Annotated in this window: 56 protein-coding genes and 1 pseudogene (1 of these 57 running past the window's edge); 26 read left to right on the top strand and 31 right to left on the bottom strand. The window is 61.7% G+C overall.

Features of this window, described 5'->3' with window-relative positions:
- Positions 1-63 precede the first annotated feature (63 nt).
- Entirely contained in the window at positions 64-1,656 is a 1,593-nt protein-coding gene (purH, locus tag OC537_RS12865) for a bifunctional phosphoribosylaminoimidazolecarboxamide formyltransferase/IMP cyclohydrolase (RefSeq protein ID WP_262111778.1), read from the bottom strand.
- Positions 1,657-2,078: 422 nt separating this feature from the next.
- Here purH and zntR point away from each other — a divergent pair, with 422 nt between their 5' ends.
- The 3 genes from zntR to OC537_RS12850 all read left to right on the top strand — a co-directional run bounded on the left by zntR (position 2,079) and on the right by OC537_RS12850 (position 3,381).
- Positions 2,079-2,516, top strand: coding sequence for a Zn(2+)-responsive transcriptional regulator (gene zntR, locus OC537_RS12860; protein WP_234567022.1), 438 nt, complete (start codon positions 2,079-2,081; stop codon positions 2,514-2,516).
- Positions 2,506-3,048 carry a dihydrofolate reductase family protein gene (locus OC537_RS12855; protein ID WP_262111774.1) on the top strand — a complete coding sequence of 181 codons (543 nt, stop codon included), beginning with the start codon at positions 2,506-2,508 and terminating at the stop codon, positions 3,046-3,048. Before zntR ends, OC537_RS12855 begins: the two co-directional genes overlap by 11 nt.
- A gap of 117 nt (positions 3,049-3,165) precedes the next feature.
- Complete coding sequence (locus OC537_RS12850; protein ID WP_262111772.1) at positions 3,166-3,381, top strand: ribosome alternative rescue factor ArfA; 216 nt, start codon at positions 3,166-3,168, stop codon at positions 3,379-3,381.
- Between the two features lie 96 nt (positions 3,382-3,477).
- On the opposite strand, the gene hemW is transcribed toward OC537_RS12850, so the two are convergent.
- Both hemW and rdgB read right to left on the bottom strand, forming a co-directional pair.
- Positions 3,478-4,623 carry a radical SAM family heme chaperone HemW gene (hemW, locus tag OC537_RS12845; RefSeq protein ID WP_262111770.1) on the bottom strand — a complete coding sequence of 382 codons (1,146 nt, stop codon included), beginning with the start codon at positions 4,621-4,623 and terminating at the stop codon, positions 3,478-3,480.
- A 162-nt stretch (positions 4,624-4,785) separates the two neighbouring features.
- A complete protein-coding gene (rdgB, locus tag OC537_RS12840) occupies positions 4,786-5,382 on the bottom strand; it encodes an RdgB/HAM1 family non-canonical purine NTP pyrophosphatase (RefSeq protein ID WP_025328225.1) in 597 nt (198 codons plus the stop codon).
- Between the two features lie 236 nt (positions 5,383-5,618).
- On the opposite strand from rdgB, the gene OC537_RS12835 reads away from it, so the two are divergent.
- From OC537_RS12835 to OC537_RS12825, 3 genes are all read left to right on the top strand, one after another.
- The gene (locus OC537_RS12835; protein WP_162519103.1) at positions 5,619-6,785 is read left to right on the top strand and encodes a multidrug effflux MFS transporter; all 1,167 of its coding nucleotides are present in this window, start codon (positions 5,619-5,621) and stop codon (positions 6,783-6,785) included.
- Positions 6,786-6,958: 173 nt separating this feature from the next.
- Positions 6,959-8,008 (top strand): oxidoreductase, encoded by a 1,050-nt coding sequence (locus tag OC537_RS12830; RefSeq protein ID WP_262111766.1) that lies wholly within the window; start codon positions 6,959-6,961, stop codon positions 8,006-8,008.
- Between the two features lie 309 nt (positions 8,009-8,317).
- Positions 8,318-8,551, top strand: a complete 234-nt coding sequence (locus tag OC537_RS12825) for a hypothetical protein (RefSeq protein ID WP_025328222.1) — start codon at positions 8,318-8,320, stop codon at positions 8,549-8,551.
- An 84-nt stretch (positions 8,552-8,635) separates the two neighbouring features.
- On the opposite strand, the gene OC537_RS12820 is transcribed toward OC537_RS12825, so the two are convergent.
- Positions 8,636-9,091, bottom strand: a complete 456-nt coding sequence (locus OC537_RS12820; protein ID WP_106885852.1) for an NfeD family protein — start codon at positions 9,089-9,091, stop codon at positions 8,636-8,638.
- A complete protein-coding gene (locus tag OC537_RS12815) occupies positions 9,088-10,011 on the bottom strand; it encodes an SPFH domain-containing protein (RefSeq protein WP_025328220.1) in 924 nt (307 codons plus the stop codon). Before OC537_RS12815 ends, OC537_RS12820 begins: the two co-directional genes overlap by 4 nt.
- A 198-nt stretch (positions 10,012-10,209) precedes the next feature.
- Here OC537_RS12815 and cysG point away from each other — a divergent pair, with 198 nt between their 5' ends.
- The 5 genes from cysG (at position 10,210) to cysC (ending at position 16,578) form a co-directional block, all read left to right on the top strand.
- The gene (gene cysG, locus OC537_RS12810; protein ID WP_262111761.1) at positions 10,210-11,640 is read left to right on the top strand and encodes a siroheme synthase CysG; all 1,431 of its coding nucleotides are present in this window, start codon (positions 10,210-10,212) and stop codon (positions 11,638-11,640) included.
- A gap of 108 nt (positions 11,641-11,748) precedes the next feature.
- On the top strand, positions 11,749-12,657 hold the full coding sequence (cysD, locus tag OC537_RS12805) for a sulfate adenylyltransferase subunit CysD (RefSeq protein WP_139745786.1): 909 nt from the start codon (positions 11,749-11,751) through the stop codon (positions 12,655-12,657).
- 11 nt (positions 12,658-12,668) lie between these two features.
- Positions 12,669-14,096 carry a sulfate adenylyltransferase subunit CysN gene (cysN, locus tag OC537_RS12800; RefSeq protein WP_262111759.1) on the top strand — a complete coding sequence of 476 codons (1,428 nt, stop codon included), beginning with the start codon at positions 12,669-12,671 and terminating at the stop codon, positions 14,094-14,096.
- A gap of 4 nt (positions 14,097-14,100) precedes the next feature.
- Entirely contained in the window at positions 14,101-15,825 is a 1,725-nt protein-coding gene (locus OC537_RS12795) for an SLC13 family permease (protein ID WP_163137670.1), read from the top strand.
- Between the two features lie 159 nt (positions 15,826-15,984).
- Entirely contained in the window at positions 15,985-16,578 is a 594-nt protein-coding gene (gene cysC / locus OC537_RS12790; RefSeq protein WP_262111756.1) for an adenylyl-sulfate kinase, read from the top strand.
- A 212-nt stretch (positions 16,579-16,790) separates the two neighbouring features.
- On the opposite strand, the gene OC537_RS12785 is transcribed toward cysC, so the two are convergent.
- From OC537_RS12785 to OC537_RS12740, 10 genes and pseudogenes are all read right to left on the bottom strand, one after another.
- A complete protein-coding gene (locus tag OC537_RS12785; protein WP_262111754.1) occupies positions 16,791-17,423 on the bottom strand; it encodes a hypothetical protein in 633 nt (210 codons plus the stop codon).
- A 150-nt stretch (positions 17,424-17,573) separates the two neighbouring features.
- Positions 17,574-19,235, bottom strand: a complete 1,662-nt coding sequence (locus OC537_RS12780) for a hypothetical protein (protein WP_262111752.1) — start codon at positions 19,233-19,235, stop codon at positions 17,574-17,576.
- A gap of 539 nt (positions 19,236-19,774) precedes the next feature.
- Positions 19,775-20,623, bottom strand: a complete 849-nt coding sequence (locus tag OC537_RS12775) for a TIGR03899 family protein (protein ID WP_106885858.1) — start codon at positions 20,621-20,623, stop codon at positions 19,775-19,777.
- Positions 20,624-20,760: 137 nt separating this feature from the next.
- Entirely contained in the window at positions 20,761-21,234 is a 474-nt protein-coding gene (locus OC537_RS12770) for a DUF3299 domain-containing protein (protein WP_025328211.1), read from the bottom strand.
- 33 nt (positions 21,235-21,267) lie between these two features.
- Positions 21,268-22,515: an ABC transporter permease gene (locus OC537_RS12765; protein WP_262111748.1), complete on the bottom strand. Its 1,248-nt coding sequence runs from the start codon at positions 22,513-22,515 to the stop codon at positions 21,268-21,270.
- A 79-nt stretch (positions 22,516-22,594) separates the two neighbouring features.
- Positions 22,595-23,281 (bottom strand): ABC transporter ATP-binding protein, encoded by a 687-nt coding sequence (locus tag OC537_RS12760; RefSeq protein WP_163155865.1) that lies wholly within the window; start codon positions 23,279-23,281, stop codon positions 22,595-22,597.
- A 4-nt stretch (positions 23,282-23,285) separates the two neighbouring features.
- Complete coding sequence (locus tag OC537_RS12755) at positions 23,286-23,852, bottom strand: DUF2796 domain-containing protein (RefSeq protein ID WP_262111744.1); 567 nt, start codon at positions 23,850-23,852, stop codon at positions 23,286-23,288.
- A gap of 35 nt (positions 23,853-23,887) precedes the next feature.
- On the bottom strand, positions 23,888-24,178 hold the full coding sequence (locus OC537_RS12750) for a hypothetical protein (protein WP_316044155.1): 291 nt from the start codon (positions 24,176-24,178) through the stop codon (positions 23,888-23,890).
- A 43-nt stretch (positions 24,179-24,221) separates the two neighbouring features.
- Positions 24,222-24,764 carry a YtfJ family protein gene (locus OC537_RS12745; protein ID WP_262111740.1) on the bottom strand — a complete coding sequence of 181 codons (543 nt, stop codon included), beginning with the start codon at positions 24,762-24,764 and terminating at the stop codon, positions 24,222-24,224.
- A gap of 220 nt (positions 24,765-24,984) precedes the next feature.
- Positions 24,985-25,861 (bottom strand): annotated as a pseudogene (locus tag OC537_RS12740) (hypothetical protein).
- Between the two features lie 123 nt (positions 25,862-25,984).
- Here OC537_RS12740 and OC537_RS12735 point away from each other — a divergent pair.
- Positions 25,985-26,335 carry a hypothetical protein gene (locus OC537_RS12735; RefSeq protein ID WP_193558498.1) on the top strand — a complete coding sequence of 117 codons (351 nt, stop codon included), beginning with the start codon at positions 25,985-25,987 and terminating at the stop codon, positions 26,333-26,335.
- A 27-nt stretch (positions 26,336-26,362) separates the two neighbouring features.
- On the opposite strand, the gene ppa is transcribed toward OC537_RS12735, so the two are convergent.
- Positions 26,363-26,893, bottom strand: coding sequence for an inorganic diphosphatase (gene ppa / locus OC537_RS12730; protein WP_262111738.1), 531 nt, complete (start codon positions 26,891-26,893; stop codon positions 26,363-26,365).
- A 233-nt stretch (positions 26,894-27,126) separates the two neighbouring features.
- On the opposite strand from ppa, the gene mpl reads away from it, so the two are divergent.
- Together mpl and OC537_RS12720 are read left to right on the top strand one after the other, a co-directional pair.
- The gene (gene mpl, locus OC537_RS12725) at positions 27,127-28,491 is read left to right on the top strand and encodes a UDP-N-acetylmuramate:L-alanyl-gamma-D-glutamyl-meso-diaminopimelate ligase (RefSeq protein WP_262111736.1); all 1,365 of its coding nucleotides are present in this window, start codon (positions 27,127-27,129) and stop codon (positions 28,489-28,491) included.
- Positions 28,488-29,099, top strand: a complete 612-nt coding sequence (locus tag OC537_RS12720; protein ID WP_262111734.1) for a flavin prenyltransferase UbiX — start codon at positions 28,488-28,490, stop codon at positions 29,097-29,099. The genes mpl and OC537_RS12720 overlap by 4 nt, the downstream gene beginning before the upstream one ends.
- Positions 29,100-29,178: 79 nt before the next feature.
- Here OC537_RS12720 and OC537_RS12715 read toward each other — a convergent pair whose 3' ends face one another.
- Positions 29,179-29,793 (bottom strand): TetR/AcrR family transcriptional regulator, encoded by a 615-nt coding sequence (locus OC537_RS12715; RefSeq protein WP_025328201.1) that lies wholly within the window; start codon positions 29,791-29,793, stop codon positions 29,179-29,181.
- A 201-nt stretch (positions 29,794-29,994) separates the two neighbouring features.
- Here OC537_RS12715 and hpt point away from each other — a divergent pair, with 201 nt between their 5' ends.
- The 3 genes from hpt to OC537_RS12700 all read left to right on the top strand — a co-directional run bounded on the left by hpt (position 29,995) and on the right by OC537_RS12700 (position 32,325).
- A complete protein-coding gene (hpt, locus tag OC537_RS12710) occupies positions 29,995-30,525 on the top strand; it encodes a hypoxanthine phosphoribosyltransferase (protein ID WP_025328200.1) in 531 nt (176 codons plus the stop codon).
- A gap of 112 nt (positions 30,526-30,637) precedes the next feature.
- Positions 30,638-31,555: an ABC transporter ATP-binding protein gene (locus tag OC537_RS12705; protein ID WP_025328199.1), complete on the top strand. Its 918-nt coding sequence runs from the start codon at positions 30,638-30,640 to the stop codon at positions 31,553-31,555.
- The gene (locus tag OC537_RS12700; protein WP_025328198.1) at positions 31,552-32,325 is read left to right on the top strand and encodes an ABC transporter permease; all 774 of its coding nucleotides are present in this window, start codon (positions 31,552-31,554) and stop codon (positions 32,323-32,325) included. Before OC537_RS12705 ends, OC537_RS12700 begins: the two co-directional genes overlap by 4 nt.
- A gap of 62 nt (positions 32,326-32,387) precedes the next feature.
- On the opposite strand, the gene OC537_RS12695 is transcribed toward OC537_RS12700, so the two are convergent.
- The 9 genes from OC537_RS12695 to thpR all read right to left on the bottom strand — a co-directional run bounded on the left by OC537_RS12695 (position 32,388) and on the right by thpR (position 39,736).
- Positions 32,388-32,735 (bottom strand): putative quinol monooxygenase, encoded by a 348-nt coding sequence (locus OC537_RS12695; protein ID WP_262111723.1) that lies wholly within the window; start codon positions 32,733-32,735, stop codon positions 32,388-32,390.
- Between the two features lie 94 nt (positions 32,736-32,829).
- Entirely contained in the window at positions 32,830-33,696 is an 867-nt protein-coding gene (gene panC, locus OC537_RS12690; RefSeq protein WP_262111721.1) for a pantoate--beta-alanine ligase, read from the bottom strand.
- Between the two features lie 188 nt (positions 33,697-33,884).
- Positions 33,885-34,679, bottom strand: a complete 795-nt coding sequence (gene panB, locus OC537_RS12685; RefSeq protein WP_042648904.1) for a 3-methyl-2-oxobutanoate hydroxymethyltransferase — start codon at positions 34,677-34,679, stop codon at positions 33,885-33,887.
- Between the two features lie 18 nt (positions 34,680-34,697).
- Entirely contained in the window at positions 34,698-35,195 is a 498-nt protein-coding gene (folK, locus tag OC537_RS12680; protein WP_139745434.1) for a 2-amino-4-hydroxy-6-hydroxymethyldihydropteridine diphosphokinase, read from the bottom strand.
- 10 nt (positions 35,196-35,205) lie between these two features.
- Entirely contained in the window at positions 35,206-36,678 is a 1,473-nt protein-coding gene (pcnB, locus tag OC537_RS12675; protein ID WP_262111717.1) for a polynucleotide adenylyltransferase PcnB, read from the bottom strand.
- A gap of 187 nt (positions 36,679-36,865) precedes the next feature.
- Positions 36,866-37,768 (bottom strand): tRNA glutamyl-Q(34) synthetase GluQRS, encoded by a 903-nt coding sequence (gene gluQRS / locus OC537_RS12670; RefSeq protein ID WP_171276815.1) that lies wholly within the window; start codon positions 37,766-37,768, stop codon positions 36,866-36,868.
- 113 nt (positions 37,769-37,881) lie between these two features.
- Entirely contained in the window at positions 37,882-38,331 is a 450-nt protein-coding gene (gene dksA, locus OC537_RS12665) for an RNA polymerase-binding protein DksA (protein WP_005329052.1), read from the bottom strand.
- Between the two features lie 125 nt (positions 38,332-38,456).
- Entirely contained in the window at positions 38,457-39,194 is a 738-nt protein-coding gene (gene sfsA / locus OC537_RS12660; protein ID WP_168235774.1) for a DNA/RNA nuclease SfsA, read from the bottom strand.
- Positions 39,191-39,736 carry an RNA 2',3'-cyclic phosphodiesterase gene (gene thpR, locus OC537_RS12655; RefSeq protein ID WP_163137726.1) on the bottom strand — a complete coding sequence of 182 codons (546 nt, stop codon included), beginning with the start codon at positions 39,734-39,736 and terminating at the stop codon, positions 39,191-39,193. The genes sfsA and thpR overlap by 4 nt, the downstream gene beginning before the upstream one ends.
- A 234-nt stretch (positions 39,737-39,970) precedes the next feature.
- On the opposite strand from thpR, the gene hrpB reads away from it, so the two are divergent.
- From hrpB to OC537_RS12640, 3 genes are all read left to right on the top strand, one after another.
- Positions 39,971-42,418 carry an ATP-dependent helicase HrpB gene (gene hrpB / locus OC537_RS12650; protein ID WP_262111711.1) on the top strand — a complete coding sequence of 816 codons (2,448 nt, stop codon included), beginning with the start codon at positions 39,971-39,973 and terminating at the stop codon, positions 42,416-42,418.
- Positions 42,419-42,673: 255 nt separating this feature from the next.
- Positions 42,674-44,995 (top strand): penicillin-binding protein 1B, encoded by a 2,322-nt coding sequence (gene mrcB, locus OC537_RS12645; RefSeq protein WP_106885875.1) that lies wholly within the window; start codon positions 42,674-42,676, stop codon positions 44,993-44,995.
- 41 nt (positions 44,996-45,036) lie between these two features.
- The gene (locus tag OC537_RS12640; protein WP_262111709.1) at positions 45,037-45,447 is read left to right on the top strand and encodes a VOC family protein; all 411 of its coding nucleotides are present in this window, start codon (positions 45,037-45,039) and stop codon (positions 45,445-45,447) included.
- A 79-nt stretch (positions 45,448-45,526) separates the two neighbouring features.
- Here OC537_RS12640 and OC537_RS12635 read toward each other — a convergent pair whose 3' ends face one another.
- Positions 45,527-45,847 (bottom strand): SMR family transporter, encoded by a 321-nt coding sequence (locus OC537_RS12635; protein ID WP_262111706.1) that lies wholly within the window; start codon positions 45,845-45,847, stop codon positions 45,527-45,529.
- Positions 45,835-46,227, bottom strand: coding sequence for a DMT family transporter (locus OC537_RS12630; RefSeq protein WP_262111704.1), 393 nt, complete (start codon positions 46,225-46,227; stop codon positions 45,835-45,837). The genes OC537_RS12635 and OC537_RS12630 overlap by 13 nt, the downstream gene beginning before the upstream one ends.
- A 158-nt stretch (positions 46,228-46,385) precedes the next feature.
- On the opposite strand from OC537_RS12630, the gene OC537_RS12625 reads away from it, so the two are divergent.
- Positions 46,386-47,267, top strand: coding sequence for a LysR family transcriptional regulator (locus OC537_RS12625; RefSeq protein ID WP_163147229.1), 882 nt, complete (start codon positions 46,386-46,388; stop codon positions 47,265-47,267).
- Positions 47,268-47,331: 64 nt separating this feature from the next.
- On the opposite strand, the gene OC537_RS12620 is transcribed toward OC537_RS12625, so the two are convergent.
- Positions 47,332-47,847: a DUF2937 family protein gene (locus tag OC537_RS12620; protein ID WP_234689794.1), complete on the bottom strand. Its 516-nt coding sequence runs from the start codon at positions 47,845-47,847 to the stop codon at positions 47,332-47,334.
- A 211-nt stretch (positions 47,848-48,058) separates the two neighbouring features.
- Between OC537_RS12620 and OC537_RS12615 the strand changes: the two genes are divergently transcribed.
- On the top strand, positions 48,059-48,742 hold the full coding sequence (locus OC537_RS12615; RefSeq protein WP_262111700.1) for a phosphatase PAP2 family protein: 684 nt from the start codon (positions 48,059-48,061) through the stop codon (positions 48,740-48,742).
- Between the two features lie 279 nt (positions 48,743-49,021).
- Positions 49,022-49,927 carry a sulfite exporter TauE/SafE family protein gene (locus OC537_RS12610; RefSeq protein ID WP_262111698.1) on the top strand — a complete coding sequence of 302 codons (906 nt, stop codon included), beginning with the start codon at positions 49,022-49,024 and terminating at the stop codon, positions 49,925-49,927.
- Between the two features lie 36 nt (positions 49,928-49,963).
- Here OC537_RS12610 and OC537_RS12605 read toward each other — a convergent pair whose 3' ends face one another.
- Together OC537_RS12605 and hemL are read right to left on the bottom strand one after the other, a co-directional pair.
- Complete coding sequence (locus OC537_RS12605; protein ID WP_262112225.1) at positions 49,964-50,779, bottom strand: hypothetical protein; 816 nt, start codon at positions 50,777-50,779, stop codon at positions 49,964-49,966.
- A 210-nt stretch (positions 50,780-50,989) separates the two neighbouring features.
- Positions 50,990-52,276 (bottom strand): glutamate-1-semialdehyde 2,1-aminomutase, encoded by a 1,287-nt coding sequence (gene hemL, locus OC537_RS12600; protein WP_262111696.1) that lies wholly within the window; start codon positions 52,274-52,276, stop codon positions 50,990-50,992.
- 222 nt (positions 52,277-52,498) lie between these two features.
- Between hemL and clcA the strand changes: the two genes are divergently transcribed.
- The 3 genes from clcA to erpA all read left to right on the top strand — a co-directional run.
- Positions 52,499-53,893, top strand: a complete 1,395-nt coding sequence (gene clcA, locus OC537_RS12595; RefSeq protein WP_262111690.1) for a H(+)/Cl(-) exchange transporter ClcA — start codon at positions 52,499-52,501, stop codon at positions 53,891-53,893.
- A gap of 87 nt (positions 53,894-53,980) precedes the next feature.
- Positions 53,981-54,673, top strand: coding sequence for a DUF6776 family protein (locus OC537_RS12590; protein ID WP_111910437.1), 693 nt, complete (start codon positions 53,981-53,983; stop codon positions 54,671-54,673).
- Between the two features lie 89 nt (positions 54,674-54,762).
- Positions 54,763-54,899 carry the start of an iron-sulfur cluster insertion protein ErpA gene (erpA, locus tag OC537_RS12585; RefSeq protein WP_025328177.1) on the top strand. Its footprint extends 214 nt past the window's final position, so only the first 137 of its 351 coding nucleotides appear in the window; the start codon lies at positions 54,763-54,765; its stop codon lies off the right edge, out of view.

Genomic DNA, 54,899 nt, shown 5'->3' with positions numbered 1-54,899 from the left:
GCGGTTGAAAATAGTCAGTTGAAAAGAGACAACAAAAGGGCCGCCAGTGGCGGCCCTGACTCATCAGTGACGGAAATGGCGCATGTTGGTGAACACCATGCACATGCCGTGCTCGTTGGCGGCCTCGATCACCTCGTTGTCGCGCATGGAACCACCTGGCTGGATGACGCAGGAGATGCCCGCGGCGGCGGCGGCATCTATGCCGTCGCGGAACGGGAAGAAGGCGTCGGAGGCCATGACGGAGCCCGCCACAGTCAGCCCTTCATCCTCGGCCTTGATGCCGGCGATCTTGGCGGAGTAGACCCGGCTCATCTGGCCAGCGCCGACGCCTATGGTCTGGCCGTTCTTGGCATAGACGATGGCGTTGGATTTGACGAACTTGGCGACCTTCCAGCAGAACAGCAGGTCCTTGAGCTCGGCCTCGGTCGGCTGACGCTGGCTGACCACGGTCAGATCCCCCAGGGTGACCATGCCGTGATCCCGCTCCTGCACCAGCAGACCGCCGTTGACACGCTTGAGGTCAAAGCCCTGGGCCGGGGCAGTCCACTGGCCGCATTCGAGCAGGCGCACGTTCTGCTTGGCGGCGACCGCCTCGCGGGCCGCCTGGCTGATGCTGGGGGCTATGATCACCTCGACGAACTGACGGGCGACTATGGCCGCCGCGGTGGCGCCATCCAGCTCGCGGTTGAAGGCGATGATGCCGCCAAAGGCGGAGGTGGGGTCGGTCTGGTAGGCGCGATCATAGGCACCCAGCAGATCCTCACCTATGGCGACGCCACAGGGGTTGGCGTGCTTGACGATGACGCAGGCCGGCTCGGCGAACTCCTTCACGCACTCCAGCGCCGCGTCTGTGTCGGCGATGTTGTTGTAGGAGAGCGCCTTGCCCTGCAGCTGGATGGCGCTTGCCACCGAGCCAGGTGCGGCCTGCTCTTCGGCGTAGAAGGCGGCAGCCTGGTGGCTGTTCTCGCCGTAGCGCATGTCCTGCTTCTTGATGAACTGGGCGTTGAAGGTGCGCGGGAAGCGGGACTCCTCATCGCCTTCCTTGTTGTCACCGTAGGAGGGGACCAGGGTGCCGAAGTAGTTGGCTATCATGCCGTCGTAGGCGGCGGTGTGTTCGAAGGCCGCGATGGCGAGATCGAAGCGGGTGGCCAGGGTCAGGCTGTTGCCGTTGCCATCCATCTCGGCGATCACCCGGCCGTAGTCGGCTGCCTTGACGACTATGGCCACGTCTTTGTGGTTCTTGGCGGCGGAGCGGACCATGGTCGGGCCGCCGATGTCGATGTTCTCGACGGCGTCTTCCAGGGTGCAACCTGGCTTGGCCACGGTGGCGGCGAAGGGGTAGAGGTTGACGACGACCATGTCGATGGGGGAGATAGCGTGCTGGGCCATGATGGCGTCATCCCGATCGCGGCGGCCGAGGATGCCACCGTGCACCTTGGGATGCAGGGTCTTGACCCGGCCATCCATCATCTCGGGGAAGCCGGTGTAGTCGGAGACCTCGGTCACCGGCAGGCCCGCATCGGCCAGCAGCTTGGCGGTACCGCCGGTGGAGAGCAGGGCCACGCCACGCTCGTTGAGTGCCTTGGCAAATTCCAGGATGCCAGTCTTGTCAGACACACTCAGCAGCGCACGGCGAATGGGTCGAGCTTGTTCCATCACACTATCGTCCTCAGCATAACGGGGACCGTTCCATGGGAGGCGAGGCTCAACACAGAGAGTCCCCAAATAAATGGAAGTGGGGGATTTCGCAAACCACTCTCGCCAAAAAGACCTGCTGTTGGCAAACGCGTTTTAGGAAATGCCCGCTTGACGCGACGCTCTCTTGTGGGCGCGTATTCTACACAAAAAATGTGAGCTGTGGTGGATTTTTTAAAGAGACAAAGCCTTGTGTGGTGCGGTGTTAAACGTTTTCTGGTGATTTTTTGTGAAACGTTTGTCTTTTCAGTGTTTTGAGGATAAAGAGCCGGGAAGGCCGGGGTTGGCTGCCGCTTTCCTGCCTTTGGCTGGCAATCGCCGGGCAAAGGGGCGATAGTGGAATCCGGTTTATATTGAGTACCATATTTGGCGGGAGAGGAAGGATGTATCGGATCGGGGAACTGGCCAAGGCGTGCGGGGTGAAGGCGGACACCCTGCGCTTTTACGAGAAGAACGGACTCATCTCGCCGGGGATCCGCAACGAGTCGGGTTATCGCCTCTATGGGGAGCAGGACAGGCGGCGGCTGGAGTTCATCATCCGCGCCAAGTCGGTGGGCTTCTCCCTGGCGGACATAGGGGAGCTGCTCGCCCTCGACACCAACAAGGCCAAAGTCACCTGTCAGGAGGTGAAGGCGGTGGCCGACACCAAGCTTGAACAGGTGGAGCAGAAGATTGTCGAGCTGACCCGCTTTCGGGAGAACCTGAAGGCGCTCTCCGACATCTGCTGCGGCGGCCCTCGCTCGGCGGAGCACTGCGCCATCCTGGAGACCCTGGAGTCCGGCACCTCTTCCCGTCACGAGCATCACGACCATGAGCACTGAGCGCCATCGCCCCCGGGTCTCTGCCTTTCTCGCCCTCTCCCTCGACGGTTTTATCGCGGGGGAGGGGAACGATCTCGCCTGGCTGGAACCCTATAACGGCGACTCCCAGGAGGAGACCGGCTACGGCGCCCTGATGGCCAGCGCCGATCTGCTGCTGATGGGACGCAACAGCTACGAAACCGTGCTCGGCTTCCCCGACTGGCCCTACGGCGACAAACCTGTGACCGTGCTGACCCACAGGCCCGCCACGCCCCGTGCCCATGTCTCTTTCCGGCAGGGGGCGCTGGCGCAGGTGCTCGGGGAGCTGTGGCAGGAGGGGGCGCGGCACATCTATCTGGACGGTGGCGAGGTCGTGAGGCAGGGCCTGCAGGCCGGGCTGGTGGACGAGCTGACCCTGTTCTGGGTGCCGGTGGTGCTGGGCAAAGGAGTCTTGCTGTTTGGCGGCGAGCCACTGCCAGAGCGGCTTGTCCCGCTCTCCACTGCAGTGCTGGCGAGCGGCCTGGTGCGGGTGATCTACCGGCCCGCTCCCTGAGCCTGGGCAATCCGCCCCGACCTCTTGCACTCGGGGGCCGGGAGGCGCACAATCGGCGCGTTTTTATGTACACTGGCGTATTTTTAGCCAGCTTCAACCACACAGACAGGAGCCAGTATGGCCAAGAAGAAGCGGGTCGATATCATCGATCAGGCCCACGATCATGGGCGGGGCGTCATCCAGGACAATCACCTCAAGGCATTGGTGACCTCGCCACTGTTCCAGGCCAGGGTCGAACCAAGCAAGAAGGGCAAGGGGAGCTACCAGCGCAAGGCCAAGCACGGCCAGCGGTGGGAGCCCGGTCAACAGCGGATGGTACGCGTCTGCTGCTGAGCGGGTTTCTGCCGCGAGGCATGACTGAAACAGAGAGGGTGCCATGGGCACCCTCTCTGTTTTGGCGGTGAAGCCAGACCTTGATGCCCCGTCGGGCTATTCGTCCATAAAGAGCTCGAGCAGCACGTTCAGGTAGCGATGGCCGAGGGACGTCAGCTGCCAGCACTCTCCCAAGTCTTCAATCAGCTCCTTGGTCTGGGCAACCGCCAGCATGGTCTCCACCCGCTCCAGCGGCAGCCCGGTATAGGCCTCGAACTCCGCCTTGGGGGCGGGCTCGAACAACCTGAACCGGTTCATGAAGTACTCCAGCGGCAGATCGTCCGCGCTCACCTGCCACTGGCTGTCCAGATAGGGGCGGGCAGGGTCCAGATAACCCTTGGGGTGCTTCACCTTGGCGGTGCGCAGGATCTGCTGGTTCGCGAGATCCGTCACCTTGCCGTGGGCGCCGCAGCCTATGCCCAGATAGTCGCCAAAGCGCCAGTAGTTGAGGTTGTGGCGGCACTGATAGCCCGCCTTGGCGTAGGCCGAGATCTCGTACTGCTGATAACCCTGGGCGGTGAGCATGGCGTGACCCTGCTCGTAGATGTCCCACAGTGTGTCATCCTCCGGCAGTTTGGGCGGCTTGGAGGCGAACGCCGTGTTCGGCTCTATGGTGAGCTGATACCAGGAGAGATGGGGCGGCGCGCAGTCCATGGCCTGTTGCAGATCATAGAGGGCGTCCTCCAGGCTCTGATCCGGCAGGCCGTGCATCAGATCCAGGTTGAAAGTGGGCAGCTTGATGGCATGGGCCAGTTCGGCGGCCTTGCGTGCCTCCTCCGGGCCGTGGATGCGGCCGAGGCGGGTCAGCTTCTCCTGCTGGAAGCTCTGCACCCCGATGGAGATGCGGTTGATGCCGGCGCGCTGGAAGCCGGCGAACTTGTCCGCCTCAACCGTGCCCGGGTTGGCCTCCATGGTGATCTCGCAATCCGGGGTCAGGGCGATGCGGGCGCGCACCCCGTCCAGCAGCGCCTGCATGGCTTCCACGGAGAGCAGACTCGGCGTACCGCCGCCGATAAAGATGGAGGAGAGCGGGCGCCCCTGGGCCCAGTGCAGATCCTGGCTCAGATCCTCCAGCAGGGCGGCCACGTACTCCAGGTGGGGCAGCTCCCCCTTCTGGGCGTGGGAGTTGAAGTCGCAGTAGGGGCACTTCTGGACGCACCAGGGCACATGGATATAGAGGGAGAGGGGCGGCAGTTGCAGCATGGGGTTTCCAATAATCAAAAATCAAAACGGGGGCCTGGCTGGCTCCCCATGGTCAATGAGGGCCTGCGCTCGTTGAGCCGGGAGGCCATAAGCAACACGGGGGCCGACGGCCCCCATTGTAGATGAAATGCGTGCCGGCGTATCCCGGAGCCCGGTCGGGTCTCAGTGCGCCGCGGCCAATGCGGCCTTGAGCTTGGCCAGGGCCTGGCCACGGTGACTGAGCTGGTTTTTGAGCTCAGCCGGCATCTGGGCCGAGGTGCAGTCGTGATCCGGCACGAAGAACACGGGATCATAGCCAAAGCCGTGCTGACCACGGGGCTCGTCGATGATCATCCCCTCCCAGCTCGCCTGGCAGATGATGGGGGTGGGATCGTCGGCGTGGCGCATATAGACCAGCACGCACCAGAAGCGGGCGCTCTTGAGGTAGTCGGGGGCACCTTGCAGCTCGGCCAGCAGCTTGTCGATGTTCTCCTTGTCGCTGGCACCGGCACCGGCAAAGCGGGCGGAGTAGACGCCGGGGCGACCGTGCAGCAGGTCCACTTCGAGGCCTGAGTCGTCAGCGACGGCGGGCAGGCCTGTGATGCGGGCGGCGTGGCGTGCCTTGATGATGGCATTCTCGACGAAGGTGGTGCCGGTCTCGTCGGCATCGGAGACCGCAAACTCGCTCTGTGGGATCACCTGGATCTTCATATCGGCCAGCATGGCGGCCAATTCCTTCACCTTTTTCTGGTTCCCTGTTGCCAGGACAAGCTTGTTCATCGCACACCTCCGCAAAAATAATCTGCGCATTCTATGCGGGGCAGGGGTTTAGTAAAAGCGCCAATTGCCTGCAATCCGGCACCGGATGAGGGCTGCCCTGATCGTGCTGAGAGGCAGATAAAATACATCTTTCCTCATAGGAATAACCAAAGTGATTAAATACCATTTCAATTCATTACTCTGAGTCAGTAGACTCGCGCACCAATCGATTTTCCCCCTAGGGCTTGAGGTGACTGATGCCATTGATTCTTCTGCTTGTACTCCTGGTGCTGTTCAGCCCGCTGGCCATCGACATCTATCTGCCCGCCATCCCGCAGATGGCCGAGCAGCTGGGGGCCGAGGTGACCCTGATGCAAGGCACCATCACCTGGTTCCTGTTCAGCATGGGGCTGGGTCAGCTGCTGGTGGGGCCGCTCGCCGACCGCTACGGCCGCAAACCCATCGCCCTTGGCGGCGTGCTGCTCTACGGGCTGAGCGCCCTGGCCGCCGGCTTTGCCGCCAGCCTGGGCGAGCTGATGCTGGCGCGGGTGCTGCAAGGCTTCGGTGCCTGTGCCACCTCGGTCGCCGCTTTCTCGGTGGTGCGTGACAGCTATGGCCCCAAGAAGAGCGGTCAGATGATCTCCTACCTGAACGGCGCCATCTGCTTCATCCCCGCCCTGGCGCCCCTGCTCGGTGGCTGGCTCACCGCCAAGGCGGGCTGGTCGGCCAACTTCTGGTTTATGGCCGGGTACGCCGTTGTGGTCGGCAGCTGGCTGCTGTGGCGCATGCCGGAGACTCGCCCAGAGGAGACCAGCAGCAGCGGCCCGCTCATCAGCTGGTCCCGCTACAGCCCTGTGCTGCGCTCCCCGAGCTTCCTGTTCAACGCGGCGCTCTGCATGCTGGCGATGGCGGTGATCCTGGCCTATGTCACGGCGGCGCCGGTACAGCTGATGGTGAAGCTGGGGCTGGACATGAATGGCTTCAGCTACTGGTTCACCGCCAACGCGGCGCTCAACATCCTCGCCTGCTTCCTGGCGCCGCGCTTCATCGCCAGGGTGGGACCAAGACGCACACTGCGCATCGGCCTGCTGGTGTTGCTGCTGTCGGCCATCCTGCTGACGCTGACCATGCACCTGGCTCATCCGCTGGCGATGATGGGGCCCGTGTTCCTCTCCAGCATCGGCTTCGCCATGATACTGGGTGCCGCAGCCGGCATGGCGCTGGCCCCCTTCGGCCACTGCGCCGGTACCGCCGCCGCCCTGCTCGGCCTGTTCCAGATGAGCGGCTCCGGCGCCCTGGTGGGGATCACCGGATGGCTGATGCCGGATCCCCTGAGCCAGTTGGCACTGCACATGTGGCTGCTGCTGCCCCCCTTGCTGATGCTGATGACGCGGCAGGGTCGTCGCCTCTGCCTGCAGCCTTGATGCGCGGGGGCACAACCCCCGGCATTGATGGATAACGTCGCTTGCACAGGCAATAAATCCTGTGCTCTGATGAACGAAACGGGGGCTTTAGGCCCCCTTCTTTTTTGGGCGCAACCTCGCCAGGTGCCTATCATCAGGTGCCTATCATATTGGACAGTTCAGCGGAGAATCCCATGAGTCAGACAATCAACGCCGCCCTGGTGGGCTACGGCTTTGCAGGACAGACCTTCCACGCCCCCTTCCTGACCAGCACCCCGGGGCTTGCCCTGCGCTGGGTAGTGAGCCGTGATGCCGCCAAGGTGCAGGCCGAGCTGCCGGGCTGCCGCGTCGGCTCGCTGGACGAGGTACTGGCCGACAGCACTGTCGATCTGGTGGTGATAGCGACCCCCAACGATACCCATGCCCCCATCGCCCGTCAGGCACTGCTGGCGGGCAAGCACGTGGTGATCGACAAGCCGTTCGCCCTGGATCTGGCCGAAGCGCAAGCGCTCGTCGAGCTGGCCGAGAAGCAGCAGCGGCTGCTCAGCATCTTCCACAACAGACGCTGGGACGGGGACTTCCTCACGGTACGCCGACTGCTGACGGAAGGGGCGCTGGGCAAGATCGCCCAGTTTGAATCCCACTTCGATCGCTACCGCCCACAAGTGCGTCAGCGCTGGCGCGAGGCGGGCGGCCCGGGTTCCGGGCTCTGGTTCGATCTCGGTCCCCACATCCTCGACCAATCGCTGCAGCTGTTCGGTCAGCCTGACTGGATCCAGGCGGATTTGGCCACCCAGCGCCCCGGCGCCCTGAGCGATGACTACTTCCACGTGGTGCTGGGCTACGGCGCGCTTAGGGTGATACTGCACGGCAGCTGTCTGGTCTCTGCCACCATGCCGCGTTTTGTCATCCACGGCAGCGAAGGATCCTTTATCAAGTTCGGCATGGATGTGCAGGAGGAGCAGCTCAAGCTCGGCCTGCGCCCGCCCGCGGCGAACTGGGGCCTGGATCCCGAACCCGGCCAGCTCAGCCGCATGGTGGAGGGGCAGCCCTCGGTGCAGGCGGTGAGCGGGGAGGCCGGGGATTACGGCGCCTACTACCGCGGTGTTTGCGCCGCCATCAGGGGGGAGGCGAGCAACCCTGTGCCCGCTGTGGAGGCCCTGGCGGTGATGGCGCTGCTGGATCTGGCCAGAGAGAGCGACAGCCAGGGGCGGCGGCTGATTTGTCAGAAGCTGTCTGACTGAGGGCTCTTTCTCGATACCGATGACGGCTGCCGAAATGGCAATGATTGACTGACAACCGTTCTCTTGTTGGTGTTTAATCGTGCTGTTTCGCGTCAATAAAGGCGTATTGTATTAATATTTGTCGTTGCAGTAGTTCTTTTTATCTAGCCAACGAGAAAATATCATTGTGATACGCGTTTTCATTGGCCGCATATGGGGATATATTTCGCGCGCCTCCTGACTCCCGGTGGCTGGCTGTTTTACCGGGAGCGAAGACGCACAGTGATGGTCATTGACACCATCTCTCCATCTTTTTTTGAGGGTATGCACATGAACAAAGTACTGGTAGCCGGTATCCTGGGTCTGATGTTGACCGCCTGTGGTCAGAAAGAAGAAGCCGCCGCTCCGGCTGCTACTCCGGCCGCCGACGTTGCTGCAACTGTTAGCGAAGCTGCCTCTACCGTAGAGAAGGCCGCTTCCGAAGCGTCTGCTACCGTCGAGAAGGCTGCTGCTGACGTGGCCACCAAGGCAGAAGCTGCTGTGAGCGATGCCAAGGCCAACTAAGCCTGCACCTCATAAAAAAACGGGCCCGGCGGTAACGCCGGGCCCGTTTTTTTTATGGCCACTGAGGGGGCAGATACTGCCCGGTCAGGGCAACGGTTCCACCAGCAGGATATGGGAGTCGGCCCCCACCACTTTGACCCGGCTGCCCGCCGGCAGCGGCACAGGGCAGCGCACAGTCCAGACGGTGTCATCCAGATGCACCCGGCTTGTTCCCTGGCTCACCTCATCGAGCAGGGTCAGCTCCCGCCCCAGATAGCTCTGCATCCGCTCGTTGATGGGGGCGGCCGCATCGCGGCTCGAGCGGTCGCGCTTGTGCTGCCAGCGCCACCAGGCCCAGGTGGTCACCAGGGACTGCGCCGCAAACAGCAGCAGCTGGGCCTGCCAGCCGAAGGGCCAGAGCAGCAGGATCAGGCCGACTTCTAGCGCGGCTATGCCGGTCCAGAGCAGAAATCCCACCGACCCCAGCACTTCTATGGCCAGCAGCACGAAGCCGAGCCCCAGCCAGTGCCAGTGGGTCAGCCCCTCGAACAGGGCTGTCATGACTTGCCGACCTTGCCATCTTTGTTGAACAGCTCGGCCATGCCCGCCACCGAGCCAATCAGGCTGCCCGCCTCCAGCGGCATCATGATGATCTTGCTGTTGGGCCCTTCACCTATGCGGGCCAGCGCCTCTGTGTATTTCTGGGCCACGAAGTAGTTGATGGCCTGCATATCCCCCTCGGCGATCGCCTTGGAGACCATATGAGTCGCCTTGGCTTCCGCCTCGGCGGCACGCTCCCGCGCCTCGGCGGCGAGGAAGGCGGCCTGGCGTTCACCCTCGGCCTTGAGGATCTGGGACTGCTTCTCCCCTTCCGCTTTCAGGATCTTGGACTGGCGCACCCCCTCGGCTTCCAGCACCTCGGCCCGTTTCTGCCGCTCGGCCTTCATCTGGGCGTTCATGGCTTCCACCAGGGCCAGCGGCGGGCGCACATCCTTGATCTCGATCCGGGTCACCTTGATGCCCCAGGGGGCGGTGGCCGCATCCATGGTGCGCAGCAGCTTCTCGTTGATGGTGTCGCGCTGGGAGAGCATCTCGTCCAGCTCCATGGCGCCGAGCACTGTCCGCATGTTGGTCATGGTGAGATTGCGGATGGCGCTGGTGAGATCGTTGACCTCATAGGCCCCCTTTCGGGCATCCACCACCTGCACGAAGCTGATGGCGTCTATGGTGACGTTGGCGTTGTCCCGGGAGATCACCTCCTGGGCCGGGATGTCCAGCACCTGCTCCATCATGATGATCTTGTGGCCGACTCTGTCCACATAGGGGATCAGCAGGTTGAGTCCGGGGGAGAGGGTACGGGTGTAGCGACCGAAGCGCTCCACAGTCCAGTTGAAACCCTGGGGCACTATCTTGATGCCCGCGCTCAGGGTGGCCAGCACCAGGAACACGAAGATCCCCAGCACAATCAATGACTCATTCATGGTAAAGCTCCTTATGAAACACTTTCACTAGCCTAGGGTCTGGTGCGAACCACCACAAGGACATTCGCTCCCCTTTGCCACGACATGGTTTTGCTAATTACTAAAACGCATTAAAGAGCATTTTTTATTATTTTGAGGGATAAGGACTCCTGCCTATAGTCGCCCCAGATGTCGTCGTATGCCGAGGAGTGGGCCCTGATGGATTATTTACCTATGTTTGCCAGGTTGGAAGGCCGCCCGGTATTGCTGGTGGGCGGGGGCGAGGTTGCCCTGCGCAAGGCGCGCCTGCTGCTGGCGGCAGGTGCCCGGCTGACCCTGGTCTCCCCCGAGCTCGAGCCCGACTTCCATGAATTTGCCGGTCGCTTCACCCATGTGGCGGCTCGCTTCGACCCGGCCCATCTGGCCGGCCAGATCCTGGTGGTGGCTGCCACCGACAGCCTCGAGGTCAACGCCCTCGTCTATCAGAGCGCCAACCAGCTCGGGCTCTTTGTGAATGTGGTGGACGACCCCGAGCGCTCCAGCTTTATCTTCCCCTCGATCATCGACCGCTCGCCCCTGATGGTGGCCGTCTCCAGCGGCGGCAAGGCCCCTGTGCTGGTGCGCCTGCTGCGCGAGCGACTGGAGAGCCTGCTGCCCCGCCATCTGGGCGGACTGGCCGAGCTCTCGGGCCGGGTGCGGGTCAAGGCCAAGCGGGTGCTCGCTTCTCTCTCCGATCGCCGCCGCTTCTGGGAGCGGGCATTTGCTTCCAACACCCTCGCCGGTCTGATTGAGAAAGAGGATTGGCAGGGGGCAGAGGGCTGGCTCAACGAGGGGCTGGACAAGGCCCAAAGCGAAGTGGGCGAGGTGGTGCTGGTCGGTGCGGGCCCAGGGGATCCTGGCCTGCTGACCCTCAAGGCGCTGCAACAGATTCAACAAGCCGAAGTGGTGCTCTATGACCAGCTGGTCTCCCCGGAGATCCTGGACCTGGTGCGCCGTGATGCCACCCTGGTGTCGGTCGGCAAGAAGGCCGGTGCCCACAGCGTGCCCCAGGAGGAGACCAATCGTCTGCTGGTACAATACGCCAGGGCGGGCAACCGTGTGGTGCGGCTCAAGGGGGGGGATCCCTTCATGTTCGGCCGCGGCGGCGAAGAGCTGGAAGTGCTGGCAGAAGAGGGCATTCCCTTCTCGGTGGTGCCCGGCATCACGGCCGCCGCCGGCGCCACCGCCTATGCGGGCATACCGCTCACTCACCGTGACCATGCCCAGAGCGCCGTCTTCATCACAGGCCACTGCCAGAAGGAGGGCAAGGAGCCCGACTGGCAGCAGCTCGCGGCCACCAACCAGACCCTGGTCATCTACATGGGGCTGATGCGCTCCGAGCATATTCAGCAACAGCTGGTGAGCCATGGCCGAGGCCAGGGCACCCCCATCGCCATCATAGAGCGGGGTACAACCGCCCGTCAGCGGGTGCTGACCGGCACCCTGGCTGACCTGGCCGTATTGGCCGAGCAGGCGGTGAGCCCGTCGCTCATCGTCATCGGCGAGGTGGTGGCTCTGCGCAAGCAGCTCGCCTGGTTTGGCGAGCAGGGTGGCGAACAGGCCAAAACAGAGGCGAGCCGCCACGAACTGAAGCTGGTGAGCCTGGCCTGAGGGCAGGCCGCGACAGCAACCGATTTGACGGTGCGGCCAAGGCGGCACCGAACTGAACCAGAACAGCGCCACGAGCAGGCGCGATAGCAATGAACCGAGGACCCAGACATGGACCGTGAAAGACTGACACACCTGCAACAGCTGGAAGCCGAGAGCATCCACATCATCCGCGAGGTGGCCGCCGAATTTGAAAACCCGGTGATGATGTACTCCATCGGCAAGGACTCCTCCGTCATGCTGCACCTGGCCCGCAAGGCCTTCTACCCGGGCAAGATCCCCTTCCCCCTGCTGCACGTGGACACCAACTGGAAGTTCAAGGAGATGATCAAATTCCGGGACGAGACCGCCAAGAAGTACGGGCTGGATCTCATCGTCCACAAGAACCCGGACGGTCTGGCCATGGACATCAACCCCTTCGTGCATGGCAGCGGCAAGCACACCGACATCATGAAGACAGAGGGGCTCAAGCAGGCGCTCAACAAGTACGGCTTCGATGCCGCCTTCGGCGGGGCGCGCCGGGACGAGGAGAAATCCCGGGCCAAGGAGCGGGTCTACTCCTTCCGTGACAAGTCCCACCGCTGGGATCCAAAGAACCAGCGCCCCGAGCTGTGGCGTGTCTACAACAGCCAGGTCAACAAGGGGGAGAGCATCCGTGTGTTCCCGCTCTCCAACTGGACCGAGCTGGACATCTGGCAATACATCTATCTCGAGAACATCGACATAGTGCCGCTCTATTTCGCGGCCATGCGCCCCGTGGTGGAGCGCAGCGGCATCAAGATCATGGTGGATGACGAGCGCATGCCCATAGGCCCGGAAGACGAAGTGAAGCAGGAGCTGGTGCGCTTCCGCACCCTGGGCTGCTACCCGCTGACCGGGGCCATCGAATCCAATGCCACCACCTTGCCCGAGATCATCGAAGAGATGCTGCTCACCACCTCGAGCGAACGGCAAGGGCGGCTCATCGACCACGATCAGGCCGGCTCCATGGAGCAGAAGAAGCGTCAGGGATATTTCTAAGGAATCGCATCATGAACAACCATATTCAGACCGCCATCAGCGAACAGGGCATTGAAGCCTACCTGCACGCCCAGCAACACAAGAGCCTGCTGCGCTTTCTCACCTGCGGCAGCGTGGACGACGGCAAGAGCACCCTCATCGGCCGCCTGCTGCACGACTCCCAGCAGATCTATGAAGATCAGTTGAAGGCGCTGGAGTCCGACAGCCAGAAGCTCGGCACCACGGGCGAGAAGCTGGACCTGGCACTGCTGGTGGACGGCCTGCAGGCCGAACGCGAGCAGGGCATCACCATAGACGTGGCCTACCGCTATTTTTCTACCGCCAAGCGCAAATTTATCATCTCGGACACCCCGGGCCACGAGCAGTACACCCGCAACATGGCTACCGGCGCCTCCACCTGCGATCTGGCCATCATATTGATCGATGCCCGTAAAGGGGTGCTGGATCAGACCCGTCGCCACAGCTTTATCGCGAGCCTGCTCGGCATCAAGCAGTTCGTGGTGGCGGTCAACAAGATGGACCTGGTGGAGTTCAGCCAGGAGGTGTTCGATCGCATCAGCCTGGAGTACCGCGAGTTCGCCAAGAAGCTCAGCGTCGACACCATCCACATAGTGCCTGTCTCGGCCCTGGACGGTGACAACGTGGTCAACCAGAGCGACAAGCTGGCCTGGTACGAAGGCGAGACTCTGCTCTCCCTGCTGGAGTCTGCCGAGGTGGAGCGCGAGCTGGAACGCCACCCGGTGCGCCTGCCGGTGCAGTACGTGAACCGCCCCAACCTGGATTTTCGCGGCTTCGCGGGCACCCTGGCCTCCGGCATCCTGAGGGTCGGCGACCGGCTTGCTGTGCTGCCGTCCGGCAAGGAGAGCACTGTGACCCGCATCGTCACCTTTGACGGGGATCTGGAGTACGCCCTGCCGGGTCAGGCCATCACGGTCACCTTCGCGGACGAGATCGACATCAGCCGGGGCGACCTGCTGGTGGATGCGGCGAAAAAGCCCCAGGTGACCCAGAACGTGCTGGCTCACATCGTCTGGATGGGGGAGGAGTCCCTGCAACCGGGCCGGGTCTACGACGTCAAGCTGGCCACCAAGAAGAGCCGTGGCCAGGTGGAGGCCATTCGCCATCGCATCGAGATCAACAAGCTGGACGAGCTGCCGGCCGCCGAGCTCAAGCTCAACGAGATCGGCCTGTGCGAATTCAGCCTGACCGACCCGGTGGCGTTCGACCCCTATGCGGATATCCGCGACACCGGCAGCTTCATCCTGATCGACCGGCTGACCAACGTCACAGTGGGCGCGGGCATGATAGTGGAAGGGCTGGCCGCAAAAGCGGTGGCAGGGCAGTACAGCGAGTTCGAGATCGAGCTCAACGCCCTGGTGCGCAAGCATTTCCCGCACTGGCAGGCGCTGACCATCAGCAACGATTCCGGCAAGGAGTAAGCCCATGACCTGGCAACAATCCCTGGTGCTGGGTCTGCTGGCTGCCCTCGTCGCCCTGCTGATCCAGGGCAAACTCCGGCCGGCGCTGCTCTTCTCGGGCGCCGTGCTCATCACCTATCTGAGCGGCCTGGCGGACATCAACGCCGTGGTGGCGGGCTACACCAACAGCGCCCTGCTGACCCTGGTGTTGCTGCTGCTGGTGTCGCTCGCGGTGGAGAAGACCCGGATCATGAGCTGGTTCGCCAACCTGGTGGGCACCGGCTCCTTCAACAAGGTGCTGGTCAAGGTGTGGTTCTCCACCGCCTTCCTGTCGGCCTTCGTCAACAACACCGCCGTGGTGGCCTCCATGCTGGGGGCGGTCAAGCGCAACCCTAACCATGCCCCCTCCCGGCTGCTGCTACCCATGTGCTTCGCCGCCACCTTCGGCGGCGTGCTGACCCTGATCGGCACCTCCACCAACCTCATCGTCAACAGCTTCCTCATCAAGATGGGGGCGCCGCCGCTCGGCATGTTCGACTTCTTCATGGTGGGGGCGGGAACCCTGCTGACCGGCCTGGTGGCCGTGCTGCTGTTTGCCCGCCACCTGCCGGAGCAGGACACAGAGATGAGCCGTGAGTCCGGCTACTTTCTCGAGGCCAAGGTGGGGGCCGGTTCCCCCATGGCCGGGCGCAGCGTCAAGGAGAACGGCCTGCGCAGCCTGAAAAGCCTCTATCTTGCCGAGATCATTCGCGGGAATCAGGTGATCTGCCCGGTGCAGCCGGAACACGAGCTGCACGAGGGGGACATGCTGCTGTTTTGCGGCGACGTGGAGAGCGTCGGCGTGCTGCAGGAGCTCAAGGGGCTGGATCTCTACGGCCAGCACCGCCTCAACGGCCAGCACCTGGTGGAGGTGATCGTCAGCCACAGCTCGCGGCTGGTGGGGCAATCCATCAAGGATGCGGAGTTTCGCACCCACTTCGATGCGGTGGTGCTGGCGGTGCGCCGGGGCGAGACCCAGCTCACCGGCGGTCTCGGCCAGATTGAGCTGCATGCGGGCGACACCCTGCTGCTGGCGCCGGGCCCCAAGTTTGCGGGCAACAAGTCCCTCTCCCGGGAGTTCGTGGTGGTGAGCGGGCTCGAAGCCTCCACCCGGCTCGATGGCAAGCGCAGCGCCGCCGTGGTGCTGGGCTTTCTCGGGGTGCTGGCACTGTCGGTGTTCGATCTGGTGCCGCTGTTCAAGGGGTTGTTGGTGATGCTGGTGGTGCTGCTCTTTTCCCGCATCCTGACTCTGGACGAGATCCGCCGCCGCTTTCCGCTGGACATCTGGCTGGTGGTGGGCGGGGCGCTGGCCATCGCCGATCAGCTGGAGAAGAGCGGCCTGGCCAGGTTGATTGCCGACTGGCTGATGGGGGAGTTCAACGGCTCCAGCCCCCTCATCGCCTTTATCGGCATCTATCTGTTTACCCTGGTGCTGACCGAGCTGATGAGCAACAACGCTGCCGCGGCCCTGGCCTTCCCCATGGGCTACCAGCTGGCGCTCAGCATGGATGTCTCCACCATGCCGTTCATTCTGGCGGTGCTGTTCGGGGCCAGCTCCAGTTTTATACTGCCCTACGGCTACCAGACCAACCTGATGGTCTATGCGGCGGGCAACTACAAGATGCCGGACTACCTCAAGCTGGCGGTGCCTGTCTCCCTGGCCTACAGCCTGGGGGTGATAGTCATGGTGCCCCTGCTGTTTCCGTTTTAAGGCGCAACCCTCTTCGTTTTGGGGCCCTGATGCCTCGCAAGGAGTTTGAATGAGCAATACCATGGCATCAGCACGTTGTCGGCTGACAGTCCGAGTCGGCTCCCCGTGGTTGCGGACAGTTTCAGTTTTGAGGCGTGAGCGCCAATCAAGGAGTGTTGGATGAGCAATATCGTGTGGCACGACCATGCCGTCGACAAAGAGAGCAGGGCCGAGCTGAAGGGACAGAAGCCCCTGGTAATCTGGTTTACCGGGCTCTCCGGGGCGGGCAAGTCCACCCTGGCGGGAGCACTGGAGCAGGCGCTGGCCGCGCAAGGCAAGCACACCTATCTGCTGGATGGGGACAATGTGCGCCACGGCCTGTGCGGGGATCTCGGCTTCGACGATGCCGCTCGTCAGGAGAACATCCGCCGGGTCGGCGAAGTGGCAAAACTCATGGTGGATGCGGGCCTTATCGTGCTCACCGCCTTTATCTCGCCGTTTCGTGCCGAGCGGGAACTGGTGCGAAACCTTCTAGGCGCCGACGAGTTTGTCGAGGTGTTTGTGGATGCTCCCCTTAGCGTGTGCGAAGAGCGCGACCCCAAGGGGCTCTACAAGAAGGCACGGGCAGGGGAGATCCGCAACTTTACCGGCATCGACTCGGCCTACGAGGCACCGGAGCAGCCGGAAATCCATCTGCTGAACGCCGGCAAGCCGGTGGAAGTGCTGGTGGAGGAGTTGCTGACTGCCCTGCGGCTGCGGGGGTTGATTGACTGAGGTCGATTGTTGGTACCGAGCGTAAATAAACAAGGGGCAATTGCCCCTTTGTTTATTTCCTGCCAATGATGCCCCTTGTTGTCAGTGGCTAGCGACTTAATTGGGCGTGTTATATAGTGTTCAACAGTTAATTTTCCTCTATTTAACGCCGCACTCTACGGTAAATTTGGAACGCAGCGTAAATTTGTCAGTAGCAGCGCCTCGTTAGGTGCTTACACCCACTCTGGATTAGAAGAAACTCCTTTAGAGAGCACTGCTAACCAAGGTTGTGCAATAACTTTACCTTCAATTGAATGTCGATCAACTTCATGCCCATATATTGCGTCAAACCCTAGTTTCTTTGCTGAAGTGCAGATGAGCTCAATTAAACCACGGGAAGCATTAAGTTGAACAACCACGTTTGCAGCTTCTATAGGAAGATCTAACTGCCGTGAAAGGTTTACAACCATCTGTTGAAGATGAGTCTCCAGCGTAGGATCAGAGTATGTCATTCGTAATACATCACCAGTTTTCCACCCATCATGCCAGAAATCATGTTGTATGTTTAGGGTTCTTGATGCTATCTGATGCTGCCTTAGAGACAGCCTAAGATTTTCGGATGCTGCATAGTTAGCTGTGGTATCCAGTATCTTTGAGTGGCTTGATATAGATACCTTGGCAATTCTTTTACCGGCTCCTTTGGCGAAGTTCATATCGCTTGTAAAGAAAATTGCAGTATGAGGAACGAGCAAGATTTCCCTCGGCTTGGGTGGCGGAGGTATTATCCATGTGTCAAAATATTGTTCTGTTCCATGAAACCAACACGGTAAATTAAGTTTTTTATTTAAATCGTCAGAGATCGTCATTGAACCACTGCCAGTCCTTTTTTTTAAAAAACAATTTCTATATTATTTCCTCTGCCACAAGGGCAAGAAATTTTTCGGATAATTGAAATGATTGACTTCCTTTCTAACACCTAAATCAGGTGTGCCATAGGCGTCACCTAGATTTCATTGTTAGCTTTTTTGTAATTTTTCAGAGGAACATACCTCTATGAAATAATCCAATAAATCTACTGATTTGGCTAATATACCCTCGAAAACAGAAATCAGATCTTTGCTTCCGATTTCAAATTCGATTGCAATTTTCTTGTAGTTGCTGCCTTTTCTATGAGCCGAACTACTGGAACGTAGGTTTTGAAGCTTTCTTAGGAACTCAATATGATCTTCATATCCTTCTATGGAGTTATTTTTAAAAGCAGTTTCCAGTCGAGATATCCCACCTTTTATATCTCCTCGCAAATCTTTTTCTATGAATATGTTCAATTGCTTTTCATTTAAAGAGTCTATGAGAACTTTGGTAAGGCCCAGGACGAGATCATCAAAATCACGTTGCTCGTTTGTTGATGGAATTCTTAGGCATTCAAAGTGATAAATATCTTCATCATTCAGGGGAAGCAATAGCTTCCATCCTATATTATCGCTGCTAATTTTTTGTAATTCTGAGTACTTAGATTTGAATACATGTTCTAAGCGATCTGAGTCAATAAATTGTGCCATTATTTGACGCTTGTAATAGGTTTCGCTTACACCACCCGATGGTGCAATGTTGTATGATCTCCAATGTAACTGTTCTTCATATGGAAGGTCTCTACCTAAATCACCCAACCAAACACAGACCTTGCCGTCGTGGTGATTATCTATCTGTAGTCCCCATAAGCTTGCACAGCTTAGACTCGAATCATTAACTGAATATTTACTCGGTTTTCCATAGTACTTATCCAATACTTCCTTTTTGAAATTTACAGCTGTCAGATAATTTGGTGCCTCTGGATTTGCACCAAAAAAATTGGCAAGCAAGTCAGGGTTTGAACTGTACGATAGTTCATCTCCAACCTCATCAGTGTCTATGATGAAATCGACAAACTTCTTGGGTTCTTCTTTTGTGAATCCATATAGCCCACTTTTTGATTTGGGAAATGGCTTTATAATTTTTTTACCTAGCAACCTAGAGAATACTTGATATTTACTAATGCCGCCAAAATCACCGTATGCAAGTTTCCATATATGAGATTCGCTTTCTTCAGATAATTCAATATCATCAAGAGATAGTTCCTCTTCAGAAAGTAGGGAGTGCTCTCTACAATCAAACTGTATGGATAAAAACATTTCCTTAATGGAAAGGAATTGCTTTAATTCCTTCAGTCTTATTTGTATTTTACTCGGCTCAATCTCAATAATAGTTATTTCATTGCCATTGTCATCAATTTTTACATACCTATTGTTAATGTGATCATGATAAAGGTTGTGAAATAACCTAAACTCTTCAGATATTTCCTTGTAATTAGTTTTAAAACCATGAAAATCTCTGCAAATAATTAATGGTTCAATGCCGTTGTCATTACCAAACCTGTGGTATTTAGGAGTCTCTATACCATCATCATAATATACACAAGAACCGGGTGCTCCTGATCCAATACTCAAATCCCACGTATAATTTGAGAGAACTTCTTCCTTTTGGTCTATCGGAACTAGAGCGCAGTAGATACCATAATCATGGTCTCCACTTCCATAGTCAGAGAAATAGATAGTCAACATTTCCGTTGACTTGGGTTCGTGAAGAATGTAATCAAGCATTTTTTGCTGTGATAACCGTTCATTTTCTTTTTCAATATTCATATTTGCTACAATGTTGGATTTTTGTGATGAGAGCTAACCGTGATTATATGGAAGGCGATACTAACAAGTTAGTACCGCCTTCCATATAACTTCGCTCCGCCCCGATAACCGCCGTGAAAAAGTTAATTTTAAATCAGTGTTTTACCGGAAAACCTCTGAAGCTGAGCGTGTTCGTTTGACACCCTCTTTTTGCTCAGCAATCACCACAAAATATAGAAACAGTAAGAGAGTGGGCCGTGGGAATCACCGGCAAGGCTACCGCCCCTGAATTTCAGCTTCCAGCCTGCTGCTTTTTACCTGTGGCTTAGCTCTGGTCTGGCTCATGGCTGACTTCGACGAGAGGTGTTCATGTTGACCATGTTACCGAACGGGGCTGGTGTGGGAAGCGGGAGAGGGTGGTTTTATGGGCAAGATCAAGAAATGAGTCGCGCTCACGCTTACCTTGTCATGCTCATGGGCCCGGTATCTGTGACCATACCGGGCCCATGGCCTTTGTCGGCCGCTGGGGAGTCAGGGGGAAGCCTGAGGGCCCGCCGGGATCAGCTGGGGAGATCAGGCTCGCCGGCCGGGGCAAGCATCAGGGTCTCTATCTGCAGGTTGGTGGAGAGCAGTGTCTTCAAGTCCTGCAGGTACTCCTCCAGGGGGGGCTCTTCCAGCAGCAGGGCAAGTTCGTTGCCGATGGGGGTGAGGCGGTAATAGAGCAGGGTGAGGTTGCTCTGGCGCTGGCGCAGGCGCCAGCGCTGGTTGCCGAAGGCCAGCTCGACCCCGTCCGCAGGCAGGGGGCCGGATTCCAATTCGCCGCGGTGCATCAGGCCGAGATCGCACAGCAGCAGCAGGGCGCTGTAGGGGACCCGGTATTTGCCAAGTCCCATGCGGGTGACCTTGGCGCGGCTGAGTAGGCCAGCCCCCTTGTGCATGCCCAGCAGCAGGCGCTGCTCGTCGCTGCCCTCGTAGTGGCAGGAGAGGGCGCAGATGCGCTGGAACAGCTGGGCTTCGCGCTGGGTCATCTCCTTGAGGGTGTTGAGGGCCCGGATGGAGAAGCGCCCCGGGGTCGCCACCTCCAGGGCGAAGATCCGCCCCCACAGCTGCTGCATGGGCACCATGCTGATGTCTTCGGCCAGTTGCAGGAAGCGGGTCAGCCAGTCGCTGTCCATCTCGCCGCCGGCCGCCGTCTCTTCGCAGTGGCGGGCGGCCATCACCATGATGGCTTCCAGATTGCGCTGGCGGGCGGCCTGATCCGCCAGATGGCGGAAGGTGGCACGCTGTTCGAAGGTGCTGTCGCTGTTGCGGGTCAGCATGCCGTCTATGCCGCGACTGCGGGCCAGGCGCAGGGTCTGCTCCTGGCTGCTCAGGATGGCACTCTCTTTCTTGGGGGGCAGGTCAGCCATGCTGGCTCCGTGATCGCAGGGTCTGGTGTTGAATGTTACTCCAACCTGGCCCATGAACAATCCCTCAGGCGGGGACGACGTCAGCTGGCTGTCACCGGATAAAAAAATGGCCTCCCGCAGGAGGCCATTGGCGTGGCTTACTCTTCGTAGACGCTGACCTCGACCGCCTCCATGGAGTAGGAGGCGGTCGCCATCTCGTGGCTGGAGCTGACGGTGTGCATCTTGCCCTTGACCCAGATGGCGTCCCAGAGATCGTCCACAGGTGCTCCCTTGGGGTAGCTCACGTAGATCACCTGGTTGGTGGGGGGTGGCGGCACATGGATGCAGGCGCCGAAGTAGGGCACCAGCAAGAAGGCGGTGATGGTCTTGGCATCCCCCTCCAGCGGCACCACGAAGCCGGGGATCCGCACCTCCTGATTGTCCAGCTTCTTGTTGACGCCCCCCACCGGCTGCGGCACCGACATGGGGTCTTCGTGATTGACCTGGGGCGGTGGCAGCAGCTTCTCCCCCTCCGGGATCAGCACGTCCCAGTCGATGGTCTTGTAATCGGCGGCCATGGCAGGCAGCACCAGCAGGCTGGCCAGCAGCGCCACTATCTTCCACTTCATCATCTGTCCTTCTCTATTTTGTCAGGGGCCGAGGCGTTAGACGCGGATGCTCATGCCATCGCTCAGGCTGTAGCGGTAAGCGCGGGCGGCGGGGAGCAGGCCTATCACCATGCCCGCCAGCCACACCAGCCCCAGCAGTTGCCACTCGTAGGCGCTCGGCAGCCCCAGGCTCAGTTGCAGGCCATAGTGGCTGAGCAGCCAGGGGGTGGCAAGCCCCTGGCCGAGATAGAGCACGGCCACCCCGAGGGCGATGCCGAGGGTGGTGAGCGCCATCGCCTCCAGCGCCAGCAGCAGGAAGAGGTGGGAGGGACCCGCGCCCAGGGATCTCAATATGGCGAGCTCGCGGCGCCGCTCGTTGAGCCCCGCCAGCAGGGTGGTCAGCATGCCGATGAGGCCCGCCACCACCACGAAACCGGCGATCACCGAGAGCGCCGTCTCCGCCACGCTCATCAGACTCCACAGCTCCTGCAGGGCGGCGCCGGGCAAGATGGCCATCAGCGGCTCCCTGGGATAGGTGTTGATGCTGCGCTGCAGCTGGAACGCCAGAATGCGGTTGCTCAGCCCCACCATAAAGGCGGTGATGGTTTTCGGGGTGAGATCCTGTGCCAGCGCCTGCTCCGGGGTCACATTCTTGCTGTGACGGCCGGTGTCCCAGCCGAGGTGGATCGCCTCTATCCCCGCCAGCGGCACATGTATGGTGCGATCTATCGGAGTGCCGGTCGGTGCCAGTATTCCCACCACCTTGAACGGCAGGTTGTCGTGCTGGCTGAAGGAGGTGTTGCCGGCGCCGTGGGCGATGACGATGGCTTGATCCAGCTTGTAGCCGAGCTTCTGTGCCACCTGGGCGCCAAGCACCGCCTCGAAAGGCGTCTCGAATGGCCGTCCTTCGCGCAGTTGCAACGACTGCTGCTGGCCGTACTTCAGATGGGTGAAGTAGTCGCCGTTGGTGCCGAGCACCCTGAACCCCTTGTGGGAGTCACCGAGGGAGAGGGGAATGGTCCAGGCGACGCCAGGCTTTGTCTTGATGGCCTGATAGGAGTCCCAGCCCACGTTGTTGGTGGGGTTGCCGATGCGAAACACCGAGTAGAGCAGCAGGTTCACCTGACCGGAGCGGGCGCCGACGATGAGATCGGTACCCGAGACAGTGTTGGAGAAACTCTCCCGGGCTTGCATTCGCACCCGCTCCACTCCGAGCAGCAGGGTGACGCTGATGGCAACGGCCAGCAGGGTAAGCCCGGCGGTGAGACGGCGGGCCCAGAGACTTTGCAGGGCAAGTTTCAGCATGATGCCCTCCGTTTTTTAGCTTGTGATCTACCCAACCCGACGAGGCTGGCCGGGCAGAGGCGCTGGTTTGTGGCTGTCATCATGCGGCCCTCCGGTTGAGCAGTTGCAGGTTCTCCACCCGGGGGAACAGCGGCTCCAGATAGGGGTCGTGACTCACGAAGACGAGGGTCGAGCCCTGCTTGTCGCACTCCTCGAACAACAGCTTGATAAAGGCGGCCCTGTTGTCGGTATCCAGGGCCGAGGTGGGTTCGTCGGCGATCACCAGGGGCGGTGAGCCGATCAGCGCCCGGGCGGCGGCGACCCGCTGCTGCTGGCCGATGCTGAGGGCGTGAACGGGACGATGCAGCGCCTCGTCCGGCAGTTGCAGCTCCCCTAGCAGGCGGCGCGCCTCCTGTTCCGGGCTCCCCTGCAAGCGGGCGCGCTTCTCGGGGGAGAAGGTGAGGGCGGCGGTGACGTTGTCCAGCACCGAGAGAAAGGGCAGCAGATTGAACTGCTGGAAGATGTACCCCAGATTGGCCGCTCGGAAGTGGTCACGGGCACGGCCGGAGAGCCGGGCCAGCGGTTGGCCCAGCACCTCCAGGGTGCCGTGGTTGGCGGTCTGGATCCCGGCCAGCAAGCCGAGCAGGGTGGATTTGCCAGAGCCCGACGGCCCCTTGATAAACACCCGTTCCCCCTCGCTGATGCGCAGGGCGGGCAGATCGAGTACAGCCTCGCCACCTGGCCAGGCAAAGGCCAGATCGCGGATCTCAACCACGGCGTTTTTCATGGCGTTACCAGCTCAGCTTGTTGGCGGACGGGGTCAACTCGGCTGCGGTCTGACCGGTGGGCAGTATCCCCTGCACGCTCAGCTTCTCAAGGCTTGGATAGAGGCTGAACAGGGTCGCCTCAAGGCCATTGAGCTTGGCCGGGGTGGCGCAGGTGTAGGTATACATGGCTTCGAGATCGGCGTGACCCGCTTCGTCATGATGGTGTTCATGCTCGTCGCTGGCAGCCTTGTCATGGTCATGGTCGTGATCCTCTTTGGCGGCTTGCAGCGCCTGCTGGGTCAGTTTGCAGCCGGCGGCCGGGTCCAGGCGGAACAGGGCGTCAGGCTGCTGGAGGCGGGCGACTGCCTTGGCGTATTGCGCCTTCTCTTCATCGCTCTTGGCGGCGTGCTCGAAACCCACCAGATCGGCGGCGGGTGCCTGCAACTCGATCATCAGCTGGTTGCCATCGACCACCAGATTGAGGTGGCCGTGGCCATGCTCGTGGGCGCCATGGCTGTGACTTTCGTGTTCGTCGTGATTTGCCTGGGCGCCAAAGGCGGCTGCGGCCAGCAACAGGGTGACTGCTTTCATCGTTAATCCTTTTGAAAAATTGATAAGAAACTGATTCAACGGAAGAAACAATGAAGGTGTGGCGGGGCTCTGATGCGGCATTGGCCTGCTGTGGTGGGGGTGACATTCGGCAGGGGGGCGCCGATAAACAGCGCTATGGCAGAGGACGGAGTGGGGACAAAGGGGGTCGGGGTCAGTGCCAGCTTGCCATCCAGATGCAGGGCGCAGAGGGTGCAGGCATGGCTATGGTCGGGCAGGTCGGCTTCAAGCGGGTGCTGTGCCAGCGCCGGTTGCATCCACAACCAGCCCAGCAGCAACACCCAGATTGTCAACGTGGAACGACCCATAGACCCTTATGGAAAGGGCGCCATCAGCGCCCTTCTCTCTGATTCAGAGATGGGACTGGATGAGCCCCATCACCTTGGTTATCTCGGTGGCATCGAGCTGGCCATCTTTGGCAAACAGCACCTTGCCCTCTCTATCCAGCACTATGATGGCCGAACTCTCCGGCGCCAGATCCCAGGCGTTGCGGGCCATGCCCTTGGCATCCAGCACCATGGTGGACCAGGGGAACTCTTTCTTGCTGTCTTCGGCGCTGCTCTTCACAAAACCGGAGGTGCCCCAGATGGCGTCATTGCTGTTGATGATGGTGACTGTCTGGTACTTGTCATGGGGCAGCTTGGCCGCCTTGATCGCCTCTATCATGGGGGCATTGAGCTCCTTGGCGCTGGAGCGGCCCGCGATATGCTGGATCAGAAAGACCTTGCCGGTCAGTACCTTGCTTTGCCAGGGCTGATAGCTGATCTCTTTCTCTTTCAGCACAAGCTCACCCTTGTCGCCGATGTTGACCAGCGGTACCTGAGCCGACTCCTTGATGTTGTGGGCCAGAACCAGGGTTGGCAGCAGCGCCAGGGTAAGTACGAGATGTTTCATCCGTATGACACTCCTTTGTTATGTTATAACGATTTTGGGATCTAGGGAATGGGACAACCCACATCCTAAACTGATCGGATCTGTTTAAAAAGTGTTAAATAAACGCGAGGATTGATCCGGTCGCAGAAGCAATCTGCCCCTTAACTTGCGAATGGGGACGGCAAGGATGGCATGGAGTCGATAAAAATCAACCGCTTGCCCATACACTCTGGCAGTGGACTCAATAGAGTGGCTCACTGATCAGGGGGATCTGGGCCATGGTCATCTGCTGGGCCAGCAGGGGGGAGCCGGTCAGCAGCACGTGGCGCTGGTTGTCTATCACCAGGGTATCCCCTTCCAGCCCGCTGTCGGCGGTGATGGCGAGCCAGGCCGGCGAGACGCTGCCGATGCTGATGCCCGGATAGATGATGCTGAGGTTGTATTGCGGTGCCAGCTCGGCCAGCAGGCTGGCCATCAGCAGCGCCTTCTCGTCGCTGTCGGCCTTGTTGTCCTGCAGGGCCTGCAGGGGGGGCGAAGTGATCCATCTGTTCGGGCGGGGTGGGGATGGCGCTTAACCACTCCTGCAACAGGTTGACGCTGGTGGCCAGATCCTTGGCCGAGAACTGCCTGGCCAGGGGCTTGAGATCCCCCTTGAACTGGTAGAACAGCTGGGAGTAGTTGGGCCTCACGCAGGGGAGCTGGCGATTGGCCGGGTGCACGCAGGGCAACACCCGCATCTCGTAGAAGGCATCTTCCTGATACTGCTCATAGGCCTGCCAGAACTGGGTGGATTCGAGGCTGTCGTCATGCAGGGTGAAGGCCTGCTCCAGATTGCGAAACTTGGTCGCCGTCTCCGGGCTGTTCTGGTTGATCTGGTTGATGCTGTTGTAGAGCCTGGGGCTGATGTAGGAGTAGAGGGTCTCCAGCGGATAGTTGAGGGAGGCATCGAGCAGCGTCATCTCGTGGCGGCTGGCCGAGAGGACCCGCTCGTCCGTGCTCAGTTGCAGGTGCTTGCGTTGACCGTCGGCTGATTGCCACTGCCAGCTCAGGTTGACCTCGTTGGCCATAGCCGCGGAGCCGAAGAGTAGACTCCACATCAGGCCTTGTGCCAGTTTCATGGTGTGCATCCTGCTTGGGTGATACTAAACAACTAGGTGAGCCGACGGAATTTGGATTGGTCTAGTGATGACGATATTGGTAATTATCTGATCCAGCTTTAAATTTAATCAGGAAAATAAGTCATGCGAGAAATAACCATGAAGCCTGTTTCAATGTGTTTGCTGATATTGCTCTCGTTGCCGGCACAGGCGGGTCAGGTGATCGTCAATCAGGGCATGTCCACGGCAGATACCTTCGCCTTGCGGGATCAGCTGGCGCGGGAACATGAATGGCAGGAGTGGTTGCGGTTCCAGCAGGCCGTCAAGTGGCTGGAGGTGCTGCCGGTCAACTGCGATCTGGTGGGAGGCGCCGGGCAGGAATATCGCTGTGGTGACAACTATTACCGCCCCTATCGGCAGAACGGGCGCGACCTCTATATCCAGGGGGATCCCCCCGGTCAGTCCCCGCAACGGCCAATAAAAAAGGCGCCATAAGGCGCCTTTTTTTTGCGAGGGAGACGCTTACTTGGCAGCGTAACGCTCGGCAGAAGTCAGGATTTCAGCTTCGGCGGCGGCCTTGTCGCCCCAGCCTTCCACCCTGACCCACTTGCCCGCTTCCAGCTCTTTGTAGCGCTCGAAGAAGTGCTGGATCTGGGCTTTCAGCAGCTCGGGCAGGTCGTTCACATCCTGGATGTGATCGTACTGCTTGGTCAGCTTGGAGTGCGGCACGGCCACGATCTTGGCATCTTCGCCAGATTCGTCAGTCATCTTCAGCACGCCGACCGGACGGCAGCGAATGACGGAGCCGGCCAGCAGCGGGTAGGGAGTCGGCACCAGCACGTCGACGGGATCCCCGTCCAGGGACAGGGTGGCGTTCACGTAACCGTAGTTGCACGGGTAGAACATAGGGGTGGACATGAAGCGATCAACGAAGATGGCACCGCTGTCCTTGTCGACTTCGTATTTGATCGGGTCGGCATTCTGCGGGATTTCGATGATGACGTAGATGTCGTCAGGCAGGCTCTTGCCAGCCGGTACCAGGTTCAGGCTCATGACGTTTCCTTTGAGTGTTGGAGTCAAGTTTGCAGGCCGACATTATAGCCATGTCCCGTCAAATGACCATATTTCGCGGGCATGGGAGCGTGCTGGTGGATGTCGCGTCGCCTGAGGCAGTCCGATTTCTGTCGCCTTGCCGGGCCTGGCTGCGCTCTGGTCATGGTCGCGGCTTGTGCCACCGGGTCAACAGACCCTAGAATGCGCACTCCCTTACTGGAAAAGGCAGCGGTATGCACATTCACATTCTCGGGATCTGCGGCACCTTCATGGGTGGTCTGGCGGTGTTGGCGAAACAGCTGGGCTATCGAGTCACTGGCTCGGATGCCAACGTCTATCCCCCCATGAGCACCCAGCTCGAGCAGCAAGGTATCGAGTTGACCGAGGGCTATGACCCCTCCCAGCTCGATCCGGCGCCGGATCTGGTGGTGATAGGCAACGCCATGAGCCGTGGCAACCCTTGCGTGGAGTATGTGCTGGATCGCAATCTGCCCTACATCTCCGGCCCCCAGTGGCTGCTGGAGCACGTGCTGCAGGATCGCTGGGTGCTGGCCGTGGCGGGCACCCATGGCAAGACCACCACCGCCAGCATGCTGGCCTGGGTACTGGAATACGCCAAGCTGGAGCCCGGTTTCCTGATCGGTGGCGTACCGGGCAACTTCCCGGTCTCCGCCCGTCTGGGCTCAGCCCCTTTCTTCGTCATCGAGGCGGACGAGTATGACTGCGCCTTCTTCGACAAACGCTCCAAATTCGTCCACTACCATCCGCGTACCCTGGTGATGAACAACCTGGAGTTCGACCACGCGGACATATTCCCGGATCTCGCCGCCATCCAGCGCCAGTTCCATCACCTGATGCGCACAGTACCGAGCAACGGCCGGGTGCTCTTCCCCCAGGCCGATGACAACCTCACCGCCGTGCGCAAGATGGGCTGCTGGAGCGAGGTGGAGCTGGTGGGTCAGGACGACGCCAAGTGGAAGGCGGTCAAGCTGGCCGATGACGGCTCCGTCTTCGAGGTGTGGCTTGATGGGGTCAAGCAGGGCGAGGTGCACTGGGAGTGCATAGGCGAGCACAACGTCAACAACGGCCTGATGGCCATCGCCGCTGCCCGCCATGCCGGTGTCATGGTGGAGCACGGCATAGCCGCCCTCTGCCAGTTCAAGTCCCCCAAGCGGCGGATGGAGCTCAAGGGCGAGGTGGCGGGCATCAGCGTCTATGACGACTTTGCCCACCACCCCACCGCCATCGAGACCACCCTCGGCGGCCTGCGTGCCAAGGTCGGTAAGGCCCGCATTCTGGCGGTGCTGGAGCCCCGCTCCAACACCATGAAGCTGGGGGTGCACAAGGAGGAGCTGGCAGGTTGCTTCGACGGCGCCGACGAGGTGTTCTTCTTCCAGCCGGCGAACATCGGTTGGGACCTTGGCGAGGTAACCGCCCACATGACGCGTCCGGCGCAGGTGTTTGACGATCTGGAGGCCCTGATCAACCGGCTGGTGGCCGAGAGCCGCGCGGGGGATCATATTCTGATCATGAGCAACGGCGGCTTCGGCGGCATTCACGACAAGCTGATAGCCCGCCTCAAGCAAGGCACATCATGAACAAGCAGATCACCCTGGCGCTGACCGGTGCCTCCGGCGCTCCCTATGCCCTGCGCCTGCTCCAGTGTCTGGTGCAGGCGGACTACAAGGTTTATCTGCTCGCCTCTTCGGCCGCCCGGGTGGTGCTCAAGACCGAGCAGCAGCAGGAGTGGCCGGGCTCGCCGAAAGAGCTGTCGGCCTATCTCTGTCGCCAATATGGCGCCAGAGAGGGTCAGATAGTGGCCTGCGGCAAGGAGGAGTGGTTCTCGCCTGTGGCCTCCGGCTCGGCGGCGCCCAGGCAGATGGTGGTCTGCCCCTGCTCCATGGGCACCGTCTCGGCCATCGCCAACGGCGCCTCCGACAACCTGCTGGAGCGGGCGGCGGATGTGGTGATCAAGGAGCGCGGCCAGCTCATTCTGGTGCCCCGCGAGAGCCCCTTCTCGGCGATCCATCTGGAGAATATGCTGAAACTGGCGCGGCTCGGGGTGACCATAATGCCCGCCGCACCGGGGTTCTATCATGAGCCGAAAAGCATCGAGGATCTGGTGGACTTCATGGTCGCCCGCATCCTGGATCATCTGGGCGTCGAGCATGCGCTGACCGGGCGCTGGGGCTATGCCAAGTCCTGAGTCTTTGAGACGAAAGGGAGACAAACAAAAGCGGCGCCGACCTGAACAGTCCGGCGCCGCTTTTTATTGGCAGGGAGGATCAGACCACCTGGAGGGGTGCCGTCACGTACTTGAACAGAAAATCAGTCACTTCTTCCCGGCTCGGGCGCTGTGGCTGATTGATCATCTGCATCATGACGTAGCCGAACCCGGTCAGGGAGCGAGCCAGATCCTGCGCCGACAGCACGCTCTGGATCTCGCCACTGTCCATGGCCGCTTGCAGGTGGGGGGCGATGCGCTCCAGCGCCTTGTCCAGCAGGCGGGTGTAACGGGGCCAGACCTCTTCCCGTACCGACGAGCTCCATTCCAGCCAGATACTGGCGTGGTCCGGTTTGTCATAGGCGGCGTCAACGAACAGCTTCACGTGGCGGTGGATGCTGTCCCTGACCGAGCCCTGGCCGTTGTACGCCTGCTCGAGGATCTGCTGCACAAAGCCTTCAATCTCGGCCAGCACTTCATCGACCAGATCTTCACGGGTGTTGAAATAGTTGAACACGGTGGCAACCGAGACTTTGGCCTGCTCGGCAATTTCGGCATGTCCCGCACGGCCAATGCCGCGACGGGAAAATACCTCGATGGCACATTCCATCAATTGATCACGACGAGCCTCCGGCGACAGCCGGGTCCGACGTCTTATTTCTGCGCGTGGTTCCATAGTTTTTTCATCTAATAGTTATTGATTATGGTGTTTATAGTATTGTCACCGATAATGCCCGAAGGCTTGCTAACTCTATCAATTAAAATAAGCCGATAAAAGCATCACGTATGCCTGACGCCTTCCGGTTGGAGTGGTAGAATCATCGGTTTTGATGTTAATGAACGGCCAATAACCCTTTGGCCATTATTGGAGTAAGTGATGAAACACAACGTCGAGGTGATGATCTCCGAGGCTGACGTCGCCGCCCGGATCGCCAAACTGGGTGAAGAGATCACCGCCCGTTACCAGGGCTCCGATGAAGTCGTGATGATTGGCCTCTTGCGCGGCTCCTGCGTCTTCCTGGCCGATCTCTGCCGTCAGTGCCAGCTGCCCATCACCCTGGATTTTATGACTGCCTCCAGCTATGGCTCCGGCATGCACAGCACCCGTGACGTGCGCATCCTCAAAGATCTGGATGACGACATCAAAGGCAAGGACGTGGTGATCGTCGAGGACATCATCGACACCGGTTACACCCTCAACAAGGTGCGCGAGATCCTCTCCCTGCGCGAACCTAAATCCCTGGCCATCTGCACCCTGCTGGACAAGCCGTCCCGTCGTGAGGTCCAGGTGCCGGTGGACTGGATTGGCTTCGCCATCCCGGACGAGTTCGTGGTGGGCTGTGGCATCGACTACGCCCAGAAGTACCGTAATCTGCCCTTCATCGGCAAGGTAGTTCCGCAAGAGTAAGCAAGGCTCGGACGTGGCAGGGCTGCTTGGCCGCCCGCCATCGACTGTCTTCAGGCGGCGCTAAAGCCGCCTTTTCTGTCTCGAGATGGGCTCATCCATCACAGGGGTTGCAATGAACGCATTGGAAATCAGCGGTCTGAAGAAGACCTATCAGGGGGGCGTCGAAGCCCTCAAGGGCATAGATCTCACCGTCAAGCAGGGAGATTTCTTCGCCCTGCTCGGCCCGAACGGGGCGGGCAAGTCCACCACCATCGGCGTGATCAGTTCGCTGGTGAACAAGAGTGCCGGCAAGGTCAAGGTGTTCGGTTACGACATCGACACCGATCTGGAGCTGGCCAAGGCCCAGCTCGGGCTGGTGCCCCAGGAGTTCAACTTCAGCCAGTTTGAGAAGGTGAGCCAGATTGTCACCCACCAGGCCGGTTTCTACGGCGTGCCAAGGGCCGAGGCCAAGGTGCGCGCCGAGAAGTACCTGCGCCAGCTCGATCTGTGGGACAAGCGCGACATGGCGGCCCGTACCCTTTCCGGCGGCATGAAGCGCCGGCTGATGATAGCCCGCGCCCTGATGCACGAGCCCAGGCTGCTGATCCTGGATGAGCCGACCGCCGGGGTGGACATCGAGATCCGTCGTTCCATGTGGAGCTTCCTCAAGGATCTGAACGAGCAGGGTGTCACCATCATACTCACCACCCATTACCTGGAAGAGGCCGAGATGTTGTGCCGCAACATCGGCATCATCGACAAGGGGCGCCTCATCGAGAACACCAGCATGAAGAACCTGCTCGGCAAGCTGGGGCGGGAGACCTTCCTGCTGGATCTGGTGCCCGGCAGCCAGGTGCCGACCCTGCCCGAGTTCAACGGTCGCATGCAGGATGAGCACACCCTGGAGGTGGAGCTGGACAAGAGCCAGTCCCTCAACAGCCTGTTCGAGCAGCTCTCCGCCCAGGGGGTGCAGGTGCTGAGCATGCGCAACAAGGCAAACCGGCTGGAAGAGCTGTTCGTCAACCTGGTAGAGGAGGGTCGCAAAGCATGAATCCCATGACCTATTACATCGCCTTCAAGAGCATACTGGCCAAGGAAGTGAGCCGCTTTACCCGCATCTGGATCCAGACCCTGGTGCCGCCGGCCATCACCATGAGCCTCTACTTCGTCATCTTCGGCAACCTCATAGGGTCGCGCATCGGTGACATGGGAGGCTTCAGCTACATGGAGTTCATCGTGCCCGGCCTCATCATGATGTCGGTCATCACCAACTCCTACTCCAACGTCGCCTCCTCCTTCTACAGCGCCAAGTTCCAGCGCAACGTGGAGGAGCTGCTGGTGGCGCCAGTGCCCAACTACATCATCATCGCCGGCTATGTGGGCGGCGGTGTGGCACGGGGTCTCTGTGTCGGTCTCATCGTCACACTGGTCTCCCTGTTCTTCGTGCCGCTGCAGGTCCACCATCTGTTCAGTGTCTGCTTCACCGTGCTGCTGACCTCGATCCTGTTCTCCCTGGGGGGGCTCATCAACGCCGTGTTCGCGAAGTCGTTCGATGACATCAGCATCATCCCGACCTTCATCCTGACGCCGCTCACCTATCTGGGGGGAGTCTTCTACTCCATCAGCCTGCTGCCGCCGTTCTGGCAGGGGGTCTCCCAGGTGAACCCCATCATCTACATGGTGAACGCGTTCCGCTACGGCTTCCTCGGCATCTCCGACGTGCCGCTCGGCACCGCCTACCTCATCATCATCGGCTTCATAGTCGCGCTCTACGGACTTGCCTGGTGGCTCATCTCCCGCGGGACAGGGCTGCGTCACTGAGGTGCAACCGGCCAGCAAAAAGGCGCCCTCGGGCGCCTTTTTTATTTGTCTGGTGCAGAGCCTCAGAGGGCTGGCGCGTCGTAGTCCGCCGGCTCGTCGCTGTAGACGCAGACGTTCCACTTGGCCGCCAGACCCTCTTCGGCCAGACAGTAACGCTCGAAGAAGGCCTTGATCTCGGCGCGCTGGCAGTGGGCCTCGAAGCTGGCCATGTCTTGCCAGATCTCGTTGAAGACGATGGGGAAGCTCTCCCCCTCGGCGAAGGGGCTGGCAATGTGGCGGGTGACTCTGTACTGCAGGCAGCCGTCCTCCCTCAGGGTGTTGGGCTCCAGCCCCTGCAAGACCTGGAACAGGGCCTGCTCCTTGCCCGGCTTGGGCAGGAACTGGGCGATGCAATAAACCTTCTGGGACATCTCTGTCTCCTTGCCGTGTCTCAACCCTGAAGGGTGACGACACTATTGTCGATAAGGCGGGCCTTGCCGGGGTAAGGGTCGGCCATCGGGACTGTCAGTCGTTGCTTGCGCTGATGAGGGTGACAACGCGGTTGTCGATGAGGCGTGCCTTGCCGAGATAGGCAGCCATCAGGATCACCAGCCGCTTGCTGGCAGAAGTGGAGGATTCGAGGGTGTCGGCATCGACGATGTCGATGGCATCCGTCCTGAAGCCGGCGTTGTCGAGACGCTGGCTGGCCTGGGCCACCAGGGAGGGGAGGTGGTGGTTCCCCGCTTCAATCTGCTCGGCAATCCAGTTCATGGTGCGCGCGAGCTCGGGGGCCAGGGCCCGCTCGGCGGCGGTCAGGTAGCCGTTGCGCGAGGAGAGGGCCAACCCGTCCTCGGCCCGCACAGTGGGCACGCCGACTATCTCGACCGGCATGGCCATGTCGGCCACCATCTTGCGAATGAGCGCCAGCTGCTGGTAATCCTTCTGGCCGAAGCAGGCCACGTCGGGCTGCACCAGGTTGAACAGCTTGGTGACGACAGTGCTGACACCACGGAAGTGGCCAGGGCGCAGCGCCCCTTCCAGCAGGCTGGAGAGACCCGGTACCTCGACGAAGGTCTGGCTGGCCAGCCCCTGGGGATACATCAGCTCCGGGGTCGGGGTGAACACCAGATCCACGCCGGCGGCCTGCAGGGCGGCGCAGTCCTGCTCCAGGGTACGGGGATAGTTGGCGAGATCCTCGGCCTTGTCGAACTGCAAGGGGTTCACGAAGATGCTGACCACCACCTTGTCGCCGCGGCTGCGGGCCTCATCGACCAGGGTGAGATGGCCCTGGTGCAGATTGCCCATGGTGGGTACGAATGCGATGGCGCGGCCTTCGCGGCGCCATTGGCCGATCTGTTCACGCAGAGCGGCAGGATTGTTCACAACCAACATCAACAGTTCACCTTCGGATAGGTCAAAGAAACAGGGATTGAAAGGGCCAGCGTGGATGGCACGGGATAGTTCACGAGCAACATCACCAACAGTTCACCTTCGGATAGGTCAAAGAAACAGGAATTGAAAGGGCCAGAGAGGGATGCGAAACGGGGGCTTAGCCCCCGTTGCGGTTCATGAGGCCTGGATCAGTTGAAGCAGTGCTCGGGACCGGGGAAGGTGCCCTCGCTGACCTGCTGCACATAGAGGCGGATGGCGGCGCGCATGTCACCCGTCTCGGCCAGGAAGTTCTTGGTGAACTTGGGCACATAGCCGGAGGTGATGCCAAAGGCGTCGTGCATCACCAGGATCTGGCCATCGGTGGCCGGGCCCGCGCCTATGCCGATCACCGGGATGCGCAGCGCCTTGCTGATGCGCTCGGCCAGGGCGACCGGCACGCATTCGAGCACCAGCAGCTGGATACCGGCCGCTTGCAGCTCCAGGGCCTGACGGTAGATCTCCTGGGCGTGGAACTCGTCACGCCCCTGCACCTTGAAGCCGCCAAACACGTGGACGGATTGCGGGGTCAGCCCCAGGTGACCGCAGACAGGCACGCCGTTGCGGGTCAGGTGACGAATGCTCTCGCACAGCCAGTCGCCCCCTTCCATCTTCACCATGCGGGCGCCGGCGGCCATCAGCCGGGCGGCGTTCTGGTAGGTCTGCTCGGGAGTGGCGTAGCTCATGAACGGCATGTCGGTGACCACCAGCGCCTTGCTGGCGCCACGCACCACGCAGCGGGTGTGATAGACCATCTCATCCATGCTGACGGCCAGGGTGTCGTCCCCTCCCTGCAGCACCATGCCGAGGGAATCACCGATGAGCAGCACCTGGGCGCCTTCGTCGTCGAACAGCTTGGCGAAGGTGGCATCATAGGCGGTGATGGCGGTGATTTTTTGTCCGTCCTGCTTCATCTTCTGCAGGTCGGTGATGGTGATCTTGCTCATTGCGTTGCTCCTACTCGTCTACTCACCCGTTGCGCAGGCAAGGATCTCGAGACCATTGCGCGGGCAGCGGGCAACCAGTTCGGTGAGCGGGGTGCCGCAGGGCAGCACCAGGGCGGGGGCGATTTCGGCAAGGGGCAGCAGGACGAACTCCCGCTCCTTCATGCCGTAGTGGGGAACGATCAGGCGTTCATGCTGGATGACTTGCTCGCCGTACAGCAGCAGATCCAGATCCAGGGTTCTTGGACCCCAACGCTCGTCCTTGCGCACACGTCCCTGTTCCCGCTCGATTTTCTGCAGTTGATCCAGCAAAGCCAGGGGGCCGAGCCGGGTATGAAGCCGCACCACGGCATTGACGTAGTCCGGCTGATCCGCAGGGCCCATGGGGCGGCTGCCGTAAAGCTGCGAGGCCTGTTGCAATTCGGATTCCGGCAGCCTGCCCAGGGCGGCGACGGCCTGTCTGGCCTGGGCGACGGGGTTGCCCAGGTTGGATCCGATGGCAACGAAGACCTCGATCATCGGGTGGCCTTTATTCTGCCGCTTTCGGCTTGCGACGACGGGGGCGGCGGCGGTTGCGGCTGTTGCTGCTGCGTTTCTCACCGTCTCCGCGCGGCTCGGCCGCCGGGGCACGCTCACCGCTCGCCGGGCGGCGGGTCGCTTCCCGTTGCAGTTGCGGACGCACATCCGGGTTGGAGGCCACATAGCGCTCCCACCAGCTGGCCAGCTCGCCGAGGCCGCGCTCGACCCGGTTGCGCAGCAGCAGGAAGTCAAAGGCTGCACGGAACTTTGGATGCTCCATGGCGCGCTCGGGGTGACGACCCTGACGACGGGTCAGGCGCTGTTGCAGGGCCCAGATGTCGCGCACGTCCGTGGTGAAGCGGCGCGGCACGGCGATGATCCGCACCTGGGCATCCAGCACCTCGTTGATGGCCAGCATGAAGGCGTCGTGCCAGGGCAGGCCGCTCTCGTTTTCCAGCACCCGGGCACGGGCCTCGACGGCGCCCCACAGCAGGGTGGCATAGAGGAAGGCCGGGGTGACCCGCTTCTCTTCACGTACCCGGGTATCGGTGTCCATCAACGCCAGTTCGATGAACTGCTCGTAGGGCGAGTTGCCGTTGGGCGTAAACAGGGCGGCGACCTGGGGGAACAGGGGCTGGAACAGCCCGTATTCGCGCAGCAGCTTGTAGGTGGCGAGACCGTCACCGGCCAGGAACAGCTTGAGGGTCTCCTCGAACAGACGGGCGGCCGGAATGTCCTGCAGCAGCGGCGCCAGTTCCCGGATGGGGGCGGCGGTGCGCGGGCTTATGGTCATCTCCAGCTTGGCGGCGAAGCGCACGGCGCGCAGCATGCGCACCGGATCTTCCCGGTAGCGGGTCTCGGGGTCACCGATCAGCTCCAGCTTGCGCTCGGCAAGATCCTCGATGCCACCCTCGAAGTCGTGCAGGGTGAAATCCTTGGCGCTGTAGTAGAGGGCGTTGACGGTAAAGTCACGGCGCTCGGCATCCTCTTCTATGGTGCCGTAGACGTTGTCGCGCAGCAGCATGCCTTCATCAGACTGGGCCGATACGTGCTTGCTGGTATTGACCTGATGGTGGTGACCACGGAAGGTAGCCACTTCGATCACGTCACGACCAAAGACGATGTGGGCCAGGCGGAAACGACGGCCGATCAGGCGGCAGTTGCTGAACAACGCCTTGATCTGCTCCGGCGTGGCATCGGTGGCGATGTCGAAATCCTTTGGCGTTCTCCCGAGCAGAATATCCCGGACGCCACCACCCACCAGGTAGGCTTCGTAGCCCCCCTTGTTCAGGCGGTAGAGCACCTTGAGCGCATTCTCGCTGATCTCTTTGCGCGAGATGGGGTGCTGGTCACGGCTCAAGGTTCGGCGTTGACCGGCGACACGGGCTGGAATGGGAGACTCCATCGACTGCTCGCCGTCTTCCTTGCCGAGCACCTTGCGGCAAAAGTTTGCGATCTGGGAAAAAATGGTACACCTCTTCATGACTTCAAATTGACGGGAGGCCAAAAAATAGCGGCCTATCATAGCTCAGGCCCGACCAAATGAGAAACGCTGCGGTCTGCTTCCCCGATTCGGGCCAGGTCGTACAAGGAAAGACGCTTTCAGTTCCCCGGGTTCTGGCCTGCTCAAATGAGAAACGCGGCGGCCTGCTTTTGCTCCGGGGGCCTGCTTATCTGGCCCCCAGCACTATCTTCTGCTGGCGGGGGACCCGGGCCAGCTGCCAGTGGGCAATGCCCCAGGCGATGATCTCGTCGACGGTATTCTCTCTCAGGCAAGGCGGCGGGCACTGGCCGAGGAACGCGAGGGCCTGCCACAGGGCGGGCCTGACGTCATCCTGTGCCAGCGCCGGCGCATGGTTCTGCTTCGACAGCTTGTTGCCATCCGCCAGCACCGCCAGCGGCAGGTGCACCCAGGCGGGGACGTCAGCCCCCAGGGTCTGGTAGAGGGCAATCTGGCGCACAGTGGGCTCCAGCAGATCGGCGCCGCGCACTATCTCTGTGATGCCGCTGTCCATGTCATCCACCACCACCGCCAGGTTGTAGGCATAGAGGCCATCCCGGCGGCGCACGATGAAGTCCTCCTCGGCGAGCGCCGCAGGCACCGCAATATGGCCCTGCAACTCATCCTCGAAGTGGTAGACGGGATTATGCTGGCGCAGGCGTGCGGCGCAGCCCTCTGCCGTCAGTCCCAGGGTGCGGCAGTGGCCGTTGTAGAAGCCGCCCGCCGCCATGATCTCGCGCCGGGTGCAGCGGCACCAGTAGAGATCCCCGGCCCGATAGAGCTGATCGATGATCTCGTCATAACGGCCGTGGCGCGCGCTCTGGAACATCACCTCCCCATCCCAGCCGAGGCCATGGGCCTCCAGGGTCTGGAGGATGAGCCCGCTGGCCCCGGCCATCTCCCGCGGCGGATCTATGTCCTCGATGCGCACCAGCCAGCGCCCCTGTTGCGATCTCGCCTGCAAGAAGCTGCCAAGGGCGGCGACCAGGGAGCCGAAGTGGAGCGGACCTGACGGGGAGGGGGCGAAGCGACCGACATGGGGTCGAACAGGGGAGGAGGGAGTCATGGCCATGGGAATTCGGGTAGACGATGCATTGAGGCTGCATTCTGGGATGGTCGCGGGAAAAGCTCAATAAAAAAGGGAGCCTGCGAGCTCCCTTTTTTTGTCCATGTCGATGGGCGGCATCAGCCAGCCATCTGTTTTTCCTTGATTTCAGCCAGCGTCTTGCAGTCGACACAGAGGTCGGCGGTCGGACGGGCTTCCAGACGACGAATACCGATTTCGATACCGCAATGTTCGCAGTAACCAAAGTCGTCTTCTTCGAGCAGCAGCAAGGTCTTTTCGATCTTCTTGATCAGCTTGCGTTCACGGTCGCGGGTGCGCAGTTCGAGTGCGAACTCTTCTTCCTGCGCGGCGCGATCGACCGGATCCGGGAAGTTTGCAGCCTCATCCTTCATGTGGTCGACGGTGCGGTCAACTTCCTGCATCAGTTGGTTGCGCCAGGCTCCCAGGATCTTGCGAAAATGTACCTTTTGTTGGTCATTCATGTACTCCTCACCGGCTTTTACCTGGTAAGGCTCTACACCCGCAATGGCCAGGGGGCCCAGAGATTTCCTGTTTTCGCCTGTTGGCATGCCCTGTCTCCTAATTCAGCACGCTACCCGTGCCATCCATAAATTGAGGGCGGTATCTATAGCAGAAGGGTCAACGGGAGGCAAACAAGCCTTGTCAATAATGTTACCCACTCCAGCATTTATTCTCAGCCCTCGGGTAGCAGATGGTCAGATTCAAATGGAATAAAATCTTGAGCCACCATGCCCTGCACCCCAACATGGGGGCGATAGCATAAAATTTCAACCCCTGCCGCCATCGCCTGCTCAACAAGCTGACTATAGTGCGGATCTATATGGGCTGCAGGGCGCATTCTCGCGATACCGGAGTGCAAAACCATGAACAGCAGCACGGCTCTGTGCCCGGCCGCCTTCATGGCCATCAATTCACGCAAGTGCTTGGCGCCACGGGCGGTGACCGCATCGGGGAAGTAGCCCATGCCCGCTTGTTCCCGCTCGTCGAGCAGGGTGACGGATTTCACCTCTATGTAACAACTTGGCCTGTGATCGTCTTCCAGCAACAGGTCGATGCGGCTGTTCTCCTCCCCGTATTTCACCTCGGTGCGCAGCCTGGCATAACCCGCCAGCGGCGCCAGCGCCCCTTGCTCGATGAGCTCCCGGGCGATCTGGTTGGCCCGCGCCGTGTTGACGCAGATGAAGTGGCCCGCCGGGCTCTGGGCTATCTCCCAGCTGTGGGCCAGCTTGCGCTTGGGGTTGTTCGAGGTGGAGTACCAGACCCGGGTGCCCGGATCGGCACAACCCGTCATGGCGCCGGTATTGGCGCAGTGGATGGTGATGGTCTCACCATCGGCTAGCTGCACATCGGTGAGGAAGCGCTTGTAGCGGGCGATGAGCAGACCGGATTGCAAAGGGGGATCGAAGATCATGGGGTCAGCTCCTCGCTGTTGGTCTCTTTGATGCGGGCACGCAGGGGCCAGCAGGCGATGGGTTCATAGCTGACCCCCTGCGGGGTGCTGACGGACTGGTAGAGGCAGAAGCTGTCCGCCTGCAGCACAAGATCGGGGGCGGGCAGCGCCTCCGGGGCCTCGCCGGCCTTGCGCGACAGGGTGACATGGGGGCGGTAGCCCTGTTCCCCGTTGCCAAGCCCCAGCTTCTCGCCGTGGCGACGCAGGGCCCTGGCCAGCACGTTCAGCTCGTTTGGCCATTCACTGGGCCCCACCCAGGCGGCCCTGGCACGCTGAAACCAGCCGGTCTGATCCAGATGGACGCTGAAAGGGGGACAGCGCTGCTGTGCGGCGGCGGCGATCAGCCTGTCCCGAGTGGCCTCGTCGGCCTCACCGAGAAAGGCCAGGGTCAAATGCAGATTGCGTTCGGACACCGGCAGGCCGGGCCAGGGACGTCGTTCGCGCCAGTCGATCAAGGCGGGGGCAAGCTGGTGCAGGGGCAGGGCAAAGAAGAGTCTGGGCATGCGCAGCGTCGGTCCTCGTGGTACTCACATGAAAGGGCCATTCTATGGCAGCTCGTCTACGGATGTCTCCTGGTCGCGTCTCGCGCTTGTCCGGGCGGGCTGTTGTACCGGCAGGGACGCCCCAGGTCTGCCCCAACCGGTTGGCGCGCATCCGGCACGGCTGCTGACGGTGGGCGGCTGGCTGTGGCAGAATGGGCGCCGTTTTCCTGGTCATCACAGAAGGTCTTCGCCGTTTTGTCCCAACTCCCCATAGTCTCTGTGCTGCCCGAGCTGTTTGATGCCATCGACAGCCACGCCAGCGTGATACTGCAGGCCCCGCCAGGGGCAGGCAAGTCGACCCTGCTGCCCCTGGAGCTGGTGCGCCTAAACCGGCTGCCCGGTCGCATCATCATGCTGGAGCCCAGGCGCCTCGCGGCGCGCAACATAGCGGGCTTCTTGGCGCGTCAGCTCGGGGAGAAGGTGGGGGAGCGCATCGGGCTGCGGGTGCGGGGCGAGAGTCGCACCAGTGCCGCCACCCGGCTCGAGATAGTGACCGAGGGGGTGCTGACCCGGATGTTGCAGCAAGACCCCGAGCTGACCGGCGTCTCCCTGGTGATCTTCGACGAATTCCACGAGCGCAGCCTGTACGCCGATACCGCCCTGGCCTTCGCCATCGAGAGCCAGCAGGGGCTGCGTGACGATCTCAAGCTGCTCATCATGTCCGCCACCCTGGAGGGCATGGCGCTCGAGAGCCTGTTGCCGGACGCCCCTGTGATCCGCTCCGAGGGGCGCGGCTTTCCCATCGACTACCACTACCGCCCCGCCAATCGCCAGCAGTGGCTGGAGCCCCAGGTGGGCGCCGTGGTGCTGGAGGCGCTGGCGGCCCACGGGGGCAGTGCCCTGGTGTTCCTGCCTGGGCAGGGGGAGATAGAGCGACTCGCCCAGTGGCTGGAGGGGCGCCTGCCGGATGACGTGCGCCTTGCCCCCCTCTACGGTCGCCTCGACATGGCGGCCCAGCAGGCGGCCATAGAGCCTGCCCCGGCGGGGAGTCGCAAGCTGGTGCTCACCACCAATGTGGCGGAGACCTCCCTCACCATAGAGGGGGTCTCGGTGGTCATCGACAGCGGGCTGGAGCGGCGTGCCACCTTCGATCTGAGAAGCGGCGTCACCCGGCTGGAGACCCGTCAGATTGCCAGGGCCTCCGCCACCCAGCGGGCAGGCCGTGCCGGCCGTCTCGGCCCCGGGGTCTGCTACCGGCTCTGGAGCAGCGAAGTGCAGGAGCGCCTCGCCGAGCAGAGCCCGCCGGACATCCTCACCCAGGAGCTGACCGGTCTGCTGCTGGACGCCGCCCAGTGGGGCGCCAGGGTGGAGAGCTTGCCGCTGCTCGACATGCCCCCTGCGGCTGCGGTGGCGAGCGCCCGGCGCCTGCTGGTGGCCCTGGGGGCCATGAAGGCGGAGGGTGAGCAACAACTCACCCCGGCCGGCCGCACCATGGCCGCCTTCGGCACTCATCCCCGTCTGGCGCGCATGTTGTTGCGGGCCCGGGAGCTGGAGGCCGAGGGTCTGACAGGGATTGTCGCCGATGGGGCTTTCCTGGTGGCGCTGCTGGAAGAAGATCTGCGAGGATCCGAGCGCCTTTCCGTGCTGTTCCATCGTCGTCTGGGGGCCCTGCGTCAGGGGGCCGCCCGCTGGTTCGAGCGCCTTGGCGCAAGGCCTGCGGCCGCCCAGGGTCAGTGGCTGGGGCTGCTGTGCGCCCTCGCCTGGCCGGACCGGATCGGCAAGCTGCGCAGTGGCAGCCGCTATCAACTCAGTGGTGGGATCGGCTGCGATCTGGTAGAAGGTCACCCATGTCAGGGACAAGGGGCCCTGATCGCCATCGAGATGGGGCAGAACGATCGCGGCAGCCGCATCTTCATCGCCGAGCCGGTGGCGCTGGACGAGCTGGTGCGCCAGCTGCCGGAGCTGGTGAGCGAACGCCAGTGGTTCGACTGGGACGAGCGGGAAGAGCGGGTCCGCGCCGAGCGCCAGCAGGTGCTCGGCGAACTGGTGCTCGGCCAGCGGCCGTTGACGGATCTCTCCGATGAGCAGAAGGGGCGCTGCCTGCTGCAGGGCATTCGTCGCAAGGGGTTGCATGTGCTGCCCTGGGACGAGGGCAGCGAGGGGCTGCTGGCCCGATTGCGCTGCGCTCGCGACTGGCTGCCGGACGAGGGTTGGCCCGCCATGGACGACGAGAGTCTGCTGGCCCGGCTGGAGGAGTGGCTCTTGCCTGCCCTGAGCGGCATGACCCGGCTGGAGCAGCTCAAGAGGCTCAACCTCTCCGATCTGCTGCGCCAGTCCCTGCCCTGGCCCTTGCCAAAACGGCTGGACGAGGCGCTGCCGAGCCACTTCAGCGCGCCGACCGGCAGCCGGGTGCGGATCCGCTATCAGCCGGGGCAGGCCCCGGTGATCCCGGTGCGTATTCAGGAGATGTTCGGGCAGGGCACGACCCCCTGCGTGGCCGATGGCCGTGTGCCCCTGGTGGTGGAGCTGCTCTCTCCGGCCCAGCGACCGCTGCAGATCACCGCCGATCTCGCCGCCTTCTGGGCGGGATCCTACGAGCAGGTGAAGAAAGAGATGAAGGGGCGTTACCCCCGCCACTACTGGCCGGACAACCCCCTGGAGGCCATGCCGACCAAAGTCACCAAGAAGAAGATGGGGATCTAGGTTGGTGCTGAGCCTAGCTAAGCCCAACTCCAGCAGATGACCCTCGCCCTCTCCCAGAGGGAGAGGGAACCGATCGAGCTTGGTGTTTGCTCCCTTCTCCCCTTGTGGAAGAAGGGTTGGGATGAGGGAGTGGGCATCCATTTGTCTGGCGAATGTCTGGCGAAATGAAACCCAGGATCCAGGTTCGATTGGTTAAGCCCGATCGGACGTTCGCGAATGCGACATAACAAGTAGAAAGGAATGCAAAGAGGATTTATGGCAACCCAACGACGCAAGAGCCCTCCCAAGAAGGCAGCTCCCAAACGCACCATCTGGCGCAAGCTGTTCTGGCTTGGCTTCAAGCTCTCCCTGGTGGTGGCGGCCTTTATGGTGGTGTTCGGCATCTACCTCGATACCAAGGTGCGCGAGCGCTTCGATGGCGAGAAGTGGCAGTTGCCCGTGATGGTCTACAGCCGCCCGCTGGAACTCTACCCCAGCCAGCGCCTCTCCCAGACCCAGATGCTGCGCGAGCTCAACATGTTGAGCTACAAGCAGGTGCGTCAGCCCCACACCCCGGGGGAGTACGCGGTCAATGGCAATCGCATCGAGCTGGTACGCCGTCCGTTCGAGTTCCATGACGGCGCCGACGGCGCCCGTGGCCTGCGTCTCACCTTCAACGGTGCGCGGCTGGAGGGGATCCAGTCCCTGGAGAACCAGCGTCAGCTAGGTTATGCCCAGATGGACCCTGTGTTGCTTGACCGCCTCAACACCGAGGACAGGGAGGATCGCCTGCTGGTACGCATCGCCGAGGTACCGGACAGCCTGCTGGTGACCCTGCTGACCACCGAAGATCGCGACTTCTATCAGCACGGCGGCGTCTCGCCTGTGGCCATCATGCGTGCCATGGTAGCCAATGTGCTGGCGGGCCGCACAGTGCAGGGGGGCAGCACCCTCACCCAGCAGCTCGCCAAGAACTTCTTCCTGACCCGGGAGCGCAGCCTGTGGCGCAAGGCACAGGAAGCCTATATGGCGGTGCTCATCGACTACCGCTACAGCAAGGACGAGATCCTGGAGGCCTACCTCAACGAGGTCTACCTGGGGCAGAACTTCTCGCAAGGGGTCTATGGCTTCGGGCTCGCCTCCTACTTCTACTTCGGCATCCCGGTCAACGAGCTGGACATCGATCAGGTGGCCCTGCTGGTGGGCATGGTGAAGGGGCCTTCCTATTACGATCCCTGGCGCTTCCCCGAGCGGGCCAAGGCGCGCCGGGATCTGGTGCTGAAACTGCTGATGGAGCACGGCAGCCTGACCCAGGCCGAGTATGAGCTGGCCAGCAAGCAGCCCCTTGGCATCATCACCCGGGGCCAGATGAGCTATGGCCGCACCCCGGCCTTCATGGGGCTGCTCAAGCGGGAGATCCAGAACCGCTTCGGCCCGGATCTGCTCAAGCAGTCCGGCCTCAAGATCTTCACCAGCCTGGATCCCATCGCCCAGCACGCCGCCGAGCAGGCGGTCGAGACAGGCCTCGCCACCATCGAGAAGCAGCGCGGCAAGAAGAAGCTGGAGGCGGCCATGGTGGTCTCCGACTGGCACAAGGGCGAGGTGGTCGCCATGGTGGGGGGGCGGGATCCCCGTTACGCCGGCTTCAACCGTGCGCTGGATGCCCGTCGTCAGATTGGCTCCCTGGTAAAACCGGCTGTCTATCTCACCGGTCTCTCCAACGGCCTGACCCTGGGCACGCCGCTCAAGGATCAGCCGATCCGCATCCGCGGCCAGGATGGCCAGATCTGGACGCCGCAGAACTACGATCGCAAGTTCCGCCAGAGCGTGCCGCTGATGGAGGCGCTCGCCAGCTCCCTCAACGTGCCGACCGTCAACCTGGGTCTGCAGGTGGGGCTCGACAAGGTGGTGGACACCTTGCACAAGCTGGGGGTCCAGCAGGAGATCCAGCCTTATCCTTCCCTGGTGCTGGGGGCGGTGGCGCTCTCGCCCATGGAGGTGAACCAGATGTATCTGCCCATCGCCAACCAGGGGCTGACCCAGCCGCTGTCGGCCATTCGCGCCGTGGTAAACAGCGATGGCAGCCAGCTCTATCAGCATGACGAGACCGCCAAGCGGGTGACGGATCCCCAGGCCAGCTGGCTGACCCTGTTCGCCATGACCAAGACGGTGAGCCAGGGCACTGCCCGGGCGCTCGGCGCCAAGTTCCCCGGCGCCACCATGGCCGCCAAGACAGGGACCACCAACGAGCTGCGGGACTCCTGGTTTGCCGGTATGGACAACAACGAGCTGGTGAGCGTCTGGGTCGGCCGGGATGACAACCAGCCCGCCGGGCTGACCGGGGCCAGCGGTGCCTTGCAGCTGTTCAGCGGCTACATGAGCCAGCGCGGCGTCAACAGCCTGGGGCTGAAGATGCCGGAAGGGGTGAGCTGGGCCAGCTTCTCCCGCGCGAGCGGCGCCCGTGTCGCCAGCGACTGTCCCGGCAGCCTGCAGGTGCCGGCCAAGCTGGCTGGGCTGGGGGAGCCCATGAGCTGCGCCAGCCCTGTCTCCAGCCCGGTCAACGCGCTGGATCAGTGGTTCGGCGGCTTCTTCAACTAACGAGAACGGGCAGCCTGGCTGCCCGTTTTACAAGGATTGCCATGACACTTCCCTTGCTCGGCGGCATTCACCACGTGGCCATCATCGCCAGCGACTATGAGCGCTCGCGCCACTTCTACCACCAGGTGCTGGGGCTGCCCATCATCAACGAGACCCTGCGGGAGGCCCGCCACTCCTGGAAGCTGGATCTGGCGCTGCCAGATGGCAGCCAGCTGGAGCTGTTCAGCTTTCCGGCCCCGCCGCCGCGCCCCTCCAGGCCGGAGGCGTGCGGCCTGCGGCACCTGGCGTTTCGGGTGCAGGTGCTCGATCCCGTCATCGCCCATCTGGAGCACCAGGGGGTGGCCGTGGAGCCGGTGCGGGTGGACGAGCTGACCGGCAGTCGCTTCACCTTCTTCGCCGATCCCGACGGCCTGCCGCTGGAGCTCTACGAGGTCGATGCCGGGCCGGCATGAGCGGGCTTTGCGGCAGCATGAGTGCGTAAAAAGCCGCCCGGCGAACACCGGGCGGCTTTTTCATGGGGTCAGGTGTTCATCACGCCGTGGTCAGCAGCGCCACGGCGACGGCCATGATCAGGATGCCGACCCAGCCGACGGGCTTGAGACGCTCCCCAAACAGCAACAGGCCGCCGAGGGCGGTGCCCAGGATGCCGATGGCGCCCCAGGTGGCATAGGCCACGGCGAGATCTATCCTGCCTGTGCTCACCGCCTCACTGAGCAGGGTAAAGGCACAGAGCACCAGCAGTATGCCGAGCAGGCCCCAGCCCTTGTGACGAAAACCGAGGGAGCGGTTGATGGCCATGTTGGCCCCCACATCCAGCAGGGCGGCGCTCAGGACGATGATCAACGGGTGCATGGGAGCTCCTTGGCAGGGGTGGCGTCAACCGGCTCGGCATGGGTTTCCCCCAGGGTCACCATAACAATGCCCACTATTGCCAGCGCCAGCCCGACCCACTCCTGCACACTCAGCTCGTAACCAAGGAACAGCACTGAGACGGCGGTGATCAGGGCGATTCCCAGCCCTTCCCAGAGCGCGAACGCAATACCAATGGAGATTGTTTTGGCGGCCTTGGCCAGCAGTAGGTAGGAGAGGGCGATGAGGAGCCACATCGGCAGGTAGTTGAGCCAGCCGGCCTCACTCTCCGGGATCAGAGCCATGGTGGAGGTGCCTGCCACCTCGGTCAGGATGGCGCCCGTCAGGAAGAGGCGGGCCAAAAGCAGGGGACTGAATAACATGGGGTTTCCTTCTGTTGCTACGACGAGGGAGAGGATAGCCGCGGTTGGGCAAGGTCCGGGTATCGCTGAGCGTCGATAATTCTGGCGCTGACGGTTTGCCTTGGGGGAGGGGCGCGGCGTAAGGTGAAGATGGAGCAAGCTGCCACCAGAGCGCAATCATGAAGCTTTATCAGATACAACTCTTTGTAGAATCAGCAGGCAGTGGTTCGATTGCCAATGCCGCCAGACGCCTTGGCAAGAGCCGGAGTGCCGTCAGCACGGCGATCGCCGCCCTGGAAGTGGAGCTTGGCGTCGACCTTTTTGAACGAGGGGCCAACCAGAGCCGATTGACCGAGATAGGGGAGCAGGTGCTGGACGACTGCCGGCGACTGCTGCAGGCGGCCAACAGCCTCAAGCTCAAGTGCGAGCACTACGCCTCGGGCGCCGAGGTGGCGCTCAGGGTGGCGCGGGATGACGCTATCCCCGAGCCGGTCTGGCGCGAGATGCTGGGGGCGCTGCGCCACCAGTTTCCCGGCACCAGCATCTCCCTGGTGCTGGCCTCGCCCCCCGAGCTGCCTTCCCTGGTGGAGGAGGGGTTCGTGGATGCCGCCTTCGGCCTCATCACCGAGGATCAGGAGCGCAGCGGCCTCAACATAGAGGTGCTCAACCCCATCCGTACCCTGATGGTGGTGGCGCCCAGCCACCCGCTGGCGGGGTTGAAGCGGGTGCTGCAGCAGGATCTGACCGATCAGACCCAGGTCACCCTCTCCTATGTGGACGAGTTCTCGGTCAAGAGCCTGCTCCCCATCGGCGGCCAGCACATAGGGTTGTCGAGCTTCGAACTGATGCGGGATGCTGTGCTGGACGGCCTCGGCTGGGCTGTGTTGCCCTCACCGCTGATCCAGAGCCAGCTGCGCCAGGGGGAGCTGCTGACCCTGAAGCACAAGTTCAGCCTGCAGTGGCGCGATTACGGGGTCTATCTGTCGGAGAATGCCCATCACGGCAAGGTGCTGGCCTGGCTGAAGAAGGCCATCGAGGCCTATCTCGAACCCTTCGAGTAGCCCCTTTCAGGGAGGAGAACGACAACAGGGGCCGCTGGCCCCTGTTGTTTGAGACGGCTGGAGATCAGCGCAGGGCGTGACGGGGGGCGGGCTGGCGCTGGCGAAAGGGCAGCAGGAGCAGGCTGAGCAGCAGATCCCCCAGCAGGGAGGCGAGCAGCCCCACCGCCACACCGCAGAAGATGGCGGCCTGCTTGAGGGGCACCACATAGCCGTAGTTGCGCAGGGTGTCCTGCCAGAGCTGGGAGTCCGCCTGCGACAGCAGGTGGGAGAGCTGCAGGTACCAGGGCTGACCCTGGAAGGCGCGCTCCTGCTGCAGGTGGCGCTGCTGACTCACCAGTTGCTGCAGGCTGGTGGCGTCCTGGGTGAAGACGGGATCCTGGCTGGCGCCGTAATGGGCGATCAGGGCGTCGAGATCGCCGCCAAAGTGCTGATCCGCGGTGCGCTGGAAGGGTTCCAAGCTGAGGCTGGCCTGCTGCAGGCGCGCATCCAGCCGCTGGTAGTAGAGATCGACGATCCCCGGTATCTGCACGCCCGCCAGCAAACCGAGGGCAAACAACATCATGCGAAGGTAGCTGCGCATAGCCATCATCCTGAGTAAAAAGAGCCTCATACTAGCCGCAAGCCCCTAGCGCGCCAAGGTGGCGCTGGCTGCTCCCGCATCCGGGGGGTGGCAGGGCGGGTGCAAACAAGATTCAATAGGATATTGTTTGTTACATGAATTCTTACATTTTTGTGATTCAAGTCACCGGGAGGCTGACCTAGAATCACCGCTTTTTGAAGGAAGACTCGGCATGAGCAAGTTCATACCTCTCTATCTGATCGGGGGCCTGATTGCCCTCAGTTGGGCTGCCCTGCCGGGTCATGGCCCCTGGGATCACTGGGATCTCGCCACCTTCCAGCTGGTCAATGGCTGGCTGGGCCAATCCGTCCGCTGGGCCGATCTGGTGGCCATCACCAACAATCGCCTGTTCGATCTGGTCGCCCTGGGCTGCATGGGGCTGATCCTGGCCACCTGCTTCTTCCGGGCCCAGGGTGAGGCGCGCCGTCGCCTGGTGGCCATGGGGATCGTCATGTTGCTGGGGGCCCTGGTGATCAATCAGCTCGGCCACCTGTTGCCGGTCAGTCGTCCCAGCCCGACCCTGATGGTGGACGGGGCGCTGCGGCTGAGCGAGCTCAGCGCCATCCCGGCCAAGGACTCTGCCGGCGACAGCTTCCCCGGGGATCATGCGTTGTTCCTGATGATCTTCGCCGGTTTTGCCCTGCGTTACCTGCCGCGCCGGGTCGCCGTGATCGCCGTGCTGATGGTGCCCCTGTTCTCGGCCCCCCGCATCCTCGCCGGTGCCCACTGGCTGACGGACGTCTATGTCGGCGCCCTCTGCCTCGCCCTCATCTGCCTGCCGCCCTTGCTGCTGACCCCACTGTCGGATCGGCTGATCGACCGCCTGGCTCCCAGGCTGCCCCGCTGGATCTCCTGAGGCCGTTGCGGCCTAGGTGACGAAAGGCAATAAAAAGAAGGCGGGTGACCGCCTTCTTTTGCTTATGCCCATCGGTGCTGTGGTCGTCGCGAAATGACCAGGACTACGCCCGATGAGTGCGGGCTTGCGCCCTCAACGACAAGTATTGGCAGAGTCATTCGAGCTTTACCATCAGAAACTGACGGGGCCAAACGTTTGCATCCGATGAAAGCGTGATCCAGACCAGGATTTTTTCTGTGGGCTGCCTTAGAATCGCCGCCCGTTGCTGGAGGTCCCCCTATGCTAGTCACTTTTCTGCGCCTGTTGTTTATCGGTTGCGCCCTGGTCTTTATCTTCATGCTGGTTCACGCCTGGTGGCACAAGCGGCGCCGGGGCGAGCTGGAGTCCACCCCCTTCTGGCCGGTGGCGGCCATCGGCTTCGTCGCCAACTTTCTCGACACCCTTGGGGTCGGCAGCTTCGCGGTCAAGACCGCCTGCTACAAGCAGTTCAAGCTGATCGACGATCGCCTGCTGCCGGGCACCCTCAACGGTCAGTGCGTGCTGCCGACGGTCACCCAGTCCCTCATCTTCATCGGCGTGGTCAAGGTGGATCCGCTCACCCTGATCAGCATGATGGCCGCCGCTGCCGCAGGCGCCGCCTGGGGTGCCCGTCATGTGGCCTCGTTCGATCGCCAGACCATCAGGCTGGTGATGGCGGTCTCCCTGCTGGTGGTGGCCGGGCTCATCTTTGCCGGGCTGCTGGGGCTCTTCCCCCTGGGCGGCGAGGCCATGGGGCTCAGTGGCTACAAGCTGGGGATAGCCCTGCTCGGCAACTTCCTGTTCGGGGTGCTGATGAATGTGGGCATAGGGCTGTTCGCCCCCTGCATGACGCTGGTCTATCTGCTGGGGATGAACCCGCTGGCGGCCTTCCCCATCATGATGGGGTCCACTGCGGTGCTCAGCGTCTTCTCGGCGGGCACCTTCATCCGCAAGGGGGCCTTCGATGCCAGGGCCGTGCTGGCGGTAGCCCTCTTCGGCCCCATCGGCGTGGTACTGGCGGCCATGCTGGTACAGTCCATGGACATGGAGATGCTCAAATGGTTGGTGGCCTTCATCGTCATCTACACCTCCTGGACCATGTACGCCTCCTGGCAGGCTGCGCGCCGTCAGCCCGAGTCTCGGCTGGCCGGTGCTGCCAGCTCGTGATGCCATAAATGAGGAGATTCGGAGTCTGGCGAAGGCTTATCCGGTCCGCCTGATCCGGCCATGCCGCCTGGTGAGCGGCGCTTGCTGCGGGGCCGCCGCTGGCCGCTGGCTGGAGGCGACCAGGGCGGCCTCGGCCTTGGCCCCGAGGAAGACATAGAGCCCCAATGCCAGCAGCAATCCCACGGCGCAGCCCATCACCCCCACCGCAGGCCAGAGCAGTTCGTTCTGGCCGAGGGATCCCTTGAACAGCAGCAAGAGCCCCTCGATGGAGACAGCGATCAGGATGGCGGCGATGAAGCGGGTGATGGTGCGGCGAATGGCGCTGTGGCGGAAGATGTCCTTATGCAGCAGCACCTCCTCCTCCAGTATGGTCTTGCCCAGATCGAACACCGCCAGGGCCAGGGTCAGGAAGATGATGGCGCTGAAGGCGCCGAGCCGGTTCTGCTGGGTGCCGCACAGCAGCAGATAGAGCTGCTCTAGGCCATGCCAGATCAGGGTTCCCACGATGAGAAACAGCGCCAGGCTCAGGATCACGTAGACGGCCCTGAACCAGGGTATGGCGCGGCGCCGCTCCCTGTCCCCCATCAGCCAGGCGATCAGCTGATGCAGATTGATCTCAAGCTCGCGGCCATGGCCCTGCACCTTCAGTCGCAGTTGCCCCTGCGGGGCCGGAATGGGGGGCAGGATCCCCGCTCTTGTCTGGCTCTCGCCCAGGCTCTGCACGCTCAGCACGAAGGGATAGGCCTTGAGGGCCTCCTGGGGGAGGGTGAGCAGCCCCAGCAACAGGGGGGGCAACTCGGTCTCGTACTCCTGATAGCGCCGCAGCACGTCGATGGGGCTCATCTCTGCCATATGGACCTCGGTCAAGTGGGCTCCTGAATAAAGCAGTGCAAATAGTGGGCCCGCTTTATGACAGCCAATGGGGTGGCGGATGCACCAGCAAGTGGCAAACACCGGCGAGAAGAGAGAAGGGTCTGCACCAGAAGGGGGCTCTGGCAGGGCGAGACGACAGAGGTAACAAAAAAGGGCCCTTTGCGGGCCCTTGGTTCATTCCGGCAGGGCTCAGCCCACCAGCTTGGCGAAGCTGCGCTCGGCGGCGGCCAGGGTGTGTTCAATCTCCTTGTCGCCGTGGGCCAGTGACAGGAAGCCCGCCTCGTAGGCGCTCGGCGCCAGATAGACACCCTCTTCCAGCATCAGATGGTAGAAGCGCTTGAAGCGTTCCATGTCGCAGCGGGTCACCTGCTCATAGCGGGTGATCTCGGTCTCTTCGGTGAAGAAGAAGCCGAACATGCCGCCCACATAGGTGATGGCGAGCGGGATGCCGTGTTTGGCAGCGGCGGCTTTCAGCCCTTCCGCCACCCGGGCCGTCTTGGCGCTCAGCTGCTCATAGAGACCCGGCTCCAGCAGCAAGTCCAGCATGGTGAGACCCGCAGCCATGGCCACAGGGTTGCCGGAGAGGGTGCCCGCCTGATAGACGGGGCCGGTCGGGGCTATGTATTGCATCACCTTCTTCTTGCCGCCGAAGGCGCCCACCGGCATGCCGGCCCCGATGATCTTGCCGAGGGTGGTGAGGTCGGGATCTATGTTGTAGTGGCCCTGGGCGCCGCGCAGGGAGACCCGGAAGCCTGTCATCACTTCGTCCAGGATCAGCAGGGCGCCAAACTCGTCACAGATGGCGCGCAGCCCTTCCAGGAAGCCGGGCACCGGCGGGATGCAGTTCATGTTGCCCGCCACCGGCTCGACTATGATGCAGGCGATCTCGCTGCCGTACTGGGTGAAGGCTTCGCGCACCGAGTCCAGATCGTTGAACACACAAGTAAGAGTGTGCTTGGCGAAATCGGCCGGCACGCCCGGGCTGTTGGGCTGGCCCAGGGTCAGGGCGCCGGAGCCTGCCTTCACCAGCAGGGAGTCGGCGTGGCCGTGGTAGCAACCCTCGAATTTGACGATCTTGTCCCGGCCGGTGTAGCCACGGGCGAGGCGGATGGCGCTCATGGTGGCTTCGGTGCCGGAGTTGACCATACGCACCTGCTCCATGGAAGGCACTATCTGGCGTACCTTCTCGGCCATCAGCACTTCGATCTCGGTGGGGGCGCCGTAGCTCAGCCCCTTCTCAACGGCCTTGATGACGGCGGCCTTGATGGCCGGATGGTTGTGACCCAGCAGCATGGGGCCCCAGGAGCCGATGTAGTCTACATAGGCCTGACCATCCACGTCATAGAGGTAGGCGCCATCGGCGTGATCGATGAAGCGGGGTGTGCCGCCGACCCCATTGAAGGCGCGGACCGGTGAGTTGACGCCGCCCGGAATGGTCTGGCGGGCCTGTTCAAACAGCTGATCTGATTTTGACATGGATCATCCTTAATGGGATTTTGGTCGTCACCCGGGCGCAGGCGGTCGATTGCGGCTCGGCAGGCTGCGGTGGGAGGAGTATGCTTTGCGCTCTCGCCACCCGGACTCCCGGTCTGCACCCGTGATAAATGAAACGGGCCGACTATAGCAGAAAGGCCCTGTGCTGGGCAGCCGAGCCGAGGCCGGGTGTTTCCGACCCTCGTTAGATGAGCGTGAATACCCATGGTGCAACAAGCTATCCCCCCTCGCGAGGCGACCACACAAGGTCGCCCTCCTGCCCTGCAGCGCCTGATCCAGCGGGACAAGATGCCGCTGCTGGTGCTCTTGCTGGCCGCCCTGGTCGGTGTTTTGGCCGGACTGGTCTGCGGGTTGTTTGAATCCGGTGTGCACTGGCTGGCCCAGCAGAGAATCCTGCTGCTGGCCGACCGCCCCTGGTGGCAACTCGGTCTGCTGGGCTTTGGTTTCAGCGCCCTGCTGGGGTTTGTCGGCTACTTCCTTACTCATACCTTCGCCCCGGAAGCGGGCGGCTCCGGCATTCCCGAGATAGAAGGGGCTATGGATGAGCTGCGCCCGGTGCGCTGGTGGCGTGTCTTGCCGGTCAAGTTCTTCGGCGGCATCTGTACCCTGAGCTCCGGCATGGTATTGGGGCGGGAGGGGCCCTCGGTGCAGATCGGCGGCAACCTCGGCAAGATGGTGGCGGATATCTTCCGCCTGCCGAAGGAGCATGGTCATGCCCTGCTGGCGGCGGGAGCGGCGGGCGGACTGGCCGCCGCCTTCAACGCGCCGCTGGCGGGGATACTCTTCGTGATGGAGGAGATGCGGCCGCAGTTCCGTTACTCCTTCCTCGCCATCAAGGCGGTGGGGATCTCGGCCGTCATGGCGACCCTGATGCTGCAGAACATGAAGGGGCAGGCGCCTGTCATCAGCCTGCCCCACTATGATGCCCCGGCCCTGAAGGCGCTCTGGCTCTTCCTCTTCATGGGGGGCTGTTTCGGCGTGCTGGGCTTCGTGTTCAACAAGCTGGTGCTCGCCTGTCAGGACGGCTATCTGGCCCTGCACCAGAACAAGCGTCACCGCTTCGTCGCCATCGGCATGCTGGTGGCAGGCACCTTCGGCGTGCTCTCGCTGTTTGCCCCCTCGGTGACCGGTGGGGGAACCGAGCTGATCCCTCACCTGGTGGGGGGCGACTATGCGATGGCGACCCTCTTCCTCATCTTCTCGGTGAGACTGATCGCCACCCTCATCTGTTTTTGTTCGGGCGCCCCCGGTGGCGTCTTTGCCCCTACTCTGGCACTCGGTACCCTGTTCGGGGTGATCTTCGGCCACCTGTGCCATGCAGCCTTTCCGGATCTGGGCATAGAGCCGGGCGCCTTCGCCATCGCCGGCATGGGGGCGCTCTTTGCCGCCACAGTGCGGGCTCCCATCACCGGCATAGTGCTGGTGACCGAGATGACGGACAACTATCAGCTGATCCTGCCCATGATGATCACCACCATAGGGGCCACCCTGGTGGCGCAATGGTTGGGAGGGCGCCCCATCTATTCCCAGATCCTGGAGCGAACTTTACGGCTTTCTGCGCGTCAAAAGCGGGGAGACGGCAGCGTGGCTGCCAGTTAACTCCTTGTTTATCCATATCAATCCGGCGAGGTCGCGTATAGTGAAGGGAAACAGGCCGTGGTATGGCGTGCTAATAGAAGAGGCCCTATGTCCCAAATCGTGAAGGTATTGGTGGTGCTGGCGGTGGGGGCCTGCATCGGCTATTTCATCGGGAATCGGCAAGAGCTGGCCCAGAGCAGTCTGCTGACGGTACAGCAAGAGACCCTGGAGCGGCAGAGCAAGGCCATAGGTCAGCTCAAGACGGATCTGGGGGTCAAGGACACCTTGCTGGCGACCCAGAAGGCGGCCTTCGAACAGTTGCAGAAGACCCTCAAGGATCAGGAAGCCCAGGTGCAGGAGCAGAAGCGTCAGCTGGCCTTCTTCGAGCGGATCATGCGCCCAACAGGTGATCAGGTGGGGGTGACCATCGACAACTTGACCCTGCAGGAAACCAGCGTGCCGGGTCGCTATCACTATCGTCTGGCCTTGACCCAGCCCGCCAAGAAGCGGGAGCTGTTCCGGGGCCAGGTACAGATCAGGGTCGAAGGCAGTCTGGCAGACAAACCCAAGATCCTCAGCGGGCGTGAGCTTGGCATGAAGGTCGGGGAGGGGCGCTATGCGCTGCGCTACTTCCAGCTGTTGGAAGGCAACTGGCAACTGCCGACAGGCTTTGTGCCGGATCGGGTGAGGATCATCATCGCCAAGGAGGGGCGCCAGCCGGCCCAGGAGTTGCTGGCGGAATGGAGTGAGGTACTCAAGCCTCTGGTGACTCAACCTGCCCCCTTGCCCGTGGTGCAGTAAGAGAGTGGTGAATACTTGAACTAAATGGTCGGGTATTGGATAATTTCGCGGTTTCCATGTTTGTGGATGTAATGGTTGTGAGGTCAGTAATGAGTGCAGTAGCAGAAGCCCCGTTGCCAATCCAGATGACGGATGCGGCGGCGAACAAGGTAAAGACCTTGATTACCGAAGAAGAAAATCCCGAGCTCAAGTTGCGGGTCTACATCACTGGGGGGGGCTGCTCCGG

The organism is Aeromonas sp. Marseille-Q5825, from assembly GCF_946892685.1.
Lineage (GTDB): Bacteria > Pseudomonadota > Gammaproteobacteria > Enterobacterales > Aeromonadaceae > Aeromonas > Aeromonas rivipollensis.
The sequence above is the reverse complement of the archived record's forward strand: the minus strand, read 5'-3'. Positions and strand labels throughout refer to the sequence as shown.

Excerpts from the sequence above, each read along its gene's own strand:
- purH (WP_262111778.1), bottom strand. The coding sequence starts at position 1,656 with ATGGAACAAGCTCGACCCATTCGCCGTGCGCTGCTGAGTGTGTCTGAC.
- zntR (WP_234567022.1), top strand. The coding sequence starts at position 2,079 with ATGTATCGGATCGGGGAACTGGCCAAGGCGTGCGGGGTGAAGGCGGAC.
- OC537_RS12855 (WP_262111774.1), top strand. The coding sequence starts at position 2,506 with ATGAGCACTGAGCGCCATCGCCCCCGGGTCTCTGCCTTTCTCGCCCTC.
- OC537_RS12850 (WP_262111772.1), top strand. The coding sequence starts at position 3,166 with ATGGCCAAGAAGAAGCGGGTCGATATCATCGATCAGGCCCACGATCAT.
- hemW (WP_262111770.1), bottom strand. The coding sequence starts at position 4,623 with ATGCTGCAACTGCCGCCCCTCTCCCTCTATATCCATGTGCCCTGGTGC.
- rdgB (WP_025328225.1), bottom strand. The coding sequence starts at position 5,382 with ATGAACAAGCTTGTCCTGGCAACAGGGAACCAGAAAAAGGTGAAGGAA.
- OC537_RS12835 (WP_162519103.1), top strand. The coding sequence starts at position 5,619 with ATGCCATTGATTCTTCTGCTTGTACTCCTGGTGCTGTTCAGCCCGCTG.
- OC537_RS12830 (WP_262111766.1), top strand. The coding sequence starts at position 6,959 with ATGAGTCAGACAATCAACGCCGCCCTGGTGGGCTACGGCTTTGCAGGA.
- OC537_RS12825 (WP_025328222.1), top strand. The coding sequence starts at position 8,318 with ATGAACAAAGTACTGGTAGCCGGTATCCTGGGTCTGATGTTGACCGCC.
- OC537_RS12820 (WP_106885852.1), bottom strand. The coding sequence starts at position 9,091 with ATGACAGCCCTGTTCGAGGGGCTGACCCACTGGCACTGGCTGGGGCTC.
- OC537_RS12815 (WP_025328220.1), bottom strand. The coding sequence starts at position 10,011 with ATGAATGAGTCATTGATTGTGCTGGGGATCTTCGTGTTCCTGGTGCTG.
- cysG (WP_262111761.1), top strand. The coding sequence starts at position 10,210 with ATGGATTATTTACCTATGTTTGCCAGGTTGGAAGGCCGCCCGGTATTG.
- cysD (WP_139745786.1), top strand. The coding sequence starts at position 11,749 with ATGGACCGTGAAAGACTGACACACCTGCAACAGCTGGAAGCCGAGAGC.
- cysN (WP_262111759.1), top strand. The coding sequence starts at position 12,669 with ATGAACAACCATATTCAGACCGCCATCAGCGAACAGGGCATTGAAGCC.
- OC537_RS12795 (WP_163137670.1), top strand. The coding sequence starts at position 14,101 with ATGACCTGGCAACAATCCCTGGTGCTGGGTCTGCTGGCTGCCCTCGTC.
- cysC (WP_262111756.1), top strand. The coding sequence starts at position 15,985 with ATGAGCAATATCGTGTGGCACGACCATGCCGTCGACAAAGAGAGCAGG.
- OC537_RS12785 (WP_262111754.1), bottom strand. The coding sequence starts at position 17,423 with ATGACGATCTCTGACGATTTAAATAAAAAACTTAATTTACCGTGTTGG.
- OC537_RS12780 (WP_262111752.1), bottom strand. The coding sequence starts at position 19,235 with ATGAATATTGAAAAAGAAAATGAACGGTTATCACAGCAAAAAATGCTT.
- OC537_RS12775 (WP_106885858.1), bottom strand. The coding sequence starts at position 20,623 with ATGGCTGACCTGCCCCCCAAGAAAGAGAGTGCCATCCTGAGCAGCCAG.
- OC537_RS12770 (WP_025328211.1), bottom strand. The coding sequence starts at position 21,234 with ATGATGAAGTGGAAGATAGTGGCGCTGCTGGCCAGCCTGCTGGTGCTG.
- OC537_RS12765 (WP_262111748.1), bottom strand. The coding sequence starts at position 22,515 with ATGCTGAAACTTGCCCTGCAAAGTCTCTGGGCCCGCCGTCTCACCGCC.
- OC537_RS12760 (WP_163155865.1), bottom strand. The coding sequence starts at position 23,281 with ATGAAAAACGCCGTGGTTGAGATCCGCGATCTGGCCTTTGCCTGGCCA.
- OC537_RS12755 (WP_262111744.1), bottom strand. The coding sequence starts at position 23,852 with ATGAAAGCAGTCACCCTGTTGCTGGCCGCAGCCGCCTTTGGCGCCCAG.
- OC537_RS12750 (WP_316044155.1), bottom strand. The coding sequence starts at position 24,178 with ATGGGTCGTTCCACGTTGACAATCTGGGTGTTGCTGCTGGGCTGGTTG.
- OC537_RS12745 (WP_262111740.1), bottom strand. The coding sequence starts at position 24,764 with ATGAAACATCTCGTACTTACCCTGGCGCTGCTGCCAACCCTGGTTCTG.
- OC537_RS12735 (WP_193558498.1), top strand. The coding sequence starts at position 25,985 with ATGCGAGAAATAACCATGAAGCCTGTTTCAATGTGTTTGCTGATATTG.
- ppa (WP_262111738.1), bottom strand. The coding sequence starts at position 26,893 with ATGAGCCTGAACCTGGTACCGGCTGGCAAGAGCCTGCCTGACGACATC.
- mpl (WP_262111736.1), top strand. The coding sequence starts at position 27,127 with ATGCACATTCACATTCTCGGGATCTGCGGCACCTTCATGGGTGGTCTG.
- OC537_RS12720 (WP_262111734.1), top strand. The coding sequence starts at position 28,488 with ATGAACAAGCAGATCACCCTGGCGCTGACCGGTGCCTCCGGCGCTCCC.
- OC537_RS12715 (WP_025328201.1), bottom strand. The coding sequence starts at position 29,793 with ATGGAACCACGCGCAGAAATAAGACGTCGGACCCGGCTGTCGCCGGAG.
- hpt (WP_025328200.1), top strand. The coding sequence starts at position 29,995 with ATGAAACACAACGTCGAGGTGATGATCTCCGAGGCTGACGTCGCCGCC.
- OC537_RS12705 (WP_025328199.1), top strand. The coding sequence starts at position 30,638 with ATGAACGCATTGGAAATCAGCGGTCTGAAGAAGACCTATCAGGGGGGC.
- OC537_RS12700 (WP_025328198.1), top strand. The coding sequence starts at position 31,552 with ATGAATCCCATGACCTATTACATCGCCTTCAAGAGCATACTGGCCAAG.
- OC537_RS12695 (WP_262111723.1), bottom strand. The coding sequence starts at position 32,735 with ATGTCCCAGAAGGTTTATTGCATCGCCCAGTTCCTGCCCAAGCCGGGC.
- panC (WP_262111721.1), bottom strand. The coding sequence starts at position 33,696 with ATGTTGGTTGTGAACAATCCTGCCGCTCTGCGTGAACAGATCGGCCAA.
- panB (WP_042648904.1), bottom strand. The coding sequence starts at position 34,679 with ATGAGCAAGATCACCATCACCGACCTGCAGAAGATGAAGCAGGACGGA.
- folK (WP_139745434.1), bottom strand. The coding sequence starts at position 35,195 with ATGATCGAGGTCTTCGTTGCCATCGGATCCAACCTGGGCAACCCCGTC.
- pcnB (WP_262111717.1), bottom strand. The coding sequence starts at position 36,678 with ATGAAGAGGTGTACCATTTTTTCCCAGATCGCAAACTTTTGCCGCAAG.
- gluQRS (WP_171276815.1), bottom strand. The coding sequence starts at position 37,768 with ATGGCCATGACTCCCTCCTCCCCTGTTCGACCCCATGTCGGTCGCTTC.
- dksA (WP_005329052.1), bottom strand. The coding sequence starts at position 38,331 with ATGCCAACAGGCGAAAACAGGAAATCTCTGGGCCCCCTGGCCATTGCG.
- sfsA (WP_168235774.1), bottom strand. The coding sequence starts at position 39,194 with ATGATCTTCGATCCCCCTTTGCAATCCGGTCTGCTCATCGCCCGCTAC.
- thpR (WP_163137726.1), bottom strand. The coding sequence starts at position 39,736 with ATGCCCAGACTCTTCTTTGCCCTGCCCCTGCACCAGCTTGCCCCCGCC.
- mrcB (WP_106885875.1), top strand. The coding sequence starts at position 42,674 with ATGGCAACCCAACGACGCAAGAGCCCTCCCAAGAAGGCAGCTCCCAAA.
- OC537_RS12640 (WP_262111709.1), top strand. The coding sequence starts at position 45,037 with ATGACACTTCCCTTGCTCGGCGGCATTCACCACGTGGCCATCATCGCC.
- OC537_RS12635 (WP_262111706.1), bottom strand. The coding sequence starts at position 45,847 with ATGCACCCGTTGATCATCGTCCTGAGCGCCGCCCTGCTGGATGTGGGG.
- OC537_RS12630 (WP_262111704.1), bottom strand. The coding sequence starts at position 46,227 with ATGTTATTCAGTCCCCTGCTTTTGGCCCGCCTCTTCCTGACGGGCGCC.
- OC537_RS12625 (WP_163147229.1), top strand. The coding sequence starts at position 46,386 with ATGAAGCTTTATCAGATACAACTCTTTGTAGAATCAGCAGGCAGTGGT.
- OC537_RS12620 (WP_234689794.1), bottom strand. The coding sequence starts at position 47,847 with ATGCGCAGCTACCTTCGCATGATGTTGTTTGCCCTCGGTTTGCTGGCG.
- OC537_RS12615 (WP_262111700.1), top strand. The coding sequence starts at position 48,059 with ATGAGCAAGTTCATACCTCTCTATCTGATCGGGGGCCTGATTGCCCTC.
- OC537_RS12610 (WP_262111698.1), top strand. The coding sequence starts at position 49,022 with ATGCTAGTCACTTTTCTGCGCCTGTTGTTTATCGGTTGCGCCCTGGTC.
- OC537_RS12605 (WP_262112225.1), bottom strand. The coding sequence starts at position 50,779 with ATGGCAGAGATGAGCCCCATCGACGTGCTGCGGCGCTATCAGGAGTAC.
- hemL (WP_262111696.1), bottom strand. The coding sequence starts at position 52,276 with ATGTCAAAATCAGATCAGCTGTTTGAACAGGCCCGCCAGACCATTCCG.
- clcA (WP_262111690.1), top strand. The coding sequence starts at position 52,499 with ATGGTGCAACAAGCTATCCCCCCTCGCGAGGCGACCACACAAGGTCGC.
- OC537_RS12590 (WP_111910437.1), top strand. The coding sequence starts at position 53,981 with ATGTCCCAAATCGTGAAGGTATTGGTGGTGCTGGCGGTGGGGGCCTGC.